A 54,173-nucleotide genomic window follows, 5' to 3' on the forward strand; every position below is an offset into this window, starting at 1 on the left:
GTCAATGATGATCGTGTCGTAGGCGCGCAGGTCCGGGTCGGTCTGGGTTTCGGCCAGCAAGATACCGTCGGTCATCAGCTTGACCGAGGCGTCTTTCGAGAGCCGGTCCTGGAAGCGCACCTTGAAGCCCACCACCTCGCCCAGCGGCGTTTTCAGCTCTTCGGCAATGCGCTTGGCCACGCTGCTGGCGGCAATGCGCCGCGGCTGGGTGTGGCCGATCAGCTGCGGGCGCTGGCCCGGCTTGGCGTTGAGCTTGCCGCGCCCCATCTGCAAGGCAATTTTGGGCAACTGCGTGGTCTTGCCCGAGCCGGTTTCCCCGCAGACGATGACCACCTGGTGCTCGCGCATGGCCGCCTCGATCTCGTGGCGGCGCGCAGAGACCGGGAGGGATTCGGGAAATTCGATGAACAAAGGCGTAGAGGACAAGGGCACAACTTCAGTCAAAATCAGGCAACCGGTGATTATCCGCGCCCGCCCCATTCCCTGCCTGCCAGCCCGATCTGCCTGCCTACCCCCATGTCCAACGTCTTCAATTTCACCTTTGTTCCCTGGTTTCGCTCGGTCGCACCTTACATCCACAAATTGCGCGGCAGCACGGTGGTGGTGGGCGTGGCGGGTGAGGCCATTGCGGCCAACAAACTGCCCTTGATTGCGCAAGACCTGGCGCTGATCCAAAGCATGGGCGTGCAAATTGTGCTGGTGCATGGCTTTCGGCCCCAAGTCAACGAACAGCTGCTGGCCAAAGGCCACACGCCCCAGTATTCACACGGTATGCGCATCACCGACTCGGTGGCGCTGGACTGCGCGCAGGAAGCCGCGGGCCAATTGCGCTACGAGATCGAAGCCGCCTTCAGCCAGGGCCTGCCCAACACGCCCATGGCCGGCGCCACGGTGCGGGTGATTTCAGGCAACTTTGTGACCGCCCGCCCGGTCGGCCTGATGGACGGGGTGGACTTTCAGCATTCGGGCCTGGTGCGCAAGATCGACACCGAAGGCATTCAGCGCACCCTGGACATGGGCGCGCTGGTGCTGCTGTCGCCGTTTGGCTTTTCGCCCACCGGCGAGGCGTTCAATCTGACCATGGAAGACGTGGCCACCTCGGTGGCGGTGGCGCTGCAGGCCGACAAGCTGATGTTCCTGACCGAAGTGCCCGGCATCCGACTCGACGCCCACGACCCGAGCAGTGAAATTGACACCGAGCTGCCGCTGGCCGCCGCCAAAACCCTGATGGCCGCCCTGCCCGCCCCCACCCAGCCCACCGACACCGCGTTTTACCTGCAGCACTGCATCCGCGCCTGCGAAGGTGGCGTGGACCGCAGCCACATCTTGCCGTTTTCGGTGGACGGCGCGCTGCTGCTGGAGATCTACACCCACGATGGCATTGGCACCATGGTGGTGGACGAAAAACTGGAAAGCGTGCGCGAAGCCACCATGGACGACGTGAGTGGCATCGTGGCGCTGATTGAACCGTTCGAGAAAGACGGCACCTTGGTCAAGCGCGACCGCACCGAGATTGAGCGCGACGCGGGCTACTACACCATCATCGAGCACGACGGCGTCATCTTCGGCTGCGCCGCGCTGTATCCGTACCCGGAAACGCGCACCGGCGAGATGGCCGCCCTCACGGTGTCGCCCGACACGCAAAGCCAGGGCGACGGCGAGCGCCTGCTCAAGCGCATCGAAACCCGCGCACGTGCGCAGGGTCTGCAAAGCATTTTTGTGCTCACCACCCGCACCATGCATTGGTTCATCAAGCGCGGGTTTGTGCAGGTCAACCCCGACTGGCTGCCCGAGGCGCGCAAGCGCAAGTACAACTGGGACCGCAAAAGCCAGGTGCTGGTGAAAAAACTGCCGTAAACAGCAGCACGCTGCGTGACCGACCACAGCCACCCATGGCTTGATAAAAGTCAAGCCATGGATCTGGCCGTTGCCGATACTGGTGCTTTGTGTGACAGAAAGATGAACACCGATGCAGGAACGATCCACCCCCAGCGCACCCGCGACCCACCCACAGCCCGCCGCCGTGCCCAAGGCCTCCGCCCAAGCGGTAAAAAGCAGCCGTGCAGCGAAACCCACCGCGCAACTGCGCCAGCCCCGCGCCGCCACAACGGTGTCTGCGGCCCTGCGCCCCGCTGCGGTGGCGAAAAAGCCCAGCGCCTCAACAGCGCTGGCCCGTCCTGTCGCTGAAAAGCCCCGCCGCGTGGCGCTGGGCGACACCAGCGGGACCAGCCAGCCCACCCAGATCCGCAAAAACACCGTGTCACGGGCCGTGGCTTCGCGCCAGGCGGCCCAGTTGGCCGCCGTGCAAGACATTCTGTCGCGCCCTGACAGCAGCCAGCGCGACAAGGCCGAGTCGCTGCGCGCCATTCTGGAAGGTGCCGCACCCGACGATGCCAAAGCCATCCGCCGCCTGCTCAAACAGGAAACCCAGGTGGTGCGCAGCCAAGCCAAAGCGCTGCCCAACCCCGACGATGCCCTGGCAGCCGACTGGCGCAGCGGCGCCTACCCGTACAAAAACCTGCTGTCGCGCCGGGTCTACGAATCGCAAAAATACCAGCTGCAGGTGGAACTGCTCAAGCTGCAAGCCTGGGCCAAAGAAACCGGCCAGCGCATCGTGATTTTGTTCGAGGGGCGTGACGCCGCCGGCAAGGGCGGCACCATCAAACGCATGATGGAGCACCTGAACCCACGCGGCGCCCGCGTGGTGGCGCTGGAAAAACCCAGCGAGGTGGAACGCGGCCAGTGGTACTTTCAGCGTTATGTGCAGCACCTGCCCACAGCGGGCGAGATCGTCTTGTTTGACCGCAGTTGGTACAACCGCGCCGGTGTGGAACGCGTCATGGGCTTTTGCAGCGACGACGAATACCAGGAATTCATGCGCCAGGCGCCGCAGTTTGAACGCCAGCTGGTGCGCAGCGGCGTGCACCTCATCAAGTTCTGGTTTTCGGTGAGCCGCGAAGAGCAGCGCCGCCGCTTCAAGGAACGCAAGGCCCACCCGCTGAAACAGTGGAAACTGAGCCCGATAGACTTGGCTTCGCTGGACAAGTGGGACGACTACACCAAGGCCAAGGAAGCCATGTTTTTTGAGACCGACACGGCCGACTCGCCGTGGACCGTGATCAAGAGCGACTGCAAAAAACGCGCCCGTCTGAACGCCATGCGCTACCTGCTGCAAAAACTGCCCTACACCAACAAAGACCCGAAAAATATTGGTGCACTGGACTCGCTGATTGTGGGCCGCGCCCATGTGGTGTACGAGCGCGGCGAGCGCCCCGGCAGCGCCATTCTGTAACGGTGTCTTTCAGCGACCCGGGCGCCGTACCCACAGCACCACGGCCAGCACCACGATGGCCGTGAAATACAGGAAGGACCAGTTCGCGATCGACAGGCCCAAAAAGGTCCAGTCGATCGCAGAACAGTCGCCACTGCCTTTGAAGATCATGGGAATGGCGCGCTTGAGCGGGAAGGACTCGATCATGCCGAAGAAGTCGCGCCCGCAGCTCAGCACCTCGGGCGGGTACCACTGCAGCCACGTCTGGCGCGCAGCCACAAAGGCACCGAACACCGCCAATGCAGCCATCAGCCACACCCCGGTGTGGCGCGCACCCGGCTTGGGCAGCACCGCCGCCAGCCCCGCCACCAACACCACCAGAATCAACGCGTAGCGCTGCACGATGCACATGGGGCACGGCTCCAGCCCCACGCTGTGCTGCAAATACAGGCCAAAGACCAGCATGGCGGTGCTGCCTGCGGCCACCAGGCCCAGTATCTGACGAGGATAACGCTCAAAAACAGAGGGGGCGACGGTCGGAATCGTGGGGATCAAGTCAGTGTCCTTCTAGGAATACGCGGGCTTTGCGCGGTGAAACCACCAAGGTCTCACCTTCCTGAAAGCCCGAGGCCTTGAATTGTTGCGCAGGAATTTGCGCTTCAATCAAGGGATCGTGTCCTGGACGTTGATTGCTCTGCAACGGCAAGAGTTCCAGCCGCGCAATCGGCCCCACCACAATGGCCCGGCTGAGCTGGGCCACGATGCCGCTGGCACCGGGCGTGTAGCGCTGCACGTCCAGATCGTGCGGGCGCACATAGGCAAAAGCCTGGGCGTTTTGCGCGTTGGCGTGCTCGGGTGTGTCAATGGCCACACCATCCAGGTGCAGCAGCCCTTCGTGGGCGCGGCCATGAAACAGGTTCACATCGCCCAGGAAGCCGTACACGAACGGGCTGGCCGGGTGGTCCCACACGTCCTGCGGCGAACCGCTCTGCTCCACCACACCCTTGTTCATCAGCACCACGCGGTCGGCCACTTCCAGCGCTTCTTCCTGGTCGTGCGTGACGAAAACGCTGGTCACGTGCAACTCGTCGTGCAGGCGGCGCAGCCAGCGGCGCAGTTCCTTGCGCACCTTGGCGTCGAGCGCGCCGAAGGGCTCGTCGAGCAGCAGCACCTGGGGTTCCACCGCGAGGGCACGCGCCAGGGCAATGCGCTGGCGCTGGCCGCCCGAGAGCTGCGCGGGGTAGCGGTCAGCCAGCCAGTCCAGTTGCACCAGGCTCAGCAGGTCGTGTACTTTTTTCTGGATCTGCGCATCGCTGGGGCGCTCGCCACGCGGCTTCACGCGCAGGCCAAAGGCCACGTTTTCAAACACGGTCATGTGGCGAAACAGGGCGTAGTGCTGGAACACAAAACCCACCTTGCGCTCGCGCACATGCACATCGGTGGTGTCGGTGCCGCTGAAATGGATGCTGCCGGTGTCGGGCGTTTCCAGCCCGGCAATGATGCGCAACAGCGTGGTTTTGCCGCAGCCCGAAGGCCCCAGCAGCGCCAGCAGTTCGCCCGAGGCGATGTCCAGGTTCACGTCGCGCAGCGCCTGAAAGGTGCCGAAGTGTTTGTTGACGTTGCGGATTTCAATGCTCATGGGGATGTTCTTTCTTCAGACCTCAGGCCGAAACGGTTGCGGCAGATGCCAGCGGGGTGGGCCGCTCTGGCGGTAGCGCTGCAATGGCTTTCATTTCGCGCTCGTGGCGCCACTCCACCACGCTCTTGATGGCCAGCGTCACCAACGCCAGCAAGGCCAGCAACGACGCCACGGCAAACGCCGCCACCGACTGGTATTCGTTGTAGAGCACCTCCACATGCAGCGGCATGGTGTTGGTCTGGCCACGAATGTGGCCCGACACCACACTCACCGCGCCAAATTCGCCCATGGCCCGCGCGTTGCACAAAATCACGCCGTAAATCAGCCCCCATTTGATGTTGGGCAGCGTCACGTACCAAAAGGTCTGCCAACCGGTGGCGCCCAACACAATGGCGGCCTGCTCTTCCTCGTTGCCCTGCGCCTGCATCAGCGGAATCAGCTCGCGGGCAATGAAGGGCACGGTGACAAAAATGGTGGCCAACATGATGCCGGGCACCGCAAACACCACTTTGATGTCGTGCTCCATCAGCCAAGGTCCGAGCCAGCCCTGTGCGCCAAACACCAGCACATAAATCAAACCCGCCACCACCGGCGAGACCGAAAATGGCAGATCGATCAGCGTGGTCAGGAACGACTTGCCCCAAAACTCGTACTTGGCCACACACCAGGCTGCCGCCACACCAAACACCAGGTTCAGCGGCACGGCCACGGCAGCGGTCAGCAGCGTCAGGCGAATGGCCGACCAGGCATCGGGCTCTTGCAGTGCTTCCCCGTAAGCGTCCCAGCCCTTGCGCAGCGCTTCGGTGAACACCGCCGCCAGCGGCAGCACCAGGAACAAAAACATGAACGCCAGCGCGGTGCCAATGAGCACACAGCGCACCCAGGCGGACTCGGTGGTGCCCTTGCGGGCGGTACGAATGTTTTGTGTGCTCATGCGTTGCTCCCTCCCGAACGCCGGCGCTGCCAGGTTTGCAAGCCGTTGATGAGCAACAGCAACACAAACGAGACCACCAGCATCACCGTGGCCACGGCGGTGGCACCGGCGTAGTCGTATTGCTCCAGCTTGCTGATGATGATCAGCGGGGTAATTTCAGAAATCATCGGCATGTTGCCCGCAATGAAAATCACCGACCCGTATTCGCCCACACCGCGTGCAAACGCCATGGCAAAACCGGTCAGCAGCGCCGGGGCAATGCTCGGAAAAATCACCCGGCTGAAGGTCTGCCAGCGCGTCGCGCCCAGGCAGGTGGCCGCCTCTTCCAGCTCTTTCTCGGCGTCTTCCAGCACCGGCTGCACCGTGCGCACCACAAACGGCAGACCGATAAAAATCAGCGCAATCACCACCCCGTTGGGGTTGAAGGCCAGCTGAATGCCGTGCGGCTCCAGGTACTGGCCAATCCAGCCATTGCCCGCCAGCAGCGCGGTGAGCGAAATGCCCGCCACGGCGGTGGGCAGGGCAAACGGCAAGTCCACCAGCGCATCGACGATCTTTTTGCCCGGAAAGCTGTAACGCACCAGCACCCAGGCCACCAGCAGGCCAAACACCACGTTCACCAGCGCGGCGATGAGCGAGGCGCCAAACGTGAGCCGGTACGAGGCCAGCACACGCGGCGCGGTCACCGCCTCCCAGAACTGGGGCCAGGTCAGCGTGAACGTCTTGAAGACCAGGGCCGACAGGGGAATCAACACAATCAGGCTCAGGTACAGCAGCGTGAACCCGAGCGTGATGTTGAAGCCGGGCAGCACACGGGCACCACCCCGGCGCGCGCGGTTACCCGCTGCCGGAGCGGATGCCGGCAGAGATGCAAGAGCGCCCGACATTTATTTGCCCTGCGTGTAGAGCTTGTCGAACTGGCCGCCGTCGTTGAAGTGCACTTTCTGCGCCTCGGTCATCGAACCAAAGTATTCGTTCACCGTGAACAGCTTCAGCGGTTTGAAGGTGCTGGCGTATTTCTTCAAGACGGCTTCAGAACGTGGGCGAATGCCGTGCTTGGCCGCAATGTCTTGCGCTTCTTCGGTGTACAAAAAGTCCAGATAGGCCTTGGCCTCGGCAGCGGTGCCTTTTTTGTTCACCGTGCGCTCCACAATGGCCACCGGGTTTTCCGCCACGATGCTGCTGCTGGGGTGAACCGCGTCTACCTTGCCCGCACCAAATTCGCGGTCCACCGACACCACTTCCGACTCAAACGTCACCAACACATCGCCGATGTTGCGCTGCAAAAAGATGCCGGTGGCATCGCGTCCGCCGCGTGCCAGCACCGGCACGTTTTTGTACAGCTTGCTCACAAACTCGGCGGCCTGCGCGTCGGTGCCGCCCTTGGCCCGCACCGAACCCCAGGCCGCCAAATAGGCCATGCGGCCATTGCCGCCGGTTTTGGGGTTGACCACGATCACCTGCACACCGGGCTTGATGAGGTCGTCCCAGTCCTTGATGCCCTTGGGGTTGCCGTTGCGCACCAAAAACAGCATGGTGCTGGTGGTGGGCGCGGCGTTGTGCGCAAAGCGCTTGTTCCAGTCCGAAGCCACCACACCGCGCCCGGCCAAAAAGTCCACATCGGTGGTGGTGTTCATGGTCACCACATCGGCCTCCAGACCGTCGGCCACGGCACGCGCCTGCGCGCTGGAGCCCGCGTGCGACTGGTCCACCTTGATGTCTTTGCCGGTGCCCTTTTTGTAGCTGGCCACAAAGGCGGTGTTCAGGTCTTTGTAAAACTCGCGCGACACGTCGTAAGACACGTTGAGCAGCGTGGTTTGGGCCGAAGCGAAGGTGGCAGCGGCCAGCGCGATGGCGCCGAGGGTGAGTTTGAAGGTTTTTTTCATGGATGTAAGCGGTCAAAAGAACGATGGGGCGCATTCTGGGATACGGCTCTTGGAATGCAAACGACTGTGTTCTTGTTTTCTTATATGAATTTGAAATAAAGAACATCTGGTGCGTTGCGCACGGTTCCCATCATTTCCGCGTGTAAATCTGGTCAAACATGCCGCCATCGGCAAAGTGCACCTTGGCCGCTTGCTCCCAGCCGCCGAAGGCGTCTTCAATCTTGAACAGGTTGAGCTTGGGCAACTGTTTGGCGTACTTGGCCTGCGCCTTGGCCGAGGTGGGCCGGTAGAAGTGTTTGCCGATGATGTCTTGCGCCTCTTCGGTGTACAGGAATTTCAGGTATTCCTCGGCCACCGCTCGGGTGCCTTTGCGGTCCACGTTTTTGTCCACCACCGTCACCGCCGGTTCGGCCAGGATGGACAGCGAGGGGTAGACAAAGTCCACCCGGTTGCCGAACTCTTTTTCCAGCAGGTAAGCCTCGTTTTCCCAAGACAGGAACACGTCGCCCTGGTTGCGCTGGGCGAAGGTGACCGACGAGCCACGCGCACCGGTGTCGAGCACGGGCACGTTGGCGTAGAGCTTGGCCACAAATTCCTGGGCCTTGGCGTCGCCGCCGTATTTGCGTTTGGCAAATTCCCAAGCCGCCAGGTAGTTCCAGCGGGCACCGCCCGAGGTTTTGGGGTTGGGCGTGATGACCTTCACGTCGGGGCGCACCAAGTCGTCCCAGTCCTTGATGTTTTTGGGGTTGCCTGCGCGCACCACCAACACGATGGTGGAGGTGTAGGGCGAAGAGCCCAGCGGCAGGCGTTTTTGCCAGTCCTTGGGAATCCAGCCACCGTTGTTGTGCAGGGCGTCGGTGTCGCCCGCCAGCGCCAGCGTGGCCACATCGGCGTCCAAGCCGTCGATGATGGACCGGGCCTGCTTGCCCGAGCCGCCGTGGCTTTGCTTGATGGTCACGTCTTGACCGGTCTTGGCCTTCCAGTGCTGGATAAAGGCTTTGTTGTATTCGACGTACAACTCCCGCGTGGGATCGTAGGAAACGTTGAGCAAGGTCAGTGGCTGCTGCGCAAAAGCGCTGAAGGCCGACCCTGCCAGGCTTGAGGCCAGCAAAAGATTGATAAAGTCCCGGCGTGCTTGCATGAGGTATTTCTCCGTAAAAAATTGACAACGGAGCGGATCATGGAAGCGATGCATAAAAACTGGAACGACCAAGTTCTCAGTTGTTTATAACCAAATCGTCTATACAAAATTCTCAAGGACATCCACATGGCACGCACTGTTCACTGCATCAAACTGGGCAAAGAGGCCGAAGGCCTGGACTTTCCGCCCTACCCTGGCGAGCTGGGCAAGCGCATTTATGAAGGGGTGAGCAAAGAGGCCTGGGCCGCCTGGCTCAAGCACCAGACCATGCTGCTGAACGAAAACCGCCTGAACCTGGCCGACGCGCGCGCGCGCCAGTACCTGGCGCGGCAGATGGAAAAACACTTCTTTGGCGAAGGTGCCGACGCCGCCGCCGGCTACGTGCCACCGGCCAACTGAAAGCGCTGCCCCACTTGACCGCCACCCAACGCCACGCCGTGGTGATCGGCGCGGGCCTGGCCGGTGCCGCCACCTGCGTGGCCTTGGCCCGGCGCGGCTGGCATTGCACCTTGGTGGACGCCGCCGCTGGCCCGGCACAGGCCGCATCGGCCTTGCCGGTGGGCATGCTCAGCCCGCATGTCACCAAAGCCCCCACCCCGCTGTCGCGTCTGTCTGCACTGGGCGTGGCCGACACACGCGCCGAGCTGCAACGGCTGCTGGCGCAGGGGCACGGCTGGCAAGCCTGTGAGGTGGACAACCTGGGACACGACCCCGGACGCTGGCCCGCCGCCTTGGTGCGGCCAGCGGCCTTGGTGCAAGCCTGGCTGACCGAGGCGCAACAATTGACCGGCCTGACCACACGCTGGAACACGCCGGTGGCCCGCCTGCAGCCCCACACCCACCACGGCCAAGCCGGCTGGCAAGCGCTGGATGCCCACGGCCACCTGGTGGCCCAAGCCCCGGTGGCGGTGGTGGCCGCCGCGTTCGGCAGCCTGGCGGTGTTGCACCACAGCTCCAGCGAACTGGACAGCAACGCCCTGCCATTGCGCCCGGTGAAAGGGCAAATGAGCCTGGGCGCACTCACCGGTCCGGCGCTGGCACCCCGGCCGCTACGCGACAACGGGGTGTTCGTGCCCGCTTACGAAGACAGCGGTCTGGCGCCTGACTGGCCCACGCGCATCTGGTCCATGGGCTCCACCTACGTGCGCGGCGACGCCAGCACCACCCTGAGCGAGGCCGACCACGAGCGCAACGCCCACAGCCTGCAAGCCCTGCACCCGCCAGCCGCCCAACACCTGCGCGAAGCCGCCGCCCAGGGTAGCCTGCTGGGCTGGGCGAACGTGCGCTGCGCGTCGCTGGACCGCCTGCCCCTGGTGGGTGCGGTGCCGCACGTGGCGGCCCTGCACCAGCACATGGCGCAAGCCGGTGCGCGGCGTGGCCGCATCGCCCTGCACGACACACCACGCTGGCCCGGTCTTTTCATGCTGACAGCGCTGGGCTCACGCGGCCTGACGCTGGCGCACTGGTGCGCGCAACTGCTGGCCGCACAGATGGACGGCGCGGTGCTGGACGGTGTGGAGCCCGATTTGGCGCAAGCCCTGGACCCGGGGCGGTTCGCCTGGCGGCTGGCGCGCAGACAGGTTCCAGCCACGGGGGCTTTGACCCCAGCGGGATAAAACCACCGGCACGCACCGGCATCGTTGACCCAATGCGCCTTCTCATATGCCTTTTTCGGCATATATGAATGATAAAAAAATAGTTTGAACTATAAGAACGCGACTCTACAGTCGCGTCCATGCCTGAATTCGCCATCCTTTTTGCCGGCTTTGCCGTGGGACTCATCGTCGGACTGACCGGCGTGGGCGGTGGCTCGCTCATGACGCCGATCCTGATTTTTTTCTTCGGCGTCAAGCCCTACATGGCCGTGGGCACCGACCTGCTGTTTGCCGCCTTCACCAAGCTCGGCGGCACGGTCAGTCTGGCGCGCCAGCGACTGGTACCTTGGCGGGTGGTCGGTCAGCTGTGCGCCGGCAGCCTGCCCGCTGCGGTGATCACCCTGGGTGTGTTGCACCAGTTGGGCCCAGCGAGTGCCGAAGTGCAGTCGCTCATGACCAACACCTTGGGTGTGGCTTTGCTGCTCACCGCGGCGGCCATGCTGTACAAAGCCGCGCGCGGCAAGCAGCTGCCCCGCACGCTGGCCTCTGACGAACTGGACGCTGCCAGCCGTGCCCGCCACTGGAGCCTGCCAGTGGCCTTTGGCGCGGTCATCGGCACCCTGGTCACGCTCACCTCGGTTGGCGCGGGCGCCATTGGTGTGTCGGTGCTGCTGCTCCTGTTTCCGCTGCTGCCACTGCCGCGCATTGTGGCCGCCGACATTGCCTACGCCGTGCCGCTCACGTTGGTGGCCGGTCTGGGCCACGCCAGCCTGGGCTCGGTGGACTGGCCTTTGCTGGGCCAGTTGCTGGCCGGCTCACTGCCAGGCATCTGGCTCGGCACCCGCCTGATGCGCCACACGCCCGAGCGGCTGGTGCGCTCGGCGCTCTCCGTTTTGCTGGCGTACGCCGGCTTCAAGCTGATGGCTCTTTGACCGCTTTTTGACTTTTTTTCACGCCACGACGATGTACCAGTATTCCGACTTTGACCGCCAGTTCGTCCAGCTGCGGGCGCACCAGTTCCGTGACCAGCTCGAACGCTGGCAGGCCGGCACCCTGCGCGAGGACGAGTTCAAGCCCCTGCGGCTGCAAAACGGCTGGTACGTGCAGCGCTTCGCACCCATGCTGCGCGTGGCCGTGCCTTACGGCGAACTCTCCAGCCCGCAACTGCGCGTGCTGGCCAAGATTGCACGCGACTTTGACCACAAGGAAGAACACGACACGTCCAAAGCCAACGCGGCCCTGGCCGAGGTGCCCACCCTGCCCGACCGCTGCGGCCACTTCACCACGCGCCAGAACGTCCAGTACAACTGGATTCCGCTGGCCCGCTCGGCCGACGTGATGGACCTGCTCGCCAGCGTGAACATGCACGGCATCCAGACCAGCGGCAACTGCATCCGCAACATCACCACCGACGCACTGGCCGGCATTGCGGTGGACGAGGTGGCCGACCCGCGCCCGTTCGCCGAAATCATGCGCCAGTGGAGCACGCTGCACCCCGAGTTCGCCTTTCTGCCGCGCAAGTTCAAGATCGCCATCACCGGCGCCCGCGAAGACCGCGCCGCCACGCCATGGCACGACGTGGGCCTGCGCCTGCTGCGCAATGTGGACGGCGACCTGGGCTTTCAGGTGCGCGTGGGCGGTGGCATGGGCCGCACGCCCATCATCGGCGCGGTCATCCGTGAGTTTCTGCCCTGGAACCAGATCCTCAACTACCTCGAAGCCGTGGTGCGCGCCTACAACCGCTTCGGCCGCCGTGACAATATCTACAAGGCCCGCATCAAGATTCTGGTGAAGGCCGAGGGCCAGGCGTTCACCGACCAGGTGGAAGCCGAGTACCGCGACATTCTGGACAAGGACGGCGCGCCGCACACCATCACCCAGGCCGAACTCGACCGGGTGAGCGCCTTCTTTGTTGCGCCCAATTTGAACTGCGACCGCAAAAGCGCCGATGCCAAGATCGCGCACATCTTGAAAGCGGCGGCCGAAGACGACGTGGAATTCAGCCGCTGGCTGACGCAAAACGTGAAGCCGCACCAAAACCCGGACCTGCGTGCTGTGACGCTGTCGTTCAAGCGCATCGGCGCTGCCCCGGGCGATGCGACGGCAGAGCAATTGGAGCGCGCCGCCGACCTGGCGGATCGCTTCTCGGCCGGCGAAGCCCGCGTGACGCACGAACAAAACCTGCTGCTGCCCTGGGTGCGCTGCGACCAGCTGCCCGAGTTGTGGCGCGAAGCCCGCCGCCTGGGCCTGGCCAAGCCCAACATTGGCCTGCTCAGCGACATGATTGCCTGCCCCGGTGGCGACTTTTGCGACCTGGCCAACGCCCGTTCGCTGCCGATCGCCCAAGCGCTGCTGAACCGCTACAAAGACCTGGACGAGCTGCACGACCTGGGCGAGATCGACCTGCACATCAGCGGCTGCATCAACTCCTGCGGTCACCACCACAGCGGCCACATTGGCATTCTGGGCGTCGACAAGGACGGCCAGGAGTGGTACCAGATCACACTGGGCGGATCGGACGGCACCCGCCTGTCGGGCGAAGCCACGCCGGGCAAGGTCATTGGCCCGTCGTTTGCCGCCAGCGAAGTGCCCGACGTGATTGAAGCCCTGCTGGACACCTACCGCGCCCAACGCACCCACGGCGAGACCTTCGTCCGCACGCTGCGCCGCACCGGGCTGGACGCCTTCAAGACCGCTGCCAACGCCGTGCGCGTGAGCACCGCGCGCGCTTGAAACGCCGATCCGACACACAGGAACACCCCATGAGCACAACACCCCTTCTTGAATTGGCACAGGCCGACCGCTTTGTACCCGCTGAGCCAGACCCGCAACGATTGGTCCTGAGCAACGACAGCGACCCCCGCCAGGCCGACCTGAGCGGCATTTCCGTCATTGAGCTGCAGTTCCCCAAATTCAGCGACGGCCGCGCCTTCAGCCAGGCTTTTTTGCTGCGCCGCCGGCTGGGATTTACCGGCACGATTCGGGCCACAGGCGATGTGTTGATTGACCAACTGTTGCAGATGCAGCGCAGCGGCTTCACACAGGCCGTGCTGCGTGCCGACCAGAATCTGGCTCACGGCCAGGCGCTGCTGGCCCACTTCCCGGCTTTTTACCAAGGTGACGCGGTACACACCGCGCCGCATTTCGCTGCCGCCTGAGCTTGAAGACCCACACCATGAGCACCATCGACCTCGCCCACATCAACGCCGAACTCGGTCAGGATGCCCCCGCCCTGGTGAACTGGGCCCTGGGCCTGGGCCAGCCGACCATCGTCACCACCAATTTCCGCCCCTTCGAGGCCGTCATCCTGCACCTGGTCACCCGCGTCAAGCCGGATGTGCCGGTGGTCTGGATGGACAACGGCTACAACACCGAGGCCACCTACCGCTTTGCCGACGAAGTCACCCGCCAGCTCGGGCTGAACCTGAAGATCTACCTGCCGCGCCGTTCGCGCGCGCACCGCGAAGCCGTGGAAGGCGCAACCCCCGCGCTGGACGATCCGCGCCACGCGGCCTTCACCGAAGAAGTGAAGCTCGAACCTTTTGCCCGTGCGCTGCGCGAAACAGCGCCCAAGGTCTGGTTCACCGCCCTGCGCGCCACCGACACCGCCGTGCGCGCCCAGATGGAGCCGGTGAGCATCAACCCCGACGGTCTCATCAAAGTTGCACCGCTGCTGCACTGGACCTCCAAAGACCTGTACCACTACTGCGAGCTGCACGGCCTGCCCAACAACTTCGACTACGTGGACCCGACCAAGGGCGAAGACAACCGCGAATGCGGCCTGCATCTGGCGCATTGAGTACCCCCCTGCGCCGCTTCGCGTCTTCCCCCCGGTGGGGGGACGCACCCTGTGGCCGGCTGAGCCGGTTCCACGGGTGCCCTGGATGATGACTTGCCCCAGCTGCCACGTTTTCTTGAACCGAACCACTGCCCGACCATGAACGCCCGTACCGACACCGCCGTGCTGCACAACCCCATCCACACCGACCACAGCCTGAGCAACGCCCACCTGGACGCACTGGAAGAGGAAACCATCTTCATCCTGCGCGAAGTGGCCGCCGCGTTTGAGCGTCCCACCTTGCTGTTCTCGGGTGGCAAAGACTCGCTGGTCATGCTCAAGTGCGCCGAAAAAGCCTTTGGCGCCGGTCGCATTCCCTACCCGCTGCTGATGATCGACACCGGCCACAACTTCCCCGAAGTGACCGCCTTTCGCGACCAGCGCGCCCAGGAACTCGGGGCCGAGCTGATCGTGCGCAGCGTGGAAGACTCGATGGCCCGCGGCACCGTGCGCCTGGCCCACCCGGGCGAGAGCCGCAACGTGCACCAGTCGGTCACGCTGCTGGAAGCCATTGAAGAGTTCCGGTTTGACGCGCTGATCGGCGGCGCCCGCCGCGACGAGGAAAAAGCCCGCGCCAAAGAACGCATCTTCAGCCACCGCGACAGCTTCGGTCAGTGGCAGCCCAAGGCCCAGCGCCCCGAGCTGTGGACGCTGTTCAACACCCGCTTGCAGCCCGGCGAACACTTCCGGGTGTTCCCCATCAGCAACTGGACCGAGCTGGACGTGTGGCAATACATTGCCCGCGAAGCCATCGCCCTGCCGTCAATCTATTACACCCACCCGCGCGAGGTGGTGGATCGCCGTGGCCTGCTGGTGCCGGTGACCGAGCTGACCCCGCCACGCGACGGCGAAACCGTGCAGGTGCGCGACGTGCGCTTTCGCACCGTGGGCGACATCACCTGCACCTGCCCAGTGGAAAGCCTGGCCGCCACGGCAGACGACATCGTCATCGAAACCCTGGCCGCCGAGGTGAGCGAACGCGGCGCCACCCGCATGGACGACAAGACATCGGACGCGTCGATGGAGAAGCGCAAGAAAGACGGCTATTTTTGACCCAGAGAGCCCCCATCCCAACCTTCCCCGCAAAACGGGGAAGCACGCGCCTTCACCCCCTCCACCGCTGACGCGAGCAACGGCTTGACCAGGGAGCGCTGTCTTGCTCCTCCCCCCTCTGGGGGAAGGCTGGGATGGGGGCAGGCGCAACCAGCCCTCATCAAAAAGACCAAAAGCCCAAAGCCCCGAACGCCCGTTTTTTGAAACACATTGCCATGAACACCACCCTCAACCACCCCACTGAAGCCCTGGCACAAGACACCCGCGCCGCCCTGCGCCTGATCACCTGCGGCAGCGTGGACGACGGCAAGAGCACGCTCATTGGCCGCTTGCTGGTGGACAGCAAGGCCGTGCTGCAAGACCACCTGGCGGGCGTGCAGCGCCACGGTGAAACCGATCTGGCGCTGCTCACCGACGGCCTGTCCGCCGAGCGCTAGCAAGGCATCACCATCGACGTGGCCTACCGCTACTTCAGCACCGAGGCGCGCAAGTTCATCATTGGCGACGCGCCCGGCCACGAGCAGTACACCCGCAACATGGTCACCGCAGCCTCCAGCGCCGATGCCGCCGTGGTGCTGGTCGACGCCACCAAACTGGCCTGGCAAGACGCCGACCTGCCGCTGCTGCCGCAAACACGCCGCCACAGCCTGCTGCTGAAACTGCTGCGCGTGCCCTCGGTGGTGTTTGCCATCAACAAGCTCGATGCGGTGAGCGACAGCACCACCGCGTTTGCCCACATCAGCGCAGCACTGGAACAATTTGCCCGCCAGGCCGGCGTTCCCGTCACGGCCATCGTGCCCATTTCGGCGCTCAAGGGCTGGAACGTGGTGGACGCCAGTGCGCAAGCGCAGTGGTGCGGCTACGAAGGCCCCACGCTGCTGGAGATTCTGGAGCGCCTGCCGGTTACCGCCGCTGAAACCACGCTGCCGTTTGCGTTTGCCGTGCAGTGGGTGGAAAAGTTTTCGTCCTCGTCCGATACCAGTCAAGGCCGCCGCGTCTTCTGGGGCCGCGTGGCCACCGGCGGCGTGCAGCCGGGGCAACAGGTTCGCATCATGCCCAACGGGCAAACCGCCACCGTGGCCCAGGTGCTCAACCATGTGCGCACACCCCAAGCCGTGCTGGCGGGCCACAGCGCAGGCATTGTGCTGGACCGCGAAGTGGACGTGTCCCGCGGCGACTGGCTGCTGGCGGTGGACGAAACCGGCACGTTGAACGGCAGCCGTGACATTCAAGCCACCGTGGCCTGGCTGGACGACGAAACCCTGGTACCCGGGCGCGTGTATTGGGCCCTGCACGGCCACCGCTGGGTCAAGGCCAAGATCAAACGCATCGTGCACCGGCTGGACATTCACACGCTGGCCGAAGACAACGCGACCCAGCTCGAACCCAACGCCATCGGCCACATTGAACTGACCCTGCAAGAACCGCTGGTCACCCTGCCGTTTGCGCAGTCACGCGCCTTGGGTTCATTGGTGCTGGTGGACACAGCCAGCCACAAAACCTCAGGAGCCCTGCTCGTGAATTGAAGACGCGCTCTACAACCTTAACTTATGTCAACGCAAGGGGCTTGACCCCGCCTTACCCTCAGGGAAACCCTAAAATCATGGGTTTCACCGAACAGCCCACACCACCATGACCCACGTTGTCACCGAATCCTGCATCCGCTGCAAATACACCGATTGTGTGGACGTATGCCCCGTCGACTGCTTCCGCGAAGGTCCCAACTTTCTGACCATCGACCCCGATGAGTGCATCGACTGCGCCGTCTGCATCCCCGAATGCCCGGTCAGCGCCATCTTTGCCGAAGAAGATTTGCCCAAAGACCAGTTGCACATGACCCAGCTCAATGCCGACCTGGCCTTGCTGCCCGGCTGGAAAAGCATCACCAAACGCAAAGAGCCACTGCCCGACGCCGACGATTGGAAAGACCGCACTGGCAAGCTGTCTGAACTGATCCGCTGATCGCCATGGACCCGCTGCTGAACCCCGAAGTGGTGAGCACCGCCGCCGCACACGACGGACCGATCGAAACCGATGCGGTCATTGTGGGCGCCGGCCCGGTGGGCCTGTTTCAGGTGTTCGAGCTGGGCCTGCTGGAGATCAAGGCCCACGTGATCGACGCGCTGGCCTACCCCGGTGGCCAGCCAGTGGAGCTGTACCCCGACAAGCCGATCTACGACATACCGGCCATTCCGGTGTGCACCGGCCAGGAACTCACCAACAACCTGCTCCAGCAAATTGCGCCCTTTGGCGCCACCTTCCACCTGGGTCAGGAAGTCACCACGGTAGAACAACAGGCCGACGGACGCTTCTTCGTGGCCACGACCCAAGGCACCCAGTTCCTCACCAAAACCCTGTTCATCGCCGCCGGGGTGGGCGCCTTTCAACCGCGTTACCTCAAGGTCGATGGGTTGGAGCGTTTTCACGAAACGCAGGTGTTTTACCGGGTCAAAAACCCTGCCGACTTTGCGGGCAAAAACCTGGTGATCGTGGGCGGTGGCGACTCGGCCATCGACTGGGCGCTCAACTTCGTGACGGATGGCCCGAACAAAGCCGAGAGCGTGATCCTGATCCACCGCCGCGACGGCTTCAAGGCCGCACCCGCCAACGTGGCGAAAATGCGCGCGCTGTGTGAGCAGCTTGAAATGCAATTCATCGTGGGCCAGATCACAGGCTACGAAGAAAAAGACGGCCACCTCACCGGAGCCAAAGTCACCGGCTCCGATGGCGTCACCCGCGTGGTGCCACTGGACGTGTTGCTGGTGTTTTTTGGTTTGTCCCCAAAGCTCGGGCCCATTGCCGACTGGGGTCTGGCCATCGAGCGCAAACAACTGGTGGTGGACACCGAAAAGTTTTCCACCAGCGTGCCGGGCATTTTTGCGGTGGGTGACATCAACACCTACCCCGGCAAAAAGAAGCTCATTCTGTGCGGCTTCCACGAGTGTGCCCTGGCCGCTTTTGGCGCCATGCCCATCATCTCGCCGGAGAAAAAGGTGTTTTTGCAATACACCACCACCAGCCCCAAACTGCACAAGGTGCTGGGTGTCGAGTCGCCGGTGTTCGATTGAATACATCCTGTTGATGCCTTTCTTGCGCTGAGCCAGCACGGCACACATCCGAAGCCCTCCTCCGCGAGGGCTTTGTTGTTTGCACCTACAATCCGCACGCGTTTGAAAAACGCACTCGCTAGGGGTGTTGTGGCCTGTGAAGGCCACGACTGAGAAAGTCCCTTTGAACCTGATTGAGGTAATCCTCGCGCAGGGAAGCAGCCACGCAAAGCCTGCCGCACATCCACCGTGCGGTGTTCAAGGCCAGCGCAAAGCCGACCTGCCATGACTGTCCCACGGACAACACCTATGGCAAAAACAACCCGTCTCTCTCAGCCTTTTCCATTCAAACCCCGCAGCGCCGCCCTGGCTTGCCTGATCGCTTGCGCGCCTGTGGCGCAAGCGCAAAGCACAGCACCTGCGGCCAGCCTGCCCGAGGTCGTGATTCAAAGTGGCACAGCCACCGTGGCTCCCGATGTCGGCGGATTCGCCGACCAGCCGCTGAGCAGCACGCCGCTCAGCGCCACGGTGATACCGTCAGACGACATCGCCCAAACCGGGGCCCGCCGCTTGAGCGACCTGTACCGCCTGGACGCATCGGTCTCTGACGCCTACAACGCCGGTGGCTACTACGACTACGCCAGCGTGCGCGGCTTCGTCATCGACAACACCTACAACTACCGCCGCGAAGGCTTGCCCATCAGCGCCGAAACCGCGCTCCCGCTGGACCACCTGGAGCGCGTGGAGCTGCTCAAAGGCACCAGCGGCATCCAGGCCGGTACCAGTGCGCCGGGTGGCCTGTTCAACCTGGTGGTCAAGCGCCCCACGCAAAACACCTTGCGCAACCTGCGCCTGGAAGCCACCAGCACCGGCAACGCCTTGGTGCACGCCGACCTGGGCGGGCGCCTGGGTGACGACAAGGCCGTGGGTTACCGCCTGAACCTGCTGGGCGAGCGTCTGAACAGCCACGCTCGCGGCACCGAAGGCCAGCGCGCCCTGATGGCCCTGGCGCTGGACGCGCGCTTGTCGCCCGACAGCCTGCTGGAAGGCGAATTCGAGATTTCGCGCCGCAGCCAGGCCAGCGTGCCTGGCCTGAGCCTGCTGGGCAGCGCCCTGCCCCCAGCCGACGCCCGCATCAACATCAACACCCAGCCCTGGACCCAGCCCGTGGTGTTCCAAAACTTCAGCGGCAGCCTGCGCTACACCCAAGCCGTCAACAGCGACTGGAGCTGGCAAGCGCAACTGGGCACACAACGGCTGAAAACAGACGACCGGCTGGCCTATCCCTATGGCTGCTTCGATCCGGTTGCCAATGAATACCTGTACAGCTACTGCCCCAATGGCGACTTCGACCTGTACGACTACCGAAGCGACAACGAGCGACGCCAGACCACCGCCGCCCAGTGGCGCATCAACGGCAAGCTGAGCACCGGCGCGGTGCAACACCAGGTCAGCGCCGGCGTGGTGACCAGCCGTTTCACCGACCGGGGCCAGCCGCAAGCCGACAACAACGCCCCGGTGGGCACAGGCAACCTCTTCACGTTGCCACCGTTCGCACCGCTGGCCGACACCACCGACCCGTACACCCTGCGCACCGAACGCAGCACCGAATTTTTTGCCACCGACGTGATCCGCTGGAACAAGCAGCTGCAAACCTGGCTGGGCCTGCGCCACACCCGACTGAACCGCGCCAGTGTGCGAACCGACGCAACGCGGGCCACCGACTACGCCCAGAACGTCACCACGCCCTGGCTCGCCGCCACTTGGCAATTCAACCCCACCCACATGGCCTATGCCAGCTGGAGCCAGGGAGTCGAATCCGAGGTCGCTCCCGACCGCGCCCGCTACACCAACCAAGGCCAAGCCCTGCCTGCGCTCAAAAGCAGCCAATGGGAGCTGGGTCTAAAGTCCGACAACGGCGCCCAGCGCTGGAACGCCACGGTCTTCAACATCACACGCCCCGTGTCTGCCGATTTGCGCCTCGACCCCACGCTTTCGTGCAGTGACAGCCGCCCGGGTTCTTGCACCCGCGTCATCGACGGCCATGCCCGCCACCAAGGACTGGAACTGGGCGGTGGCCGCACCAGCGGCGCCTGGACCTACCACGCCAGCGCGACCTGGATCCATGCCGAACGCCAACACTCGGCGATCGACCCCACGCTGAACGGCCAACGCCCCACCAACGTGCCCAATTGGGTGCTGCGCGCCAACCTCAACCACGCCCTGGCCACCGTGCCCGGTCTTCACCTGGGCGCGCACCTCTCGCACGAAGGCCGCCGCGCGGTGGTGCCCGACGGTTCGCTGCAGCTGCCGGCCTGGACGCGTGTGGACGCATCCCTGCGGTACGTGACCCGGCTGAACGGTCACCCAGCCAGTTGGACCCTGTCTGTCGACAATCTTCTGGATCGGCCGTACTTCAAAGAGTCACCCTACCAGTACGGCCACGTCTACCTGTTCCCCGGCGCCCCCCGGACCGTTCGCTTGGCGCTGCAAACAAATTTTTAAGAAATTTTGGACCCACTTGATAAAACGGTAAAAACCTCTCTATAATTCGAGGCTGTTCCCTGATAGCTCAGTCGGTAGAGCGACGGACTGTTAATCCGCAGGTCCCTGGTTCGAGTCCAGGTCGGGGAGCCAAAAGTCAGTTTTAAAAAGCACTTGATTCTCACGAGTCAGGTGCTTTTTTTTCGTCTGAACGCGCGCAACCCGCCTACACAATACAGCTTCGTGCGGAGTGGGCTGGTTGGCAAGACCGCATGCTCTGCGATACTTGTGCGCCTACCGAACCCATCCGCCCATGGGCTCAAAGGGTCGATCACCGGCCTGCGGGGCACAGCCACCCTACCCAAACTCCCGATGCAACTCCTGCCCATCCCCGCATTCACCGACAACTACATCTGGGTGTTGCACCATGCGCAACGCGCGCTCGTGGTGGACCCGGGCGAGGCCGAAGGCGTCTTGCACTGGCTCAAGTTGCAAGGTTTGCAGCTCGACACCATCCTCATTACCCACCACCACGCCGATCACACCGGTGGCGTCGCCGCGTTGCGCGAGGCGACCGGTGCGCGGGTCGTGGGTCCTACCGAAGAACCCATGCCCGAACCCCTGCAACGCGTGGACGAAGGCGATGTGGTGACGGTGCTCGGTCTGTCCTTTCAGGTCATCAAAGTGCCTGGGCACACCGCAGGGCACATTGCTTTTTTCTGTCCCGACGTCGATGGCGCACCCCTGCTCTTCTGCGGTGACACACTGTTTTCTGGGGGCTGTGGTCGCCTGTTTGAGGGCACACCGACCCAAATGTTGAACGCTTTGGACAGATTGAGCCGCTTACCCGATGCCACCCAGGTCTGTTGCACGCACGAATACACACTCTCCAACCTCAAGTTTGCACAAGCCGTGGAGCCGGACAACGCCGAACTGGCAGCCTACGTGACACATTGCCAGGCGCTGCGTGCACAGAACTTTCCCACGCTGCCGAGCTCCATCTTGGTTGAGAAGCAGATCAACCCATTTCTTCGCAGCCGTGAAACAGCGGTTCGACAGGCGGTTTCCACCCACGACCCCCTTGCCTCCAACGACGACGTGAGCATTTTCGCTACGCTCCGGGCATGGAAAAACGTTTTCAAATAATCCTTACCGCGCTATCCGCCTGCATTGCTTTGCCAACGTTTACCACCATCTCTCGCCGCACTCCCGCCCATCCGGACGTACCCTGTCATGCACAGGCGCGCAGATCCCAGTTCACACTGCTGGGCCTGTTGATGCTGTTGTTAAGCGGTTGCGCCACCGTAGGCCAAGATACCCACACCAGCCAACCCACGGGATTTGACCGTCCAGTCGTCGAGACGACCCTCCCAAAATCTGCCAAGCAACGCCCAAGCCTGCCTGCCGGACCACTCAGCGCCCTGGGTACCGCCACCACCAGCCTACCCGCGGTGGCAACGCTGGCTGCGCCTTCAGATTTATGGGATCGCATCCGCCGCGGCTTGGCAATGCCAGATTTGGACACCGACTTGGTTCGCAGTCGCGAAAAGTGGTACACCAGCAAGCCCGACTACATCCAGCGCATGACAGCGCGTTCAAGCCGCTACCTGTTTCACATCGTCGAAGAGATTGAGCGACGCAACATGCCGATGGAACTGGCGCTGCTGCCGTTCATTGAAAGTGCGTTCAACCCCCAAGCGGTATCCAGTGCGCGCGCGGCCGGTATATGGCAATTCATGCCAGCCACCGGCGAGTCGTTCGACCTCAAGCAAAACGTCTTTCGCGACGACCGCCGCGATGTACTGGCCTCCACCCGCGCCGCACTCGACTACCTGCAACAACTGCACAACCGGTTTGGCGACTGGCACTTGGCGCTGGCAGCCTACAACTGGGGGCAGGGCAACATCAACCGGGCCATCACCCAAAACAAGCGCAAAGGACTCCCAACGGGTTACACCGATCTGGGCATGCCCATGGAAACGCGCATGTACGTACCCAAGCTTCAGGCGCTGAAAAATATCATTGCAAAACCCGAAGCATTTGGCACCCAGCTGCCACCGATTGGCAACCACCCATTCTTTGACACGGTCACACTGGACCGAGACATGGATGTGTCCGTCATCGCCCGTATTTCCGGCATCAGTGAGCAGGATTTCCGTGCACTCAACCCGTCGCTGAAACACCCGGTCGTGATGGCTGCGGGGACACCCAACATCTTGCTGCCCTGGGAGAGTGCGGCGGTGTTCCACAGTGAATTGCAAAAACACAATGGGCCGCTGGCCACTTGGACGGCCTGGGTGGTTCCCACCACCATGACGGCAGAACAAGCCGCCGAACGTGTCGGCATGAATGTGCGGGAACTGCGCAGCATCAACACCATTCCACCGCGCATGCTGGTGCGCGCTGGCTCCAGTTTGATTGTTCCCCGCAATGGCCAGCGCAACAGCGACGTATCGATGCACGTGGCAGACAACGGCCACCTGAGCCTCCAGCCTGAAATGGTGCTGCGGCGCGCCTCGGTGCGGGCCCGCAAAGGCGAAAACCTGGCCCAACTGGCCAACCGCTATGGCGTGAGTCCTGTGAGTGCGGCAGGCTGGAACAAGCTTGCGGTCAACGCACAGCTCAAGCCCGGCCAACGCATCACCCTGATGCTGCCGCAGCGCACCGCGGGCACTCTGGCCTCATCGCCTCGGAAAACCGGCCGCGAGGAAAGCTCGCCATCATCTGTGCGAAAAACGGTTGCCAACAGCAAAAAATCACCACAGGCAACCCAAAGAACCGCCAGTAAAACCAAGGTCGCAGCCAACGCCAAAAAGACCATCCAGCCTTGAACGACAGAGCGATCTCACCCAGATAGCCAAAACGCTCGAACGGACAACAGGTCTGCGCAAGCGGATGCGATATTCAAGCTCGGTACTTCGCCTTGGCTTTTCGAGCAAACGTATTGGTATAGGTGCGCTCCAAGTCCATCTGTTTGAGCGAAAACACATCATCAAACAAGGACAATACGCGTGCTGCCGTGGCAGGCCCTTCGTCAGGCATCACGCCGTCTGGGGCCCAGGCCTCACGAGCGCGGCTGAAAGCAGCCAGATACAGTGCACGATCCCCTTGAAAATAGCGCTCAGGAACCGCTTTGATGATGTCAGACGGACCGGCTGTCTGCAGCCACTTGAGTGCACGCACCATGGCATCTGCCATGGCCTGACACAGGCGCGAATAACCCCCAATGAACTCAGCCGGTGCGATCAAGGCCCCTGCGGGCATCGGGCCACCGAACACCTCAGCGTTGCCGCGCACCGTGCGGGTATCGGCCACCACGCGCAGGGCGCCGCCCTGCTCCAACCCTGTCATCACCGGATCGGTGTAGCAGATGGCATCGATCTGCCCTGCGCGAAAGGCCTCAACGGCACCCTCAGCCGTGGGCAGGCTGATATAACGAACCTCTTGGGTACTCAGCTGGGCTTTGGCGAGCAGCAACCTTGCGATGCGGTGGGAGGCTGTGCCGAGTCCCATGATGCCGATTTTTTTTCCGCGCAGGTCACGCAGTTGCCGGTAATAGCCCATGGTGTGCTGTGACACACCCAGCACAATTTGGGGTGCGCGACCCTGCAACACAAATGCCTGAAACGCTTGTTCGCGAGACATCAGGCTGATGGTGCTGCTGTAGCCACCGGAATACATATGAGCGGCGCCCGACAACACCGCTTGTACCGACTGGTTGGCATCGGCAAACTCACGCACGTGCACATCGAGACCCTCGCTGCTGAAGTAACCGAGGCGCTCGGCAATGGTGAGCGGCAGATAGCAAAAAGCCGCTTTGTTATCCACCGCCACCACCACACGCGCGGCCGCTGTGCGCGCTGCAGGCACCGGACTCACTTGTGCACGGGCACTGGGCAAGCTGCTGCCCAACAGCGCAGAAGCGCACAACCGACACCACCCACGGCGGTTCCACATGGATCATCCCTTCGCAGACTTGTTTTTAACTTGAAACAAGGTTACGCGAGGGTGTACCAGAGCGCATCGGGACGAATCCCGAGCGGGTTTCCACCGAGAGCAAACGCAAGGAAACGTAACGACCAAGCCCACAACAGTGGGCCCAGGTCCCCGAGGTTCAGGCGAACAAAATCGCGATATTGATCGCCAGTGCCAACACCCAAGTCAAGGTGCGAGCGGTGGCCAGGTCGGCCACATACATCATGATGTAGAGCAGGCGCAGCACCACAAACAGAAAGGCCAATACATCCAGCCGAGCCTGGTAGGCACCCAGCTGATGGGCAATGATCACCGCACCGATGAAAAACGGCAGCGCCTCAAAGCTGTTGGCCTGCGCCGCATTGGCCCGCGCCCGCCAGTTCTGCTGGTTGGCGAGCCAGGCACGCGGGTTGTTGTTGTCAAAACCACCCGCACGGCGCGGCTTGGCAAACATGCCCCACTTGGCCAACCCGGCACACAAAATGGGCAACAGTGCGGCCACCAGAACGGCCCAATAAGCCACAGTCAATCCAGCCAGTTTCATCGATAGCTTTCTAAAAAGCGGGGTGGCGACTCAGCGCCGGTCCGCCAATGCATGAGCAATGGTGCCCAAATCAACATACTCCAGCTCGCTGCCCACCGGCACGCCCCGGGCCAGACGGGTCACCTGCACCGGGCGCCCTTTGAGTGCCTGGGCAATGACATGTGCCGTGGTTTCACCCTCGGCTGTGAAATTGGTCGCCAGGATCACCTCGCGGACTTCGCAGGTCGGCGCCAAAGAGGCGCCCTGCTCAGGTTCAAGGGCAGCGTCTTCCTCCACCGCATTGCCGTCTGGAAAGGAGGTCACTGCATCAATGCGGTCAAAGAGTTTTTGCAGACCAATGTCCCGCGGACCCACGCCATCCAGCGGACTGAGCTTGCCCATGAGCACGAAGTACAGCCCTTTGTAAGCGCCTGTGCGCTCCATGGCGGCCTGATCGGCTGGGCTTTCCACCACACAGAGAAGGCGGCGGTCCCGCCGCGGATCGCGACAGGTGGGGCAGATATCGTCTTCGGTAAAGGTATGGCACAGCACGCAGTGTTTCACATTGAACGCCGCGTGCTGCAGCGCCTGTGCCAGCTGTACCGCGCCTTCGCGGTCGTGCTGCAACAAATGAAATGCCATGCGCTGGGCCGATTTCACACCGACCCCCGGCAAGCGGCGCAAGGCCTGTACCAGCAGTTCAAGAGAGTGAATTTCGGCCATGGATTTTTCTTGGGTGCGCCATCAGGCACGTCGCGGCGCAACAAACCGCCGCTGGAAATGGCACAAAGAGCAAAGTGAACGCGTCTGCGCAACGAAGCGAGCTGCGGCCTCACGAGGCCTACCCGAACGCGACGTACCCTGTCGCCGTGCAACGGCACCGTCAATTAAAAAGGGAACTTCATTCCGCCTGGAAGGCCCGGCATACCTGCGGTGAGCTTGCCCATTTTTTCGTTGGATGTTTCTTCCGCCTTGCGAACGGCCGCATTAAAAGCAGCAGCAACCAAGTCTTCCAGCATGTCTTTATCGTCGGCCAGCAGGCTGGGGTCGATGGTGACGCGCTTGACATCGTGCTTGCAGGTCATCAGCACCTTGACCAGGCCTGCGCCCGATTCCCCGGTCACTTCAATGAAAGCGAGTTCGTCCTGAGCCTTCTTCAGGTTGTCCTGCATGGCCTGGGCCTGCTTCATGAGACCGGCGAGTTGTCCTTTGTTGAACATGGTTTTCCTTTTGGTTTGGAGTCAATAGACGAATGAATGGGATCTGAAGCGCTCAGGCCGCCAGCGGCTTGATCGAACCGGGGACGATTTTGCCGCCAAAGTCGCGCATCATGGTTTGCACGAACGGATCGCCCAGAATGTGGGCCTCGGCTTCGCGCTGGCGCCGCGCCGCTTCGGCCGCGACCCGCAGCGCGGGCGAGTCCGTCACCGTGCCGATTTCGACCGCCAGACGCACCTCGTGGCCCAGCGTTTGCAGGGCCACGGACAAACGCTCGCGGGCGTTGGCCTGGTTGAGTGTTTCACGCTCCACGCGCAGCACCCACTGGCCGGGGTCGCGTGCCACCAGCTGCGACTGCAAGGCCAGTTCGCGCACCAGGGCACCAATGGTCTCGGCGCGCACCAACTGCATGATGGCGTCAAACCAGAAATCACCCTCGGCCGTCGTCACCGGTGCGGCCTGTACCGCTGTTGGCTCAGCCGAATCCCGTACCCGCGACGGGTCCAGCCGGTCGGGCTCGCCCGCATCGTGCACAGGAATGGCGACCACGCGGCGCGAGGTCTGCACGCTTTCTTCCCAAGGCGGCCCTTCGTCCTGCGGCACAGCCGGTGGTGGGGCGATGCGCTGTGGCGTTGGTGTTGGCAAAGGAGCCGCAGCCACCGGTTCAGCGGCCCCGGCTTGCACAGCAGCCACGGGCGCGGCGGCCGGCTGCACCAGTGCCTGTGGCGCAGGCACTGTGCGCTCGGGCTGCGAGGGGAATCGCGGGCTAGCGGGCGGAACCTGCGGGGGAAAATTCAGAGTTTTTTTTTCAGCCAGGCTGCCTGACGCAGCGGCCGTGGGCTTGAAAGCCAGCAAGCGCAACAACACCATGGTGAGTGCCGCGTATTCGTCGGGCGCCAGCCCCAGCTCGCCGCGGCCGTGCAGGCACAGGCTGTAGAGCAACTGGGTTTCGTCAGCGGGCAGCGTTTGCGCCAGTCGCATGATCTCGGCAGCGTCCGGGTCCTCGTGTTCAGACGCTTCGGCCCGGCCGGGCACCGCCTGCAACACCGCCATGCGCTGCAGCACACTGGTCATTTCTTCCAGTGTGGAAGCCGCATTCAGGCCGTTCAGCCGCAGGGTGTCAATGGTGTCCACCACCGTGGCTCCATCGCTGCGGGCCAGCGAATCAATGAGACGCAGCACATAAGAGCGGTCGACGGCACCCAGCATCTGGCGCACAGTGGCTTCTTGCAGTTGCCCACCACCAAATGCAATGGCCTGGTCGGTGAGCGACAGCGCATCGCGCATGGACCCGCGAGCGGCGCGGGAAATCAGCCGAAGTGCCTGCACGTCCGACGACACGTTTTCAGCCTGCAGCACCTGCTGCAGATGCTCCAGCACCGTTTCAGGCGCCATGGGCCGCAGATTGAACTGCAAACAGCGCGACAACACGGTCACCGGCACCTTTTGCGGGTCTGTCGTGGCCAGTACAAATTTCAGGTATTCCGGCGGCTCTTCCAGCGTTTTCAACATGGCGTTGAACGCCGTGTTGGTCAGCATGTGCACCTCGTCGATCATGAAGACCTTGAAGCGGCCCTGAACCGGCTTGTAGACCGCTTGTTCCAGCAACGCCTGCACCTCGTCCACGCCCCGGTTGGAGGCCGCGTCCAACTCGGTGTAATCCACAAAGCGGCCACTGTCGATATCGGTACAGGCCTGGCACACACCACACGGCTCGGCGGTGATACCGCCTTGGCCATCAGCGCCCAGGCAGTTGAGCGACTTCGCCAGGATGCGCGACACCGTGGTTTTACCCACGCCGCGCGTGCCGGTGAACAGGTAAGCGTGGTGCAGGCGCTGGGTCGTCAGCGCGTTGGACAAGGCCTGAACCACATGGCCCTGCCCCACCATTTCGGTGAAATTGCGCGGGCGGTATTTGCGGGCCAGGACGACATAAGACATGGCCGCCATTCTAAGGCGCCGCCGGGTGCGCCCCGGTGAGCTGGCGACCGCCTGCGCGCAAGCGCGCATTCGAGGCAAGCCCCCGCCGCTTCGCCTACAATACGCTCCGACGGGCCTTCCCGCATGGTGAAGCGGCCAACCGGGTCAGGTGGGGAACCAAGCAGCCCTAACTGTAGAGCCAGTGCCGGGGTCAAGGCTCGTCACCTTCTTCTTTCTCTGAAATATCCGGCGCCTGCCGAGTCAGCGCACGCAAGGCCTGTTCGTCCAGCGTTTCGCGCTCCAGCAGTTCACGCGCACAGCGTTCGAGCAAATCCCTTTTTTCCTCCAGCAAGGTTGTGGCCCGGTCAAACCCGGTCATCACGATCTGCCGCACGGCCGCGTCAATGTGCTGCTGCGTGTCCTGGCTGGGCTGCCAGCCACTGGGCAACAGGCCGGGCACGTCCAATCTTGCGCGGTCATGAGAAAGCGGTCTTCGGTGGGCTGCTGAATGGCGTAGCCCAGCGCCCCGATGCCGCGCGGCATGATGGACACCTTGTGGATGGTGTCGGTGCCCTGCAGGCACATGGCCCATCTCGTGGCAGGCCCCCACCTCGCGTTCGCGGGGGTTGAGCACGCGGTTTTTCTTCTCCAAACCGGCCACGATGCGCTCCACCGCCACGATGAATCCATCAGGGCCACCATCTCTTGCGCATTGCGCCCTGTGGCGCCCAGCGCGGCTTCGTTGCACAGGTTGGCCAGGTCCGCGCCAGAAAACCCGGTGGGGAGCTGCGCCATCTGTTCCAACTCCACCTGCGGGTACAGCCGGATTTTCTGGATGTGAACTTTCAAGATTTGTACCTGGCCGGCCTTGTCCGGGTGGTCCACCGGCACCTGGCGGTCAAAATGGCCGGTGCGCGGCCGCGGGCCGGCTCGAACAGGTCGCGCACGCGGGCCGCCACCACGCCCACAACCATTGCCACCAACTCGCTGCCCGAAATGCCGAAAAACGGCACGCCCGCCCCACCGGTTTGAGTTCAATTCAGACGAAATTGGCGGTCAACACACCGCAAAAATCATCTTACCCAACCAAGGGGCGCAGACCCAACCTGCGACTTAGGCGCAGCCCTTTCAGGCCCGGCGCTGAGCCGCGTCAATCAAAATACATCAATTTTCAGGTTTTGCTGCTTGACCACCTGCTTCCAGCCTTCAAAATCTTTCACCAAAAACGCTTCCAGAGTGGCCGGTGTGCCGGTGGCGGGTTCCAGCGCGTCCAGCGCCAGCCGGGCCTTGACGTCGGGCAGCTCAACCACCAAGGCCAGGGCCGCGTTGAGCGTCTGCACCACCGAGGAAGGGGTACCGCGCGGTGCCATCAGGGCAAAGTAATTCAACACGTTGAAGCCTGGCAGGCCCGCTTCTTCCATGCTGGGCACCTGGGGCAGCGCGCTGGAGCGGCGCTGGCTGGTCACCGCCAGCGCCTTGAGGCGCCCGTCCCGGATAAAGGGTGCCAGCGCAGGAATGGTGCCGGTCAACAAGTGGATTTCACCGGACAGCGCGTCAACGGTGGCCGGCGCAATGCCGCGGTAGGGAATGTGTGTGACGAAGGTGCCGGTGCGTGCCTTGAGCGATTCCAGCACCAGGTGGTTGACGCCGCCCACGCCAGCCGAGCCGTAATTGAGCGCACCAGGCCGCTGGCGCGCCAAGGCCACCAGCTCGGGCAAGGTGTTGGCGGGCAAGGCGTTGTTGGCCGCCCAGACCAAGGGGCCTTGCGCAATCATGCCCACGGGCGCAAACCCGGTCAGTGGGTGGTAGCCGGCACCTGGCAAGGCTGCGGCCACGGTGGTGAACGGTGCGGCAGCCAGCAGCAAGGTATGACCGTCGGGTGCGCTTTGGGCCACGGCCTGCGCACCGAGGGCGCCCGAGGCACCCACCCGGTTGTCCACCACCACCGGAGTTTTGAGCAGTTCTGCCAGTTTGGTTGCGACCAGCCGGCCAATGGCGTCGGTGCCAGCGCCGGGCGCAAACGGAACAACGATCTTGATGGTGTGTTCTGGAAAACCTGCAGCAAGGCTTGGCTGTGCAGCCAAGCCCACAGCCCCCAGAACCATGCACTGCAGCCAGATGCGGCGCGCCAAGGCCGTTGTGAAAAGCATGTATCGACTCCTGAAAAAGACCGCGTGGAAATACCCTGAAGCCTATGCACCCAGGGTGACGCGCTGATGACACGCCAGGCAAGCGATGGCTATGACACAGCCCCTCTTAACCACGCTGCCACACCCTGCCCCGCCACCACGCCGCTGGCCAGGCAGGCGGTGAGCAAATAGCCACCGGTGGGGGCTTCCCAGTCGAGCATTTCGCCAGCACAGAACACGCCGGGCCGGGCTTTCACCATCAGCGCTGCGTCCAGCGCGGGCCATTGCACGCCGCCTGCGGTGCTGATGGCTTCGTCGATCGGCCTGGCCACCGCCAGCCGAACGGGCAACGCCTTGATGGCGGCCGCGAGCCGGTGCGGGTCGTGCAGGGCGTCTTTGTCCAGCAGTTCGTTGAGCAGCGCCATCTTGATGCCGTCCAGACCCAGCCGGCTTTTGAGGTGGGCCGACAGGCTGCGCGAGCCGCGGGGATGGGCCACCTGTGCCAACACGAAGTCGGCGCTGCGGTCGGGCAGCAAGTCCAGCTCGAAGGTGGCGCTGCCGTGTTGGTTGATCTCGTCGCGCAACAGGCTGGAAGCGGCGTACACCAGGCTGCCTTCGACGCCGGTGGCTGTGGCCACAAATTCGCCCTTGCGCTCAAAAAACCGTCCGTCACTGGCCGAGCAGCGAATGACCACCGACTTGAACGGCTGGCCGGCAAAGCGGCTGCTGAAGAACGGGCTCCAGCCCGCCGCCGTGCCGTGCACCGGGGAGCCCGCCACGTCAAAGCCGCAGTTGCTGGGCTGCAGGGGCGCCACGGGCACGCCGGCCGCTTGCAGCCAGGGCACCCAGGCACCGTCAGAGCCGAGCCGCGCCCAGCTGGCACCGCCCAGCGCCAGCACGGTGGCGCGCGCCTGCACGGTCAGCGGGCCTTGTGGGGTTTGAAAAATCGCTTGCTCAGGGTTTGCGCCCGCCCAGCCCAGCCAGCGGTGGCGCATGTGAAATTGCACCGGCACACCACCGTCCTGCGGGTGGCGCAGCCTGTGCAACCAGGCGCGCAGGAGCGGTGCGGCTTTCATGTCGGTGGGAAACACGCGCTGCGAGCTGCCCACAAAGGTGTCGACGCCCAGGCCAGACGCCCAGTCGCGCACCGCCTGCGGGCCGAAGGTTTGCAGCAGCGGCCGAATGGCTTCGACTCTCTGGCCATACCGGCTGATGAAGGGCTCCAGCGGTTCGGCGTGGGTAAGGTTCATGCCGCCTTTGCCCGCCAGCAAAAACTTGCGGCCCACCGAAGGCATGGCGTCAAACACATGCACAGCCAGGCCGGCGCGGCTGAGCACCTCGGCTGCCATCAAGCCAGCCGGGCCACCGCCCACGATGGCAACATCAACCGACAAGCAGGCTGGTTCAGGAGCGGCAGATTCGGATAGAAACGGGGATGGGGTATCGGTCATGAAGCAAGCAGGTCGGGCGTGAGTTCCAGCAGCAGGCCCTGGGGGTTGATGAAGGCCAGGCGCACCACCTCGCCAGGTCGTGTGTCGGTCAGTGCCTGTTGGTAGCGGCGCATTTGCGCCAGCAGCGCGGGCTGGCGTTCGGGGTGTTCTGCGCTTTTGAAGTCGAGCACCCACCAGGCGCCCGGTGCGGTGGAAGTGCCGCGCTGGCGCACCAGACGGTCCAGCCGCAGCAACTCGCCCTGGTGAAACAGCTCCACTTCGTTGCCCCAGTGGTCGAGTTGCTCAGCGTCCCAGGCCCAGGCGGCTTGGCCCGCCACGATGCGCTGCGCCATGGCTTGCGCGGCTTGCGCCAGCGCCAGGCTTAAGCCAAATTCGCGTGCCACGGCCTGCAGATGGGCCGCTGTCCATTCAAAACCAGCAGCGGGTGTTGGGCACCACTGCAGCAAGCGGTGCAAGGCCAGGCCCATGCGGGTAGGTTCGTCGCCCTGCTCGGCGGGCTGCTGTTGCTCGCTTTCGGGCTCGGGCGTCCCGCCCGCTGGCGGCACATAGGCTGGCAGGCTGGGCAGCACAAATGGCGTGGCGGCACCTTGTGCGGTGGGGGTATCCGGCAGCGCATCGACCACATCGGGTGCATCCAGCGGCTGGGCCAGGGGCTGCAGGCGCTGGTACCAGCTGGTGGCGCTGCCGCGCTGGTGTGGCTCAAAGCTGGAGATCACCAGCCTGTGCTCGGCGCGGGTGAGCGCCACGTAGAGCGCATTCAGTTCCTCCAGCGCGCGCGCCTGCTGCTCCACCAGCAGCACGCCCGCGGCGCAGGCCGGGGGTGCTTTTTCACTGGCCAGAAACACGAAGCGCCGCGGTGCCGCGTCTTCGCCTGGCCAGTCCACCAGCACGCCCATGTTGTCGGGTTTGGACGAACCGGAATCGGTGTCGAGCATGAGCACGGTGTGCGCTTCCAGCCCCTTGGCGCCGTGAATGGTGAGCAGGCGCACAGCGCCCAGCGTCTGGCTGGGCGTGGCTTTGATGCCGCCCGCCTTGAGCGCGCGCACCAGCCGGTAGGGCGTGAGAAACCGGCCGCCGTCTTGCGCCAGCGACTGGGCCAGCAGATCGCGCAGCTGGGCCAGCACGGCACCGCGCTGGCTGGTCGGCACAGCCTGCGCAAACCGCGCCAACACGTCGCCGTGGTCGTACAACGCCGACAACGCGTCGTGCGGCGGCAGGCTGTGCACCCAGCTGCGGTACAGCGCCAGGCGCTGGGCGGTGGCCACAAAGTCTGCCGTCTGTGCGGCGGCGGCTGCGCTGCTGTGCTCGGGGTGCTGCAGCAGCGCAGCGTGCTCGTCGGCCGGGAGCGCCGCAAAGCGCTGCAGCACGTCCCACCACGAAGGTTTCACGCTGGTGGGCATGGCGGCCACCGCTCGGGTGTCTTGGTCCAACGAGCCCGTCGCGTCGCCGCCAGCCTGACCGCGCACCGTCCAGCGCAGGCGCAAGCGCGCCAACTGGGCCAGCGCGTCGTCGCTCCAGCCAAACAGCGGCGACTTCAGCGCGCGGGCCAGGCTCAGGTCGTGCTGCGGCGACACCAGGGCGTCGAGCAAAGCCACCACGTCTTGCACAGCGGGCGCCTCGCAGAGGTCGAGTTTTTCAGGTTGCTCGCTGGCAATCCCGCGTTCAAGCAAGGCCGCGTGCATCCAGCCCAGGCGCTCGCGCCGGCGTGAGAGCACCATCACGTCGTCGGCCTTGACGCGGCCCGACGCAATTTCACCCGCCACCCAATCGGCCGCCTGGCGGGCCTCCAGGGCCGACATGGTGTCTTCCGGGAACACGCGGGGCGTGGTCAGGCTGTCGCGCCACACGGGTTCGCCACCGGTGGCGCTGCCGGGCCGCTCGCGCAGGCTTCGGGCCAGTTGAGGCAGTGCCAACACGGCGCCCGGCTCGGCGCTTTCGGTGGTGTGCTCGCGGTAGTCGCTGCTGTATTCACCCGCCTGCACCGCCGCCAGCATGGCGGTGTTGAGCACCTCCACCACGCCTTGCGCACAGCGTCGGGTGTGGTCGCAGCTGAGCAGGGCCCCCGCCAAGCCGTCCACCACAAACGCTTGCGCGGCCTTGAACACCTGCGGTTCGGCTCGGCGAAAGCGGTAAATGGATTGCTTCGGATCGCCGACCAGAAACACGCAGGGGGCTTCGCCCGGCCCGGCACCCGCGTAGGCAGACAGCCAGCCGTACAGCGCCTGCCATTGCAGCGGGTTGGTGTCTTGAAATTCGTCGATCAGCACATGGCGCACCCGGGCATCCAGCCGCTGCTGCATCCAGCCGGACAGTTCTGCGTCGCCCAGCAGACGCAAGGCGGCGCCTTCGACGTCGTTCATGTCGATCCAGCCGCGCTCGCGCTTGAGCGCGCCATAGGCCGCCAGCAGCACGCGCGACAACCGCGCCATGCGCTGGTGGTGTTGCCAGGCCTGGTGCTGGCGCCGGGCGCTGCACAGGTCTTGCAACTCGGGTGCAGCTTCTTGCGCAGCGGCAAATTTGGTGAGGTTGGTGTTGAGCCGTTCTTCAGCCACCACAAAAAACGCTTTGCGCAGCAGGGCCAGGCGTTGCGGCATCAGCGCAGGCTCGTCGGCCAGCGCAAACGCATCCACCACACCCGCCGCAGCCACCTTCGGGGTTTTGTTGGTTTCGCCGCCCAGGGCCTTGGCCCAGGCCAGCCAGCGTGCGCGTGCGCCGGGCGCCAGCAAAGCCAGCTCGGGCGAAGCCAGCCCGGCCCAGCGCGGAAACAGGTCAGCAAATGCCTGCACCGACGCTTCCACCACCCCGGCGGCGTCGGCCAAACCAAACTCGACCCGTTTTTGCAGCGCTTTTTCCAGCGCCTTCAGCGTCTGGTGGCGGCCATGCTGGGCCACGCTGTCCATGAAGTCTTGCCGGTCGTCCGGGTTCGCTGCCAGAGCCGCATAAAACCGGGGCCAGACTTGGGCCACCGCCTGCGCGTCGTCTTCCAGCAGCTCGTATTGGGGCGGCAATTGCAGCTCTTGCAGCACCGACAGCGGCGCACCGCGCAGCAGCGCGGCAAACCAGCCGTGAAAGGTGCGCACCTGCACCGGGCGGCCCAACGCGGTGAGGCGCGGGTGCAGGCTGCGCGCTTCCGGCGTGCTACGCAACGCGTCGGCCTCGGTCAGCCCTCGGGCGCGCAGCTCGCTTACCAGTGCGTCGTCCGACAAACCGGCCCAGCGGCGCAGTTCGGCGTTGAGCCGGTCGCGCATTTCGCCCGAGGCTTTTTTGGTGAACGTGATGGCCAGAATGTCTTGCGGCGCACAGCCGTCGAGCAAGGCGCGCAGGATGCGGGACACCAGCATCCAGGTTTTGCCAGCGCCCGCGCAGGCCTCGACGGCAATGCTGCGCGCCGGGTCGCAGGCGACGGCGTAAAACGCTTCGCGCGGCACTTGATTGCCGTTGATGCGGTAAGCCGCTGACGTCATAGACCCATGCTCCAGAAATCTTTGCGACACAGGCCGCGTGCCGCACAAAAGTCACACACCCGGCCCTCACCCAGCGCGGGCATGGCCTGGCCAGCCGCTACACGCGCCATGTCGTGCGCAAGACCAGCCACCAGCTGCTCACGCGCCATCAGCACGTCCGGCTGCTCCACCAGCACGGTAGCCGCGTCTTTGGCGCTGTCGCCGCGTTTGTCGGTGATGCTGAGGTAGGCCGCGCGCAGGTTTTCGCTGGGTAGCAGCGCGGCGTAAAAAGCGAGCTGCGTGTCTTCAAAGGGCTCTTTCACGCGCTCCAGGGTTTTGGGGCGGCTTTCGGTTTTGTAGTCGATCACAAACGGAATGGCGCCCTCCGGGCTGTCTTGCTGGTCGATCCGGTCGAGCTTTCCATACAGCGTCCAGACGCCGGCGTGGGCGGTGAGCGCGGCCTCGGCCTGCTCAAACCGGGGTCCCGCACGGCCTTCGGTGGCTTCAAAGCCGGTCAGCCAGTCCAGATAGCCGTCGCGCAGCGCGGGCCACACGGCCTGGTAGGGCAGAAATCCCGCGCCGCCCTCCCCCGCATTCAGGCCCATGGTCTCGGCCATGGCCTCACCCAGGCGGTCGAGTTCGGCACGGTCGGCAGCGGTGCCAGGCCGCGCGTCACCTCGCTGTTCGTGAAACGCGCGCAACACGGCGTGCAGCCAGTTGCCCATGTCGCGCTGGTCGGGTTCGACCTCCAGCTCGGCCGCGTCCACCAGGCGCAGCTGCCGCAGCGCAAAAAACCGGTAGGGGCAGTCGCGCAGGTCCTGGTAGGCACTGGCCGAGAGCGATTCGGGCAACACATCGCCCGCCGACGGCGCGGGTGCCTGCTGGGGCTGAGCTTGCAACGCCCGCTCGTGCCGGGGGTCGGTGGCACCACAGGTCTGCGCGCCTGCAGCCAGAGGCAGCAAAGCCTGCACCCAGGCGCTGGGCAAGAGCGCTTCGCCGCGTTCTTGCGTGCGCCACAACACGTCCAACTGCGCCTGTGCCAAGGTGGTTTGCCAGGCTTGCGCGGCCGATTGCGCCAGCACCTCGCGTGCAGGCAGACCCAATGCTTCGCGCTGCGCAGCACTCCATTGGCCGGGGGGTTCGGGGCTGGGGTTGAGGTGATTCTCGTCACACCCCGGCACCACCGTGGCAGCAAACTGGCGACCCAGCAACTGCGCCATGGGCAAGACCACCACCACCGCGGATCCGCTGCTTGATGGCATGAAGCTGCCCCCCTCCAGCACTTCGCGCACCCAGGCGGTGAACGCCGACAACGACAACCGGGTACCCGTGTGCCCTCCCCGACTGGAAAGCGCGGACTCTGCTCTGGAGCTGGACAGCGTGTCGGTGATTTCTTCCAACTCCTGCGCAGCACCCTCTCCCAAGCGCAAAGCCGCGACCAGTTGCTGACCGGCAGTGTCGTTGGTCAAAGGCACCCACAGACCCACCACCATCAGCGCTGCCGCGAGATCTTGCAACCACCGTACCAACGGGCGGGCAGGCTGCAGGTCCGCCAGCACAGCGGCCAAACCTGCAGGCAGCGCAGGGGCGAGTCGGGGTGACTCCACCGCCGAACGCCACTGCGACACCTGGACTTCGCGCGCCAGTTGTTCCAGCGCCACCACCTGGGCCTCGGGCCAGGCATCCGTCTGCTTAAGCAAGTCCAGCACGTCATCCATGCGCGCACGGCCATCAGCAGCACGCAGCAAGCTCATGAGCTGGGCCGCTGCGCGCGTGGTAGAGAGCTTCCAACCGGTTTCGTCGCGCACGGACACACCCGCGCTCTGCAGCATGGCGCTGACACGACGGGTCAACAAACGGTCGTTGGCCACCAGGGCCACCGGCACGCGCCCGGCATTGGCGTGGGCCAAGATACAGGCAGCAGCGCGCTGCGCCTCGTCTTCCGAATCGCCACAGGCGTGCCAGCGCAGCATGTCCGAAGCGTGCAGTGGCGCATGGCTGTCCTGCCATGCCAGCACCGCAGCGCGCTCGCCCCAATGGGCGGCCAGCGCCGTGGCGAGCGGATCTTGCTGGAAGCCTTGCAACACCAGCAAGGTGTCGGCCACAGCGCCGGGCTCGGCCCATGGCCCCCACAGCACATCGGTGGCGTAAGACGACGTACTGACCCATGCCAGCGCCAGCGAAACCAGCAAGGCTTCCCAGTGCAGCGCTGGCACGCTGACCTGTGCCAGCGCCTCCCGGCGAGCGTCGGCCCAAACCAGTCGCTGCCCGGGAGGCACCGCCGCAGCCAGGGGCGCGAGCTGACGGGCGGCCTCTACCAAACGCGCCACCAAGACCGAACGCAGCGAAGCGTCCAGCCGCCCTGCCGCCACGCGGTCAATGAAGGCCGCCGCCACCAGACTGTCACGGGCCATGTCCATACTCAAGTCGGTCGGCCCAGGCAAAAAGGGTTGCAACGACGAAGCCCAGTTGCGGGTGGACTCAAAACGGGGCGGAAAACCATTGGGATGGGTCTGGGCCCAGGCGCGGCGTCCAGCGTCCATGAGTTGTGCGTACGGCACCAGCACCACGGTGCGTCCTGCACGGGTCTGCCGCAGGGCCATGGCCTGCGCTATGCGCTGTACCAGGCCAGACCAATCCTGTTGAGCGAAATGCACCACCACACCTTCAGACGGTGCACCTACAACCGTGCCATCGGCGGTTTCAACAAGGGAGAAGGCAGGGCTGGGTGGCGTCATGGAGCGGGCGTTTCTGTCACAATCGTGTAAGTCACGCCCCATGGGGTATGTCCAATGGTTTTCCCCATCCGATGCGCGTGCCCAAACTTTAACCTCCCCGTTCAACGTTCTTAGGATGAATCATGGCCAGCGACCTGATCAAACACGTATCTGATGCAAGCTTTCAGGCCGATGTACTCGACGCACAAGCGCCGGTGCTGGTCGACTTCTGGGCCGAGTGGTGCGGTCCCTGCAAAATGATTGCACCCATCTTGGACGAAGTGGCCGACTCATACAACGGCAAACTGCAAGTGACCAAGATGAACGTAGATGACAACCGCGAAGTGCCGGCCAAATTTGGTATTCGTGGCATTCCCACCTTGATGCTCTTTAAGGACGGTCAACTGGCAGCCACCAAAGTGGGTGCATTGAGCAAGGCCCAATTGACGGCTTTCATTGACCAGCAATTGGTTTGACTGGCGTTTTATAGCCTGCCAGGAGGGTCCGGGTGCAACGCCCGGGCCTTGTTTTCAAGGCGGTATTTTTTTCCTGTCATAATTTGACACACCGTTGGTCTGACAGAGACCAACCCTCAAATTTCGCACACCGTCCGCCAACCGGATGCTGGCGCACCCTCCCCCCGCTTTTTTGACTCAACTCCAGCACTGGAGTTGTTTGGAGTGAATTCCATGCACCTCAACGAACTCAAGGCACTGCACGTGTCTGAAGTCCTCAAGCAGGCCGAAGCCCTTGAGATTGAAAACACCGGCCGCATGCGCAAACAGGAACTCATGTTTGCCATCATCAAGAAGCGCGCTAAAGGCGGCGAGTTGGTGAACGCTGACGGCGTGCTCGAAGTGCTGCCAGACGGCTTCGGCTTTCTGCGCAACATGGACACGAGCTTCACCGCATCCACCGACGACATCTACATTTCCCCCAGCCAGATTCGCCGCTTCAATCTGCACACCGGTGACATGATTGAAGGCGAGGTGCGCATCCCCAAAGACGGCGAGCGCTACTTCGCGCTGAACAAACTCGACAAGATCAACGGCTTGCCCCCCGAGGACAACAAGCACAAGATCATGTTTGAAAACCTGACGCCGCTGTTCCCCAAAGAACAGATGCGGCTGGAACGCGACATCAAGTCGGAAGAGAACATCACCGGCCGCGTCATCGACATCATTGCCCCCATTGGTCGCGGCCAACGCGCCCTGATCGTGGCACCGCCCAAAAGCGGCAAGACGGTGATGATGCAGCACATCTGCCACGCCATTGCAGCCAACCACCCCGAGGTGGAACTGATGGTGCTGCTGGTGGACGAACGCCCCGAAGAAGTGACCGAAATGCAGCGCACGGTGCGCGGCGACGTGATTGCCTCCACCTTCGACGAGCCCGCTGCGCGTCACGTGCATGTGGCCGAAATGGTGATTGAGCGTGCCAAGCGCCTGGTCGAGCTGAAAAAAGACGTGGTCATCTTGCTCGACTCGATCACCCGGCTGGCGCGCGCCTACAACAACGTGCTGCCGAGCTCGGGCAAGGTGCTCTCGGGCGGCGTCGATGCCAACGCGCTGCAGCGCCCGAAGCGCTTTTTCGGCGCCGCGCGCAACGTGGAAGAAGGCGGTTCGCTGACCATCATCGCCACCGCTCTGATCGACACCGGCAGCCGCATGGACGAGGTGATCTTTGAAGAATTCAAGGGCACCGGCAACTCCGAGTTGCACCTAGACCGGCGCCTGTACGAAAAGCGCGTGTTTCCGGCGGTGCAGCTCAACCGCAGCGGCACCCGGCGCGAAGAACTGCTGCTGGCCCCCGAGATTTTGCAAAAAACCCGCATCCTGCGCCAGTTCATGTACAACATGGACGAGATCGAATCCATGGAAATGGTGCTCAAAAACATGCGCCAGACCAAAAACAACCACGAGTTTTTCGACCTCATGCGCCGCGGCGGTTGATATAATTCACGGTTTTGCGGAAAGTGTTGTCAGACAGGCTGACAATGGCTGCCGCGCCGCCCCTCAAGGAACCCAGCCATGAAATCCGGCATCCACCCCAACTACCGCGAAGTCTGCTTCGTCGATTTGTCGAACAGCCAGCAGTTCGTGATCCGCTCTTGCGTCAACACGCGCGAGAGCATCAAGCTCGACGACGGGCGCGAGCTGCCGCTGTACAAGCTCGACACCTCGAGCGAATCGCACCCCTTCTACACCGGCACCCAAAAGAGTGTGGACAACATGGGCGGCCGCGTGGAAAAATTCCGCAACCGCTACGCCCGCACGGCCAAGTAAACTTGCTGGCCATCCACGCGCCACGAAAGAGCAGCCGCGAGGCTGCTTTTTTTATGCTGCCCTTACAGTCTAGGGCTTTGGCTTTGCTTTGCCACCTGTGATCCATCCCACCCCCGCCATCGTCAGCCAGCATTCCGCCCGGCGCTTGCCGCGCTGGGTGTTGTGGACGCTGGGCTTGCTCTACATCCTGCCCGGCTTTATCGGCCGCGAGCCGTGGCGCAACGCCGACCTGGCCGCTTTTGGCGTGATGCGCGAACTCGCTGCCCATCCCGGCCAGTGGCTGCAGCCGCAACTGCTGGGCGAGAGCGCTGAAACCATCGGCTGGCTGCCGTATTGGCTGGGTGCTCTGAGCATCCACGCTTTGCCGTGGCTGCCGGCCCACCAAGCGGCCCAGTTGCCGTTCATGGCCTTGCTCGCCCTGACCCTCATTTCCACCTGGTACGCGGCCTACTACCTCGCGCGCTTGCCGGGTGCACAACCCGTGGTGTTTGCCTTTGGCGGCCAGGCAAACCCTACTGACTACGCGCGCGCCTTGGCCGACGCCGCCTTGCTGGCCTTGCTGGCCTGCCTGGGGCTGGCCCTGCTGGCGCACCAATCCAGTGTCGATGCGGCGCGGCTGGCCTTCGTGGCCCTGGCCTTGGCGGCTTTTGCGCGCAGTGTGCATCTTGGCAATAGTCTCATGCCCACGCTGGGCCTGTGGGCGCTGGCCATGTTCGGTCTGGCCCTGAGCGGCGCGCCGGGCATTGCCTTGTTGCTGCTGCTCAGCGGCGAGCTGGCCCGCAGGTGCTGGCCCAACGCGTCCAGCGACAAGGCCACCGAAGGGGCTGCAAGTCACACCCAGGCTGGCCGGGCGCTGGCTATGCGCGCTGGCATGGCGGGCCTGGCGCTGGGCGCCGCTGCCGTGGCTTTTGCCATAGGCTGGCCGGGTGGTTGGCTGGATTGGCAGGCCTTGTTGGCGCACTGGCAGTTGGCCACTTCGTGGGAGAGCTTGGCGCGCCTGTTGCTCTGGTTCACCTGGCCCTGCGCCCTGCTGGCCGCCTGGACGCTGTGGAAGTGGCGCCGCCAATGGCGCAGCCCTCACCTGCTGCTGCCCGCTGCGTGCTTGTTGGCGCTGCTGCTGGCGACCTTTGTGCATCGCGGCAGCGACCGCATCCTGCTGCTGGCACTGCCAGCCTTGGCGCTGCTGGCGGCCTTTGCCCTGCCAACGCTGACGCGCAGCGTCGCCGCCCTGATCGACTGGTTGGCGATTTTGTTGTTCAGCGTCTCGGCCCTGCTGGTCTGGATCATCTGGCTGGCCATGATGACCGGCGTGCCCGCCGAACCGGCCGCCAACGTGGCCAAACTGCTGCCCAATTTTGTGCCCCGCTTTGAAGCCCACTGGTTTGTGCCGGCGCTGCTGCTGACGCTGGCTTGGCTGGCGGTGATCGCGTGGCGCACCGGCCGCCACCAGCCCGCGCTCTGGAAAAGCCTGGTGCTCTCGGCCAGCGGCATCACGCTGTGCTGGTCGCTGCTGCTCACGCTCTGGCTGCCGGTGCTCAACCACGGCATGGGGCTGGCGCCGATCAGTCAACGGGTGGCTGCCCAAACCCCGGCACAGCAGTGTGTGCTGGTGCATGGCCTGATGCACGAACAGATTGCGGCGCTGCAATACCACGGTGGCTTGCGCGTGCAACGCATCACCGGCGGCCCGGCCGACGCATCCTGTACACGGCTGGTGGTCAGTTCAGAGGGTTTTGCTACGCTGAGCCAGCGGCTCGATGTGCGCCAGTGGCAGTTGCTGCGCGAAGAGCCACGCCTGCGTGAAAACCGCGATGTCTGGCTGGTGTTCGAGCGCCGACCCGGCGCCGCTGCGCCACAGTAGCCCCGAGCGCCCCTGCCCCCCACCCCATTCTCAGCACCGGCTAATCGCTGCTCAAGACCCGGCTGGGGGGCAAGATGATGCGAAAAGTCGCACCTTGGCCGGGCACGCTCTCGATCAGCACCTGGCCGCCGTGGCGCTGCGCCACGTGCTTGACGATCGCCAGCCCCAAGCCGGTGCCGCCAGTTTCGCGTGAGCGGCTGCGGTCCACCCGGTAAAAGCGCTCGGTCAGGCGCGGCAGGTGCTCGGCTTCGATGCCAGGCCCGTCGTCGCTGACATAAAACTCGGCTCCTCCATCGTTGGCCAGGCACCAGCCCACGCGCACCTGGGCACCGGCCGGGGTGTGGCGCACCGCGTTATTGACCAGGTTCGACATGGCGCTGTGCAGCTCTGCGCGCGCGCCCGCAATTTGAAAAGCAGGACCACTCTGGGCCCACACTTGGTGCGGACCGCTGCCCAATACCTCCGACAGCGCCTGCGCCTCGCTCACCACCTGCAGCAGCATGGCTTGCGCGTCGATCCATTCACCCACACCGGGCACCGGGCTGCCTTCAAGGCGCGAGAGCGTGAGCAGATCGCTCACCAGACTCTGCATGCGCTGGGATTGGGTGCCCATCAATTCGAGATACTGCCGGCGTTCGGGTTCCGACAGATCTAAAGTCAGCAAGGTTTCGATGAAGCCGCTCACCACCGTCAGAGGGGTGCGAATTTCGTGCGACACATTGGCCACGAAATCGCGTCGCATCGCCTCGGCCAGTTCCAGCGCCGTGACCTCGCGCGTCAGCATCAGGCGCCGCCCCTTGCCGTAGAGGTAGAGATTGATCGAAATGCGCTGCGGGTGCCCGGGCGTGGCGTCGCGGCCATCGATCTCGACCGAGGCGGAATGGTCGCCCTGCATCAGGTAGTCGATAAAGGACGGATCGCGCACCAGGTGCCGAATCGGTTGCCTGAGATCGCGCTTGGTGTCAAAACCCAGGTGCTGGGCGGCGGTGAAATTGCTCCACTCGATGCTGGATGACTTGTCGAGCAGCACCACGCCAATCGGAGAGGCCTGGATGGCGGCCAAAAATTCCTGCAAGCGCGCTTCGCTCTTGCGCGCCTTGCGGTTCAGGGTTTTGAACGATTTGCGGGCGCGCTCGACCACCTCGGCCCACACCCCTACCGCATCGGGGGGCGTGGCGGCGCTGGCGTGGCGCAACCAATCGAGCACACGCCGGGCGCGCAGCGCGTCGAACACAAACCACAGCACGGCCCCGACCGCGCTGCCGAGCAAGGCCAAGCCGTCAGGCTCTCCAAGGGCCGCCGCCAACGCGCCAAGCCCCAGCGTACAAGCCAGCAGCTCCAGCAGCCGTCGCATCATGCCGCAGCAATGTCGGGCTTGGGCCTCGCGCTGCTGGATTGGGCCGTGATGCGGTAGCCCGCGCCACGCACGGTCTCTATCATGACCCCGGCCAGACCGAGCGACTCACGCAGGCGTTTCACATGCACGTCGACCGTGCGCTCTTCGATGAACACATGGTCGCCCCAGATGCGATCCAGCAACGAGCCGCGTGTGTGCACCCGCTCCGGGTGTTTCATGAGATAGTGCAGCAGCTTGAACTCGGTCGGGCCGATCTTGATTTCACTGCCACTGAGCGTGACGCGATAGGTCGAGGCATCGAGCGACAAATCACCCAATTGCACCGTATCGTTGACGATTTCAGGGGCGCGGCGGCGCAGCACGGCTCGGATGCGTGCCAGCAGTTCCTGCGTAGAAAAGGGTTTGGTGATGTAGTCATCGGCCCCGGCGTCCAGCCCCTGCACCTTGTCGGATTCCTCGGTGCGCGCCGTCAGCATAATAATGGGCACCGTTTTGATGCGCTCTTGCTGGCGCCAGCGCTTGGCCAGCGCCACCCCGCTTTCGCCGGGCAGCATCCAGTCGAGCAAAATCACATCGGGCAAGACCGCGTCCACCTCGCGCTGCGCCGCTTCGCCGTCGTACACCACCGTGGGCGCAAAGCCATTGTGGCGCAAATTGACGGCGATCAGCTCGGCAATCGCCGCCTCGTCTTCCACGACGAGCACGCGCGGCAGCTTTCTCATTGCAGCACCGACCTTCTTTCTTCATCGGTGCTGTGGCGCACATCGGCTCCTTTGACCACGTAAATCGTGGCCTCGGCTATATTTTTTGCCAAATCGCCGATGCGCTCGATGGCCTTGGCCAGAAACATCAGGTGGATGCTGCTGCCGATCAGGCGCGAGTCCTCCATCATGTAGGTGCTGATCTGGCGGAAATAGGCCTCGTACTCGCTATCGAGCTGGTCGTCGTCGTTGATCACGGCCAGCGCTTCTTGGACATCGAGGCGGGCAAAGGCATCCAGCGCCCGGTGAATTTGCGAGGCAGCCAACTGGGCGCTGGCACCGAGCGACTTGACGGGCAGCACACGCGGCGCCCCGGATTGGATGAATTTGTCGACCATGCGCGCGATGCGCGTCGACTTGTCGCCCGCCCGCTCGAGGTTGGTGATGACGCGCGAGATACCGATCAACAAACGCAAATCGCGTGCTGTGGGCTGGCGCCGGCTCATGATCGAGATGATCTCGTGATCGATCTCAAGCTCGAACATATTGACTTTTTTCTCGATTTCCAGCACCTGCCCGGTGGATTCGGTGCTCAAATGGTGCAGCGCGTGGATGCATTGTCGCAATTGAGATTCCACCACCCCGCCCATTTCGAGCACGCGGGCCGTGACGTGGGCCAGTTCGGATTCGAACTGCGTAGAAAAGTGCTTGTCGCTCATGATCAACCAAACCTTCCTGTGATGTAGTCTTCGGTCTCGGTGCGCTTGGGCTTGAAGAAAATCTGCTCGGTGGCGCCGTATTCCATCAGTTCACCCAAGTACATGTAGGCGGTGAAATCGCTGCAACGCGCGGCCTGCTGCATGTTGTGCGTGACAATGGCAATGGTGTAGTCTTTCTTGAGCTCGTGCACCAGCTCTTCGATCTTGCCGGTCGAAATCGGGTCTAGCGAGGCCGTGGGTTCATCGAGCAGCAGCACCGAGGGCTTGACCGCCACACTGCGCGCAATGCACAGGCGCTGCTGCTGCCCGCCAGAAAGACTCAGGCCGCTTTGTTTGAGCTTGTCTTTCACCTCGGTCCAAAGCGCAGCTTTGCTGAGCGCCCATTGCACGCGTTCATCCATTTCGGCGCGGCTGAGCTTTTCGTAGAGCTTGACACCAAAAGCGATGTTGTCGTAGATCGACATCGGGAATGGCGTAGGCTTTTGGAACAGCATGCCGATGCGTGCGCGCAGCAGGTTCAGATCCTGCTTGGGGTCTAGAATGTTCTGGCCATAAAAACCAATCGTCCCTTCGGCGCGCTGCCCCGGATACAGGCTATACATGCGGTTGAGGGTGCGCAGCAGCGTGGATTTGCCACAGCCCGATGGGCCGATAAAGGCCGTGACCTTGCCCTCGACGATGTCGAGGTTGACGGATTTGAGGGCGTGGAAACTGCCGTAATAAAACTGGAGGTTGCGCACCTCGATGGCGTTTTTGGTGTTGACTGCGGATTCACTCATGATAAATCTTAGGAGATAAAGGAATTTAAACCTTGACGCGCTCACGGAACACGATGCGCGCCGTGATGTTGATGGCCAATACGGTTAGGGTAATCAGCAGCGCGCCGCCCCAAGCCAGCTCGTTCCAGTTATCGAACGGGCTCATGGCCATGTGGTAAATCCAGACCGGTAGGTTGGCCATGGGGCCGTTCATGTCGAGGGTAAAGAACTGGTTGTTGAGTGCCGTGAACAACAGCGGTGCGGTTTCACCGCTGATGCGCGCCAAGGCCAGCATCACACCAGTGATTACGCCGGCGCGAGCGCCACGCAGCACCACCGTGAGCGCCACTTTCCAGTGTGGTGCGCCCAAAGCAAAGGCGGCCTCGCGCAAGCTGCCCGGGATCATGCGCATCATGTTTTCGGTGGTTTTGATCACCACCGGTATGGCAATCAGCGACAGCGCCACCATGCCGGCGTAACCAGAAAAATGCCCCATGTTCATCACAACCACGGCAAACACGAACAGGCCCAGCACCACCGATGGCGCCGAGAGCATGACTTCGTTGACAAAGCGCGTGACGCTGGCGACTTTGCTGGCATCACCAAACTCGGCCAGATAGATGCCGGCCAGAATGCCGATCGGGGTGGAGATCAGCACCGCGCTGCCCACCATGAGCGCACTGCCCACGATGGCATTGCGCAAGCCGCCGCCCGGGGTTCCGGGGGCGGGTGTGTCTTCGCTGAAGAGCGCCCAGTCGATGGCATAAAAGCCATTGGAAAAGAGCACGTACAAAATCCACAGCAGGATCGACAGGCCTATGAGCGAGGCCACCATGGAAAAACCCATGATGGCGGCGTTTTTGCGCCGCCGGCTGTTGTAGAGGGCTTGATTGAATTCCATTTCAGTATCCTTTGCTGCCCTTGCCTTCTTCGACGTGTGCAATCAGCAAGCGCGCCAGCGCCAGCACGACGAAGGTGAGCATGAAGAGCAAAAAGCCAAGCGCGAACAGGGTGTGCATGTGCATCCCGAACGATTCGGCAAACTCGTTCGCCAGCGTCGAGGTGATCGAGGCCCCGGGCGCAAACAGGGTTTCGGGTACGCGGTGCGCGTTGCCAATCACGAAAGTCACGGCCATGGTCTCGCCCAAGGCACGACCCAGCCCCAGCATCACCGCGCCCACCACCCCCTTGAAGGCATAGGGCATCACCACATGGCGCACCACCTCAGAGGTGGTGCTGCCCAAGCCGTAGGCCGATTCGCGCAAAATTTGCGGCACCACCTCGAACACGTCGCGCGTCACGGCCGCCATGTAGGGCAGCACCATGAACGACAAAATAATGCCCGCCGCCAAGATGCCCAAACCGTTCGGGGCGCCGCCAAAGATCGAGCCGATGATCGGCATACCGGCCATCAGCTCTTGCACCGGCACCTGAAAATAATCAGCAAACAAGGGCGCAAACACAAACAAGCCAAACATGCCGTAAATAATGGAGGGGATGGCGGCCAGCAGCTCGACCGCCGTACCCAGCGGGCGGCGCAACCACACCGGGCAGGTTTCGGTCAGAAACAGCGCAATGCCGAAAGCCAGCGGCACCCCGATCAACATGGCAATGATCGAAGTGGCCAAGGTGCCAATGATGGGCACCAAGGCGCCAAACTGCTCATTGACCACGTCCCACTCGGCCGTCCATATGAAGGCAAAGCCAAAAGTTTGGAATGCTGGCCAGGCATTGATAAACAGGGTGACAATGATGCCGATCAGGGCCAGCAGCACCAGCAAGGCAAATGCCTGCGAGAGCCGGTAAAAGACCGCGTCTTGCAAACGCTGGCGCTTGGCTATGGCAAGCACATGGGGCGAGCCCATGTCGGGAGACTGAAAGGATGGGTCCATAGGTGAGGTTTGGCTGATAGTAGAACAGACGCCAATTGTTATCAATACTCAACAAAAACAGACCCGCCGACCGAATAAGCCGGCGCGGCGGGTGCTGCTTAAGGCCCCGACAGTTGGGGCACAGTGCACATCAGGTGCGCTGGATCAGGTTCCAGACCCGGGTGCGGATGGCATCGGCCAAGGTGTCGGGGATCGGTACAAAGTCGAGCTCAACGGCCATGGCGTCGCCGTTGCGGAAGGCCCAGTCAAAGAAGGCCAGCACGGCGTTGCTTTCGGCCACGTTGGCTGGCTGGCGGTACATCAGGATGAATGAGGCGGTGGCGATTGGCCAGGCGTTGGCACCGGCGGCATTGACCATCGAGACCCCCATGCCCGGCACGCTGAACCAGTCGATACCGGCTGCAGCGGCGGAGAAGGTGCGGTCGTCAGGCTGCACGAAGTTGCCAGCGGCGTTTTGCATCTGCATGTGCGGGATGTTGTTGCGCCGAGCGTAAGAAAACTCGACGTAGCCGATGGCACCACGGGTGCGCGCCACGATCGCCGACAAGCCTTCGCTGCCACGGCCACCGATGGAAGAAGCTGCGGGCCAACGCACGGTGGCACCCCGGCCCACGCTGCTGGCCCATTCGGGGCTGACGGCGGCAAGGTATTCGGTGAAGTTGAAGGTGGTACCGGAGCCGTCGGCGCGGTGCACCACGGTAATGGCTTGGTTCGGGAAGGTGCGGCCGGGGTTCACGGCGGCGATGCGCGGGTCGTTCCAGTTGACGATGCGGCCCATGAACATATCGGCCAGAATGGGGCCGGTGATGCGCACTTCACCTGGGCGGAAGCCCTCGAGGTTGAACATCGGCACGGTACCGGCGATGATGGCCGGGAACTGCACCATGCCGTCGCGCTCGAGCTCGGCTCCGGCCACGGGGGCGTCGGTGGCGCCAAAGGCCACGGTGCGGGCGCGGATCTGGCGGATACCGGCCGAGGAACCGATCGACTGGTAGTTTAAGCGCACACCGGTGGCGGCGCGGTAGGCTTCGGCCCAGCGCGAGTAGATCGGGAACGGCAACGAGGCGCCGGCGCCGGTGATGATGGTCGAAGCCGTGGCCAGTTTGGTAAAGCCGCCGGTCATAGCCAGTGCAGCGGTGGCAGCCACGGTTTTCAGAAAGGTGCGTTTCATCGGGTTCCTCAGAGGGATGGTTAATAAGCAAGACCGATCGTATGCCTAGATTATTGCAGTTTTGTGACAGTATCTTGAAAAATCGGCGAAAACCAGGCAGGGCCAAGCCGCCGCATGTGGTTTTCCCCAAGGATTCTCGTGTGACACTTGCATGAAAGGTCTGCGCGACTGGGTTACAGTAGCGCCATTGTCGCCAAGCCGTCGGTTCATGGCTTGGCCTTTCCTTTGACCACTCCCCAGGAGCTCCAGTGCCGATCAATCATAAAGAACGCAACGCCCCCCCGCGCAGCGTCGCCGCCAGCCACCCTTTTGAGGAGTCTCAGAGTGAGTCGAGCCCGCGCGATGACTCGCGCTTGGCCGACGCGCTGGCGTTTCTGCGCGGCTTCATGGCGCAACCGATGTCGGTGGCCTCGGTGGTGCCGAGTTCACCTTGGCTGGAACAAGGCGTGGTGCGCGCCACCGATTTGTCACGCGCGCGTTGCGTGGTTGAGCTGGGCCCAGGCACGGGCGGCAGCACCCGTGCCCTGTTGCGCGCCATGAACCCGCAAGCCCGGCTGCTGGCAATCGAGCTCAACCGCGAATTCTCAAGCCGGTTGCGCCAGCGCGTGCAAGACCCGCGGCTGCTGGTGCAAGAAGGCAACGCCGCCGACCTCGGGCAGCACTTGGAGCGCTGGGGCCTGCCGGCACCCGATGCGGTGGTCTCGGCCATCCCGTTTTCGACCCTGCCGACCGAGGTTGCGCACAGCATCGTGGCGGCCATCCAGTCCAACTTGGCCCCCGGGGGGCGCTTCGTGGCCTACCAGTTCCGCGCCCACGTGGCCAGTTACACCAGCCCAGTGATGGGCGAGCCGAGCTTTGAGTGGGAATGGCGCAACTTGCCGCCGATGCGCGTGTTCCGCTGGGTCAAGCGCTAAACTGAAGCGCTAAACCAAGCGCCAAAACCTTGACGCCGCTGCTCGAACTGCTGGCGCTGCTGGCCGCTGCCGTGGCGGCGGTGGCCCTGTTTCAGCGCATCGGCATCCCAGCCAGCCTAGGCTATCTGGCCGTCGGCGCCCTGCTCGGGCCCTATGTGGCTGGGCTCATCAGCCACACCGAGACCATCCGCTTGGTGGCCGAGTTCGGCATCGTCTTTCTGCTCTTTACCATCGGGCTCAATTTTTCGCTACCGCAAATTTATGCGCTGCGCCACAGCGTGCTCTGGCTCGGCACCGGGCAGGTGGTGCTGACCACAGCGGTGGTGGCGCTGCTGGCTTGGGGCTTGGGGCTGGATCCGGTGGCGGCCTTCATCGTCGGGGCGGTGTTTGCCCAGTCTTCGACCGTGATCATCGCGCGCCAACTCATCGAGCAGGGCGAGGAACACAGCCGCCACGGTCGCCTCGGGCTGGCGCTGTCGGTGTTCCAGGACGTGACCGCCGTGCCTTTCGTCATCGTCATCCCGGTGCTGGGGCTGGCGGCAGCGGGTTCGCTGGCCGAGCCGCTGGGCTGGGCCTTGCTCAAGGCGTTGCTGGCTTTTGCCGTGGTCTATCTGGCCGGGCGCTGGCTGCTGCGGCCGCTGTTTCATGCTATTGCGGTGCGCCGCTCGGCCGAGTTGTTCACGCTCACGGTGCTGCTGGTATCGCTGGCCTCGGCGGCGATCACCAACAGCTTGGGCCTGTCGCTGGCTTTTGGCGCCTTTTTGGCTGGCATGATGCTGGGCGAGACCGAGTTCAGGCACCAAATCGAGTCCACCATCCGGCCTTTTCGCGACGTTTTGCTGGGCCTGTTCTTCGTCTCGATCGGCATGCTGATCAACCCGGCGGCGCTGTGGCCGATTTGGCACTGGGCGCTGCTGGGCGCGCTGGCTTTGCTGGCGATCAAGGTGGCGCTGGTGGCGGCGCTGGTGCTGGCCGCTGGCATCGAGCGCCGCACGGCCTTGCGCACCGCGCTCATTTTGGCGCTGGGGGGCGAGTTCGGCTTTGCGCTGCTGGCGCTGGGCTTGGCCGGCGGCGGCATCGACGACCCGACGGCTCAGATCGCGCTCGCCTCGGTGCTGCTGAGCCTGATGATAGGGCCGTTCCTGATCCGCCACAACCAGTTTTTGAGCGACGCCTTGCTCGGCCCCGGCAGCAGCCGCAGCGCCGCCGCCGGCTCGGCCCTGCCCGCGCCCAGCGCGAATGCCAGCACCAGTGCCAAGCTGCAGCAGCACGTAATTTTGTGCGGCTACGGCCGCATCGGCCAGAGCGTGGCCAACTTTCTGGAGCGCGAGGGCATCGCGCACGTGGCGCTGGACCTGGACCCAGCGCTGGTGCGCGCCGCCCACGCCGCCGGCGAGCCGGTGTATTACGGCAACGCCGCCGAAGCCGGCGTGCTCGAAACCGTCGGGTTGGCCAGCGCGCGCCTGCTCATCATCAGCTACGACGACCCGGCGACGGCGCTCAAAGTGGTGCAGCAGGTGCGCGCCCAGCGCCCCGAGCTGCCGGTGATGGTGCGCACGCGCGACGAATCCCATGTGGAGGCGCTGCGCGCTGCCGGTGCCACCGAGGTGGTGCCCGAAACGCTGGAAGCCGGCATGATGATGGTGGCGCACGCGCTCACGCTGCTCGATGTGCCGGTCACGCGCGTGCTGCGTCGCCTGCGCGAGGCGCGCAGCGACCGCTACCGGCTGCTGCGCGAGCTGTTCCAGGGAGATCCGACCTGGTCCGGCACCGAGGCGGCGCAGGCGCGGCTGCATTCGGTGCCGCTGGCGCTGGGTTGTGTCGCCGTGGGCCAGCGCATCGAACAACTGGGGCTGGACGCCGACGGGGTGGAAATCACCGCCGTGCTGCGCGCTGGCGAACGCCTGTTGCACCCCCCACCCGCGCTCGAGCTGCAATGCGACGACGTGGTGGTGCTGTTTGGCCCACCCGAGGCACTTGCTCGGGTCGAGGCGCATTTGACACAATAATCCGCCCATGGACCTGCACCACCTCACCCTTGCCGTAGGCGGCCTCGCGCTGTTTTTGTTCGCCATGCTGATGATGACCGAGGGCCTCAAGGCTTTTGGCGGCAGCGGGCTCAAGCGCTTGCTCGGGCGCTGGACCTCGACCCCGCTGCGCGGCGTGGCCGCCGGCGCCATGGTGACGGCGCTGGTGCAGTCGTCGAGCGCGGTCACGGTGGCGACGATCGGCTTCGTCAACGCCGGGCTGATGAACCTGCGCCAAGCGCTGGGAGTGATCTTTGGCACCAACGTCGGCACCACCATGACGGCCTGGCTGGTGAGCCTGATCGGCTTTGGCTTCAACATCAATGCCTTTGCCCTGCCCATCATCGCCACCGGGGTGGCGCTGCGGCTGCTGGCACCCGAGCAGCGCTATCAGGGCTTGGGCGGCGCGCTGATCGGCTTTGGTCTGTTCTTCATGGGCCTGGATCTGTTGCAAGAGGCGTTTGGCGGTGTCGCCGCCAGTTTTGGTCAAGGCGCCTTGGAAGGCGGCCTGACCGCCCACTGGGCCACAGCGCTGGCGCTGGGATTTGTGGTCACGGCTTTGACCCAATCTTCGAGCGCAGCGGTGGCCTTGATTTTGACTGCCACCACCGGCGGCCTGATCGACCTGCCCACGGCGGCGGCAGCGGTCATCGGCGCCAACGTCGGCACCACAGCCAAAGCCGTGCTGGCCGCGCTCAAGGCCTCAGCGGCTGCGCGGCGGGTGGCGCTGGGGCACATCTGCTTCAACTTCATCACCGGCGTGGTGGCGCTGCTGATCCTGCCGTTGATGCTGTGGCTGATCGATTGGCTGTCCACTGCGCTGCAGTTGGAGGACAACCCGGCCATCTTCCTGGCGTTGTTTCACACCGTGTTCAACGTCATGGGGGTGCTGCTGCTGCTGCCGTTCACGCACCGGTTGGCGACTTGGCTCGAAGGCTTTTTCCGCAACACCGAAGACCAGTTGGCGCGGCCACAACACCTCGACCACACGCTGCTGGCCTCGCCCGAGCTGGCACTGGGCGCGGTGCGCGCCGAACTGCTGCGGCTGCGCAACGCCGTCGGCATGGTCTCCACGGCGGCACTCGACAACCAACGCCAAGTCCGCAGCTACGCCGAGGCGGCGCGCCAGTTGGCCAGCGCCATCACCGAATACATCGCCAGCCTGCGCGTCGAGCGCATGCCGCGTTCGGTCTCGGACGACCTGACGCTGAGTCTGCGCGCCACCCGCTACCTCGACGAAGCCGGACGCATGGTAGCCAGCGCCCAGCGGCTTGTGGCGGCCGCAGCAGAACCCGCCCCACCGGCGGCCTTGGCAGCGGTGCTGACCGCCGCCCGCGCCTGTCTGGGTGCGCCCAGCCGCAGCAATGACGTCGAACTGGCCGAGTTCGAGCGCGCCTATCAGCACGGCAAGGCCAGCCTGCTGGGGGCCGTGGTGGCGCGCCAAATCGATGCCGAACGCGCCGACACCCTGCTCGACGACCTCAGCAACCTGCGCCGCCTACTGCAGCAGTGGGTCAAGGCCGACACCATGCTGGCCTACAGCGACGCCGGCCTCAAGCCCGAGGACTAAACGTCGATCGGTACCGCTGCGCCCGCGCGCTCCATCAGCGCCCGGCGCGCCGCCGCCTCGCCCTTGCCCATCAACTGGCCGATGCGCGCCTCGGTCTGCAGCCAATCGAGCGCCCCTAGGCGCACCGGCAGCAGGCGGCGCGTGTCGGGGTTGAGGGTGGTGTCCCACAACTGCTCGGCGTTCATCTCACCCAGGCCTTTGAAGCGGCTGATGCTGCATTTGTCACGCGCCAGCCCGTCTTTGGCGCACTTGTCCAGAATCGCTTCGAGCTCGCCCTCGTCGAGCGCATAGGCTTTGGCAGCCGGCTTTTTGCCGCGCGCCGGCACATCGACGCGGTACAGCGGTGGCCGCGCCACGTACACATGCCCAGCCTCGACCAGGCGCGGGAAGTGGCGCAAAAACAGCGTGAGCAGCAGCACCTGGATGTGCGCGCCATCGACGTCGGCATCGGCCAGGATGCACACCTTGCCGTAGCGCAGACCGCTCAGGTCGGGACTATCGGCCAGCCCGTGTGGATCGACCCCGATGGCCACCGCGATGTCGTGGATCTCGGTGTTGGCGTACAGGCGCTCGCGCTCCACCTCCCAGGTGTTGAGCACCTTGCCGCGCAGCGGCAGCACCGCCTGGCATTCTTTGTCGCGCCCCATTTTGGCG

The 54,173-nt window shown here is 63.9% G+C and carries 44 protein-coding genes, 1 tRNA gene, 1 other RNA gene, 3 pseudogenes and 1 riboswitch; of the genes and pseudogenes, 24 read left to right on the forward strand and 25 right to left on the reverse strand.

Annotated elements, in window-relative coordinates; translation table 11 throughout:
* Positions 1 to 480: pseudogene (locus Q7J58_RS14255) on the reverse strand (ATP-dependent helicase); the annotation flags it as partial.
* 36 nt (positions 481 to 516) lie between these two features.
* On the opposite strand from Q7J58_RS14255, the gene argA reads away from it, so the two are divergent.
* Both argA and ppk2 read left to right on the forward strand, forming a co-directional pair.
* Positions 517 to 1,857: an amino-acid N-acetyltransferase gene (argA, locus tag Q7J58_RS14260; protein ID WP_304829287.1), complete on the forward strand. Its 1,341-nt coding sequence runs from the start codon at positions 517 to 519 to the stop codon at positions 1,855 to 1,857.
* Positions 1,858 to 1,969: 112 nt separating this feature from the next.
* Entirely contained in the window at positions 1,970 to 3,292 is a 1,323-nt protein-coding gene (gene ppk2, locus Q7J58_RS14265) for a polyphosphate kinase 2 (protein WP_304829290.1), read from the forward strand.
* 9 nt (positions 3,293 to 3,301) lie between these two features.
* Here ppk2 and Q7J58_RS14270 read toward each other — a convergent pair whose 3' ends face one another.
* The 6 genes from Q7J58_RS14270 to Q7J58_RS14295 all read right to left on the reverse strand — a co-directional run bounded on the left by Q7J58_RS14270 (position 3,302) and on the right by Q7J58_RS14295 (position 8,871).
* Positions 3,302 to 3,826, reverse strand: a complete 525-nt coding sequence (locus Q7J58_RS14270; protein ID WP_304829293.1) for a disulfide bond formation protein B — start codon at positions 3,824 to 3,826, stop codon at positions 3,302 to 3,304.
* A gap of 1 nt (position 3,827) precedes the next feature.
* Positions 3,828 to 4,910 carry a sulfate ABC transporter ATP-binding protein gene (locus tag Q7J58_RS14275; RefSeq protein ID WP_304829295.1) on the reverse strand — a complete coding sequence of 361 codons (1,083 nt, stop codon included), beginning with the start codon at positions 4,908 to 4,910 and terminating at the stop codon, positions 3,828 to 3,830.
* 22 nt (positions 4,911 to 4,932) lie between these two features.
* Entirely contained in the window at positions 4,933 to 5,844 is a 912-nt protein-coding gene (gene cysW, locus Q7J58_RS14280) for a sulfate ABC transporter permease subunit CysW (protein ID WP_304829297.1), read from the reverse strand.
* Positions 5,841 to 6,731 carry a sulfate ABC transporter permease subunit CysT gene (cysT, locus tag Q7J58_RS14285; RefSeq protein WP_304829300.1) on the reverse strand — a complete coding sequence of 297 codons (891 nt, stop codon included), beginning with the start codon at positions 6,729 to 6,731 and terminating at the stop codon, positions 5,841 to 5,843. The genes cysW and cysT overlap by 4 nt, the downstream gene beginning before the upstream one ends.
* A complete protein-coding gene (locus Q7J58_RS14290; RefSeq protein WP_304829302.1) occupies positions 6,732 to 7,730 on the reverse strand; it encodes a sulfate ABC transporter substrate-binding protein in 999 nt (332 codons plus the stop codon).
* Positions 7,731 to 7,860: 130 nt separating this feature from the next.
* Entirely contained in the window at positions 7,861 to 8,871 is a 1,011-nt protein-coding gene (locus tag Q7J58_RS14295; protein WP_304829305.1) for a sulfate ABC transporter substrate-binding protein, read from the reverse strand.
* Between the two features lie 126 nt (positions 8,872 to 8,997).
* Between Q7J58_RS14295 and Q7J58_RS14300 the strand changes: the two genes are divergently transcribed.
* The 14 genes and pseudogenes from Q7J58_RS14300 to Q7J58_RS14365 all read left to right on the forward strand — a co-directional run bounded on the left by Q7J58_RS14300 (position 8,998) and on the right by Q7J58_RS14365 (position 23,719).
* A complete protein-coding gene (locus tag Q7J58_RS14300) occupies positions 8,998 to 9,270 on the forward strand; it encodes an oxidative damage protection protein (RefSeq protein WP_304829308.1) in 273 nt (90 codons plus the stop codon).
* Between the two features lie 14 nt (positions 9,271 to 9,284).
* Positions 9,285 to 10,487: an FAD-dependent oxidoreductase gene (locus Q7J58_RS14305; RefSeq protein ID WP_304829310.1), complete on the forward strand. Its 1,203-nt coding sequence runs from the start codon at positions 9,285 to 9,287 to the stop codon at positions 10,485 to 10,487.
* Between the two features lie 119 nt (positions 10,488 to 10,606).
* On the forward strand, positions 10,607 to 11,398 hold the full coding sequence (locus Q7J58_RS14310) for a sulfite exporter TauE/SafE family protein (protein ID WP_304829313.1): 792 nt from the start codon (positions 10,607 to 10,609) through the stop codon (positions 11,396 to 11,398).
* A gap of 31 nt (positions 11,399 to 11,429) precedes the next feature.
* On the forward strand, positions 11,430 to 13,199 hold the full coding sequence (locus Q7J58_RS14315; protein WP_304829410.1) for a nitrite/sulfite reductase: 1,770 nt from the start codon (positions 11,430 to 11,432) through the stop codon (positions 13,197 to 13,199).
* 29 nt (positions 13,200 to 13,228) lie between these two features.
* A complete protein-coding gene (locus Q7J58_RS14320) occupies positions 13,229 to 13,624 on the forward strand; it encodes a DUF934 domain-containing protein (protein WP_304829316.1) in 396 nt (131 codons plus the stop codon).
* A gap of 17 nt (positions 13,625 to 13,641) precedes the next feature.
* Entirely contained in the window at positions 13,642 to 14,265 is a 624-nt protein-coding gene (locus tag Q7J58_RS14325) for a phosphoadenosine phosphosulfate reductase family protein (protein WP_304829319.1), read from the forward strand.
* Positions 14,266 to 14,403: 138 nt separating this feature from the next.
* Entirely contained in the window at positions 14,404 to 15,357 is a 954-nt protein-coding gene (gene cysD / locus Q7J58_RS14330; protein ID WP_304829322.1) for a sulfate adenylyltransferase subunit CysD, read from the forward strand.
* Positions 15,358 to 15,572: 215 nt separating this feature from the next.
* Positions 15,573 to 16,883: pseudogene (locus Q7J58_RS14335) on the forward strand (GTP-binding protein).
* Positions 16,884 to 16,989: 106 nt separating this feature from the next.
* A complete protein-coding gene (fdxA, locus tag Q7J58_RS14340; protein ID WP_304829325.1) occupies positions 16,990 to 17,319 on the forward strand; it encodes a ferredoxin FdxA in 330 nt (109 codons plus the stop codon).
* 5 nt (positions 17,320 to 17,324) lie between these two features.
* Complete coding sequence (locus Q7J58_RS14345) at positions 17,325 to 18,425, forward strand: NAD(P)/FAD-dependent oxidoreductase (protein WP_304829328.1); 1,101 nt, start codon at positions 17,325 to 17,327, stop codon at positions 18,423 to 18,425.
* A 110-nt stretch (positions 18,426 to 18,535) separates the two neighbouring features.
* Positions 18,536 to 18,638: riboswitch (TPP riboswitch) on the forward strand.
* A gap of 75 nt (positions 18,639 to 18,713) precedes the next feature.
* A complete protein-coding gene (locus tag Q7J58_RS14350) occupies positions 18,714 to 20,909 on the forward strand; it encodes a TonB-dependent siderophore receptor (protein ID WP_304829331.1) in 2,196 nt (731 codons plus the stop codon).
* Between the two features lie 56 nt (positions 20,910 to 20,965).
* Positions 20,966 to 21,041, forward strand: a tRNA-Asn gene (locus Q7J58_RS14355).
* Between the two features lie 219 nt (positions 21,042 to 21,260).
* The gene (gloB, locus tag Q7J58_RS14360; protein WP_304829333.1) at positions 21,261 to 22,034 is read left to right on the forward strand and encodes a hydroxyacylglutathione hydrolase; all 774 of its coding nucleotides are present in this window, start codon (positions 21,261 to 21,263) and stop codon (positions 22,032 to 22,034) included.
* A gap of 131 nt (positions 22,035 to 22,165) precedes the next feature.
* A complete protein-coding gene (locus tag Q7J58_RS14365) occupies positions 22,166 to 23,719 on the forward strand; it encodes a transglycosylase SLT domain-containing protein (protein WP_304829413.1) in 1,554 nt (517 codons plus the stop codon).
* Positions 23,720 to 23,792: 73 nt separating this feature from the next.
* Here Q7J58_RS14365 and Q7J58_RS14370 read toward each other — a convergent pair whose 3' ends face one another.
* The 5 genes from Q7J58_RS14370 to dnaX all read right to left on the reverse strand — a co-directional run bounded on the left by Q7J58_RS14370 (position 23,793) and on the right by dnaX (position 28,545).
* Positions 23,793 to 24,845 carry an ABC transporter substrate-binding protein gene (locus tag Q7J58_RS14370; RefSeq protein ID WP_304829335.1) on the reverse strand — a complete coding sequence of 351 codons (1,053 nt, stop codon included), beginning with the start codon at positions 24,843 to 24,845 and terminating at the stop codon, positions 23,793 to 23,795.
* A gap of 157 nt (positions 24,846 to 25,002) precedes the next feature.
* Complete coding sequence (locus Q7J58_RS14375; RefSeq protein WP_304829338.1) at positions 25,003 to 25,407, reverse strand: MAPEG family protein; 405 nt, start codon at positions 25,405 to 25,407, stop codon at positions 25,003 to 25,005.
* A gap of 30 nt (positions 25,408 to 25,437) precedes the next feature.
* Positions 25,438 to 26,109: a recombination mediator RecR gene (locus Q7J58_RS14380; protein WP_304829341.1), complete on the reverse strand. Its 672-nt coding sequence runs from the start codon at positions 26,107 to 26,109 to the stop codon at positions 25,438 to 25,440.
* A 164-nt stretch (positions 26,110 to 26,273) separates the two neighbouring features.
* On the reverse strand, positions 26,274 to 26,606 hold the full coding sequence (locus Q7J58_RS14385; protein ID WP_236965158.1) for a YbaB/EbfC family nucleoid-associated protein: 333 nt from the start codon (positions 26,604 to 26,606) through the stop codon (positions 26,274 to 26,276).
* A 52-nt stretch (positions 26,607 to 26,658) separates the two neighbouring features.
* Positions 26,659 to 28,545 (reverse strand): DNA polymerase III subunit gamma/tau, encoded by a 1,887-nt coding sequence (gene dnaX / locus Q7J58_RS14390; RefSeq protein ID WP_304829349.1) that lies wholly within the window; start codon positions 28,543 to 28,545, stop codon positions 26,659 to 26,661.
* Between the two features lie 108 nt (positions 28,546 to 28,653).
* Between dnaX and ffs the strand changes: the two genes are divergently transcribed.
* Positions 28,654 to 28,750: signal recognition particle sRNA small type (gene ffs, locus Q7J58_RS14395), an RNA gene on the forward strand.
* Here the strand turns inward: ffs and Q7J58_RS14400 are convergent.
* From Q7J58_RS14400 to Q7J58_RS14420, 5 genes and pseudogenes are all read right to left on the reverse strand, one after another.
* Positions 28,736 to 29,549 (reverse strand): annotated as a pseudogene (locus Q7J58_RS14400) (hypothetical protein); the annotation flags it as partial. The gene ffs and the pseudogene Q7J58_RS14400 sit on opposite strands and share 15 nt — an antisense overlap.
* A 129-nt stretch (positions 29,550 to 29,678) precedes the next feature.
* Positions 29,679 to 30,674: a tripartite tricarboxylate transporter substrate binding protein gene (locus tag Q7J58_RS14405; RefSeq protein WP_304829352.1), complete on the reverse strand. Its 996-nt coding sequence runs from the start codon at positions 30,672 to 30,674 to the stop codon at positions 29,679 to 29,681.
* An 89-nt stretch (positions 30,675 to 30,763) separates the two neighbouring features.
* Entirely contained in the window at positions 30,764 to 32,104 is a 1,341-nt protein-coding gene (locus Q7J58_RS14410; RefSeq protein WP_304829355.1) for a TIGR03862 family flavoprotein, read from the reverse strand.
* The gene (locus tag Q7J58_RS14415) at positions 32,101 to 35,568 is read right to left on the reverse strand and encodes a UvrD-helicase domain-containing protein (RefSeq protein ID WP_304829358.1); all 3,468 of its coding nucleotides are present in this window, start codon (positions 35,566 to 35,568) and stop codon (positions 32,101 to 32,103) included. Before Q7J58_RS14415 ends, Q7J58_RS14410 begins: the two co-directional genes overlap by 4 nt.
* Complete coding sequence (locus Q7J58_RS14420; protein WP_304829361.1) at positions 35,565 to 38,285, reverse strand: PD-(D/E)XK nuclease family protein; 2,721 nt, start codon at positions 38,283 to 38,285, stop codon at positions 35,565 to 35,567. Before Q7J58_RS14420 ends, Q7J58_RS14415 begins: the two co-directional genes overlap by 4 nt.
* Positions 38,286 to 38,407: 122 nt before the next feature.
* Between Q7J58_RS14420 and trxA the strand changes: the two genes are divergently transcribed.
* The 4 genes from trxA (at position 38,408) to Q7J58_RS14440 (ending at position 42,410) form a co-directional block, all read left to right on the forward strand.
* Positions 38,408 to 38,740, forward strand: coding sequence for a thioredoxin TrxA (trxA, locus tag Q7J58_RS14425; protein WP_304829364.1), 333 nt, complete (start codon positions 38,408 to 38,410; stop codon positions 38,738 to 38,740).
* 213 nt (positions 38,741 to 38,953) lie between these two features.
* A complete protein-coding gene (gene rho, locus Q7J58_RS14430) occupies positions 38,954 to 40,216 on the forward strand; it encodes a transcription termination factor Rho (RefSeq protein ID WP_304829366.1) in 1,263 nt (420 codons plus the stop codon).
* Between the two features lie 78 nt (positions 40,217 to 40,294).
* Positions 40,295 to 40,549, forward strand: coding sequence for a type B 50S ribosomal protein L31 (locus Q7J58_RS14435; RefSeq protein WP_034112511.1), 255 nt, complete (start codon positions 40,295 to 40,297; stop codon positions 40,547 to 40,549).
* A 97-nt stretch (positions 40,550 to 40,646) separates the two neighbouring features.
* Positions 40,647 to 42,410, forward strand: coding sequence for a hypothetical protein (locus tag Q7J58_RS14440; RefSeq protein ID WP_304829376.1), 1,764 nt, complete (start codon positions 40,647 to 40,649; stop codon positions 42,408 to 42,410).
* 40 nt (positions 42,411 to 42,450) lie between these two features.
* Here the strand turns inward: Q7J58_RS14440 and phoR are convergent, their stop codons facing one another.
* From phoR to pstS, 7 genes are all read right to left on the reverse strand, one after another.
* On the reverse strand, positions 42,451 to 43,767 hold the full coding sequence (gene phoR, locus Q7J58_RS14445; RefSeq protein WP_304829379.1) for a phosphate regulon sensor histidine kinase PhoR: 1,317 nt from the start codon (positions 43,765 to 43,767) through the stop codon (positions 42,451 to 42,453).
* Positions 43,764 to 44,489, reverse strand: coding sequence for a phosphate regulon transcriptional regulator PhoB (phoB, locus tag Q7J58_RS14450; RefSeq protein ID WP_304829382.1), 726 nt, complete (start codon positions 44,487 to 44,489; stop codon positions 43,764 to 43,766). Before phoB ends, phoR begins: the two co-directional genes overlap by 4 nt.
* Entirely contained in the window at positions 44,486 to 45,187 is a 702-nt protein-coding gene (gene phoU / locus Q7J58_RS14455) for a phosphate signaling complex protein PhoU (RefSeq protein WP_304829385.1), read from the reverse strand. Before phoU ends, phoB begins: the two co-directional genes overlap by 4 nt.
* Positions 45,188 to 45,189: 2 nt before the next feature.
* A complete protein-coding gene (gene pstB / locus Q7J58_RS14460; protein ID WP_304829388.1) occupies positions 45,190 to 45,966 on the reverse strand; it encodes a phosphate ABC transporter ATP-binding protein PstB in 777 nt (258 codons plus the stop codon).
* 25 nt (positions 45,967 to 45,991) lie between these two features.
* On the reverse strand, positions 45,992 to 46,846 hold the full coding sequence (gene pstA, locus Q7J58_RS14465; RefSeq protein ID WP_304829391.1) for a phosphate ABC transporter permease PstA: 855 nt from the start codon (positions 46,844 to 46,846) through the stop codon (positions 45,992 to 45,994).
* Position 46,847: 1 nt separating this feature from the next.
* Complete coding sequence (gene pstC / locus Q7J58_RS14470; protein ID WP_304829394.1) at positions 46,848 to 47,837, reverse strand: phosphate ABC transporter permease subunit PstC; 990 nt, start codon at positions 47,835 to 47,837, stop codon at positions 46,848 to 46,850.
* 130 nt (positions 47,838 to 47,967) lie between these two features.
* Positions 47,968 to 49,008: a phosphate ABC transporter substrate-binding protein PstS gene (pstS, locus tag Q7J58_RS14475; protein ID WP_304829397.1), complete on the reverse strand. Its 1,041-nt coding sequence runs from the start codon at positions 49,006 to 49,008 to the stop codon at positions 47,968 to 47,970.
* Positions 49,009 to 49,256: 248 nt separating this feature from the next.
* On the opposite strand from pstS, the gene Q7J58_RS14480 reads away from it, so the two are divergent.
* From Q7J58_RS14480 to Q7J58_RS14490, 3 genes are read left to right on the forward strand one after another with little or no spacing between them, the layout of a single operon-like run.
* Entirely contained in the window at positions 49,257 to 49,922 is a 666-nt protein-coding gene (locus tag Q7J58_RS14480) for a methyltransferase domain-containing protein (RefSeq protein ID WP_304829400.1), read from the forward strand.
* A gap of 29 nt (positions 49,923 to 49,951) precedes the next feature.
* Positions 49,952 to 51,931 carry a monovalent cation:proton antiporter family protein gene (locus Q7J58_RS14485; protein WP_304829403.1) on the forward strand — a complete coding sequence of 660 codons (1,980 nt, stop codon included), beginning with the start codon at positions 49,952 to 49,954 and terminating at the stop codon, positions 51,929 to 51,931.
* Positions 51,932 to 51,938: 7 nt separating this feature from the next.
* Positions 51,939 to 53,519 (forward strand): Na/Pi symporter, encoded by a 1,581-nt coding sequence (locus Q7J58_RS14490; RefSeq protein WP_034112530.1) that lies wholly within the window; start codon positions 51,939 to 51,941, stop codon positions 53,517 to 53,519.
* Here Q7J58_RS14490 and Q7J58_RS14495 read toward each other — a convergent pair.
* Positions 53,516 to 54,173: toprim domain-containing protein (locus tag Q7J58_RS14495; RefSeq protein WP_304829407.1), on the reverse strand; the 658-nt coding region annotated here is incomplete at its 5' end. The two genes, Q7J58_RS14490 and Q7J58_RS14495, sit on opposite strands and share 4 nt — an antisense overlap.

This window comes from Hydrogenophaga sp. (assembly GCF_030656115.1).
GTDB lineage: Bacteria > Pseudomonadota > Gammaproteobacteria > Burkholderiales > Burkholderiaceae_C > Hydrogenophaga.

Excerpts from the sequence above, each read along its gene's own strand:
- gloB (WP_304829333.1), top strand. The coding sequence starts at position 21,261 with ATGCAACTCCTGCCCATCCCCGCATTCACCGACAACTACATCTGGGTG.
- Q7J58_RS14410 (WP_304829355.1), bottom strand. The coding sequence starts at position 32,104 with ATGACCGATACCCCATCCCCGTTTCTATCCGAATCTGCCGCTCCTGAA.
- Q7J58_RS14405 (WP_304829352.1), bottom strand. The coding sequence starts at position 30,674 with ATGCTTTTCACAACGGCCTTGGCGCGCCGCATCTGGCTGCAGTGCATG.
- Q7J58_RS14420 (WP_304829361.1), bottom strand. The coding sequence starts at position 38,285 with ATGACGCCACCCAGCCCTGCCTTCTCCCTTGTTGAAACCGCCGATGGC.
- phoB (WP_304829382.1), bottom strand. The coding sequence starts at position 44,489 with ATGAGAAAGCTGCCGCGCGTGCTCGTCGTGGAAGACGAGGCGGCGATT.
- Q7J58_RS14375 (WP_304829338.1), bottom strand. The coding sequence starts at position 25,407 with ATGAAACTGGCTGGATTGACTGTGGCTTATTGGGCCGTTCTGGTGGCC.
- pstB (WP_304829388.1), bottom strand. The coding sequence starts at position 45,966 with ATGAGTGAATCCGCAGTCAACACCAAAAACGCCATCGAGGTGCGCAAC.
- pstC (WP_304829394.1), bottom strand. The coding sequence starts at position 47,837 with ATGGACCCATCCTTTCAGTCTCCCGACATGGGCTCGCCCCATGTGCTT.
- Q7J58_RS14300 (WP_304829308.1), top strand. The coding sequence starts at position 8,998 with ATGGCACGCACTGTTCACTGCATCAAACTGGGCAAAGAGGCCGAAGGC.
- Q7J58_RS14275 (WP_304829295.1), bottom strand. The coding sequence starts at position 4,910 with ATGAGCATTGAAATCCGCAACGTCAACAAACACTTCGGCACCTTTCAG.
- pstS (WP_304829397.1), bottom strand. The coding sequence starts at position 49,008 with ATGAAACGCACCTTTCTGAAAACCGTGGCTGCCACCGCTGCACTGGCT.
- phoR (WP_304829379.1), bottom strand. The coding sequence starts at position 43,767 with ATGATGCGACGGCTGCTGGAGCTGCTGGCTTGTACGCTGGGGCTTGGC.
- ppk2 (WP_304829290.1), top strand. The coding sequence starts at position 1,970 with ATGCAGGAACGATCCACCCCCAGCGCACCCGCGACCCACCCACAGCCC.
- argA (WP_304829287.1), top strand. The coding sequence starts at position 517 with ATGTCCAACGTCTTCAATTTCACCTTTGTTCCCTGGTTTCGCTCGGTC.
- fdxA (WP_304829325.1), top strand. The coding sequence starts at position 16,990 with ATGACCCACGTTGTCACCGAATCCTGCATCCGCTGCAAATACACCGAT.
- Q7J58_RS14435 (WP_034112511.1), top strand. The coding sequence starts at position 40,295 with ATGAAATCCGGCATCCACCCCAACTACCGCGAAGTCTGCTTCGTCGAT.
- Q7J58_RS14290 (WP_304829302.1), bottom strand. The coding sequence starts at position 7,730 with ATGAAAAAAACCTTCAAACTCACCCTCGGCGCCATCGCGCTGGCCGCT.
- Q7J58_RS14350 (WP_304829331.1), top strand. The coding sequence starts at position 18,714 with ATGGCAAAAACAACCCGTCTCTCTCAGCCTTTTCCATTCAAACCCCGC.
- Q7J58_RS14345 (WP_304829328.1), top strand. The coding sequence starts at position 17,325 with ATGGACCCGCTGCTGAACCCCGAAGTGGTGAGCACCGCCGCCGCACAC.
- Q7J58_RS14295 (WP_304829305.1), bottom strand. The coding sequence starts at position 8,871 with ATGCAAGCACGCCGGGACTTTATCAATCTTTTGCTGGCCTCAAGCCTG.
- Q7J58_RS14320 (WP_304829316.1), top strand. The coding sequence starts at position 13,229 with ATGAGCACAACACCCCTTCTTGAATTGGCACAGGCCGACCGCTTTGTA.
- cysW (WP_304829297.1), bottom strand. The coding sequence starts at position 5,844 with ATGAGCACACAAAACATTCGTACCGCCCGCAAGGGCACCACCGAGTCC.
- Q7J58_RS14490 (WP_034112530.1), top strand. The coding sequence starts at position 51,939 with ATGGACCTGCACCACCTCACCCTTGCCGTAGGCGGCCTCGCGCTGTTT.
- Q7J58_RS14380 (WP_304829341.1), bottom strand. The coding sequence starts at position 26,109 with ATGGCCGAAATTCACTCTCTTGAACTGCTGGTACAGGCCTTGCGCCGC.
- cysD (WP_304829322.1), top strand. The coding sequence starts at position 14,404 with ATGAACGCCCGTACCGACACCGCCGTGCTGCACAACCCCATCCACACC.
- rho (WP_304829366.1), top strand. The coding sequence starts at position 38,954 with ATGCACCTCAACGAACTCAAGGCACTGCACGTGTCTGAAGTCCTCAAG.
- Q7J58_RS14415 (WP_304829358.1), bottom strand. The coding sequence starts at position 35,568 with ATGACGTCAGCGGCTTACCGCATCAACGGCAATCAAGTGCCGCGCGAA.
- cysT (WP_304829300.1), bottom strand. The coding sequence starts at position 6,731 with ATGTCGGGCGCTCTTGCATCTCTGCCGGCATCCGCTCCGGCAGCGGGT.
- pstA (WP_304829391.1), bottom strand. The coding sequence starts at position 46,846 with ATGGAATTCAATCAAGCCCTCTACAACAGCCGGCGGCGCAAAAACGCC.
- dnaX (WP_304829349.1), bottom strand. The coding sequence starts at position 28,545 with ATGTCTTATGTCGTCCTGGCCCGCAAATACCGCCCGCGCAATTTCACC.
- Q7J58_RS14315 (WP_304829410.1), top strand. The coding sequence starts at position 11,430 with ATGTACCAGTATTCCGACTTTGACCGCCAGTTCGTCCAGCTGCGGGCG.
- trxA (WP_304829364.1), top strand. The coding sequence starts at position 38,408 with ATGGCCAGCGACCTGATCAAACACGTATCTGATGCAAGCTTTCAGGCC.
- Q7J58_RS14325 (WP_304829319.1), top strand. The coding sequence starts at position 13,642 with ATGAGCACCATCGACCTCGCCCACATCAACGCCGAACTCGGTCAGGAT.
- Q7J58_RS14310 (WP_304829313.1), top strand. The coding sequence starts at position 10,607 with ATGCCTGAATTCGCCATCCTTTTTGCCGGCTTTGCCGTGGGACTCATC.
- Q7J58_RS14370 (WP_304829335.1), bottom strand. The coding sequence starts at position 24,845 with ATGTGGAACCGCCGTGGGTGGTGTCGGTTGTGCGCTTCTGCGCTGTTG.
- Q7J58_RS14365 (WP_304829413.1), top strand. The coding sequence starts at position 22,166 with ATGCTGTTGTTAAGCGGTTGCGCCACCGTAGGCCAAGATACCCACACC.
- phoU (WP_304829385.1), bottom strand. The coding sequence starts at position 45,187 with ATGAGCGACAAGCACTTTTCTACGCAGTTCGAATCCGAACTGGCCCAC.
- Q7J58_RS14385 (WP_236965158.1), bottom strand. The coding sequence starts at position 26,606 with ATGTTCAACAAAGGACAACTCGCCGGTCTCATGAAGCAGGCCCAGGCC.